This window comes from Streptomyces sp. NPDC096012 (assembly GCF_040426375.1).
In the GTDB taxonomy this organism is placed as follows: Bacteria; Actinomycetota; Actinomycetes; order Streptomycetales; family Streptomycetaceae; genus Streptomyces.
This window is the reverse complement of the sequence record NZ_JBEOTD010000041.1, coordinates 1-57671: the sequence shown is the minus strand read 5'-3', so window position 1 is coordinate 57671 and position 57671 is coordinate 1. Positions and strand designations below refer to the sequence as shown.

At 73.6% G+C, this 57671-nt stretch carries 48 protein-coding genes and 3 pseudogenes (1 of these 51 running past the window's edge); 21 read left to right on the top strand and 30 right to left on the bottom strand.

Annotation, left to right across the window (positions count from 1 at the left end):
* The 4 genes from ABVB68_RS30270 to ABVB68_RS30255 all read left to right on the top strand — a co-directional run.
* On the top strand, positions 1-296 hold the 3' end of the coding sequence (locus ABVB68_RS30270) for an FAD-dependent monooxygenase (RefSeq protein WP_353604367.1). The gene continues 901 nt to the left of window position 1, outside the view; 296 of the gene's 1197 nt are visible here — the last part of the coding sequence; its start codon lies off the left edge, out of view; its stop codon occupies positions 294-296.
* A gap of 105 nt (positions 297-401) precedes the next feature.
* Positions 402-1895 (top strand): MFS transporter, encoded by a 1494-nt coding sequence (locus ABVB68_RS30265; RefSeq protein ID WP_353604366.1) that lies wholly within the window; start codon positions 402-404, stop codon positions 1893-1895.
* Between the two features lie 412 nt (positions 1896-2307).
* The gene (locus ABVB68_RS30260) at positions 2308-3291 is read left to right on the top strand and encodes an aldo/keto reductase (protein WP_353604365.1); all 984 of its coding nucleotides are present in this window, start codon (positions 2308-2310) and stop codon (positions 3289-3291) included.
* Between the two features lie 64 nt (positions 3292-3355).
* On the top strand, positions 3356-3895 hold the full coding sequence (locus ABVB68_RS30255; RefSeq protein ID WP_353604364.1) for a DUF6328 family protein: 540 nt from the start codon (positions 3356-3358) through the stop codon (positions 3893-3895).
* Between the two features lie 77 nt (positions 3896-3972).
* Here the strand turns inward: ABVB68_RS30255 and ABVB68_RS30250 are convergent, their stop codons facing one another.
* The 9 genes and pseudogenes from ABVB68_RS30250 to ABVB68_RS30210 form a co-directional block, all read right to left on the bottom strand.
* The gene (locus tag ABVB68_RS30250) at positions 3973-4677 is read right to left on the bottom strand and encodes a DUF2238 domain-containing protein (RefSeq protein WP_353604363.1); all 705 of its coding nucleotides are present in this window, start codon (positions 4675-4677) and stop codon (positions 3973-3975) included.
* 36 nt (positions 4678-4713) lie between these two features.
* A complete protein-coding gene (locus tag ABVB68_RS30245) occupies positions 4714-5142 on the bottom strand; it encodes an SsgA family sporulation/cell division regulator (protein ID WP_353604362.1) in 429 nt (142 codons plus the stop codon).
* Between the two features lie 222 nt (positions 5143-5364).
* Positions 5365-6336 carry an LLM class F420-dependent oxidoreductase gene (locus ABVB68_RS30240; RefSeq protein ID WP_353604361.1) on the bottom strand — a complete coding sequence of 324 codons (972 nt, stop codon included), beginning with the start codon at positions 6334-6336 and terminating at the stop codon, positions 5365-5367.
* 48 nt (positions 6337-6384) lie between these two features.
* Complete coding sequence (locus ABVB68_RS30235; RefSeq protein ID WP_353604360.1) at positions 6385-7959, bottom strand: protein kinase domain-containing protein; 1575 nt, start codon at positions 7957-7959, stop codon at positions 6385-6387.
* 195 nt (positions 7960-8154) lie between these two features.
* Positions 8155-9114, bottom strand: a complete 960-nt coding sequence (locus tag ABVB68_RS30230) for a threonine/serine dehydratase family protein (RefSeq protein WP_353604359.1) — start codon at positions 9112-9114, stop codon at positions 8155-8157.
* Positions 9115-9636: 522 nt separating this feature from the next.
* Positions 9637-10383, bottom strand: a pseudogene (locus ABVB68_RS30225) (polyprenyl synthetase family protein); the annotation flags it as partial.
* A 101-nt stretch (positions 10384-10484) separates the two neighbouring features.
* Positions 10485-11669: a tetratricopeptide repeat protein gene (locus ABVB68_RS30220; protein ID WP_353604358.1), complete on the bottom strand. Its 1185-nt coding sequence runs from the start codon at positions 11667-11669 to the stop codon at positions 10485-10487.
* 153 nt (positions 11670-11822) lie between these two features.
* Entirely contained in the window at positions 11823-12500 is a 678-nt protein-coding gene (locus ABVB68_RS30215; RefSeq protein WP_353604357.1) for an AIM24 family protein, read from the bottom strand.
* A 134-nt stretch (positions 12501-12634) separates the two neighbouring features.
* Positions 12635-13828 (bottom strand): serine hydrolase domain-containing protein, encoded by a 1194-nt coding sequence (locus ABVB68_RS30210; protein ID WP_353604356.1) that lies wholly within the window; start codon positions 13826-13828, stop codon positions 12635-12637.
* A gap of 334 nt (positions 13829-14162) precedes the next feature.
* On the opposite strand from ABVB68_RS30210, the gene ABVB68_RS30205 reads away from it, so the two are divergent.
* Complete coding sequence (locus ABVB68_RS30205) at positions 14163-15929, top strand: M4 family metallopeptidase (protein ID WP_353604355.1); 1767 nt, start codon at positions 14163-14165, stop codon at positions 15927-15929.
* A 462-nt stretch (positions 15930-16391) separates the two neighbouring features.
* A complete protein-coding gene (locus ABVB68_RS30200; RefSeq protein WP_353604354.1) occupies positions 16392-17615 on the top strand; it encodes an SGNH/GDSL hydrolase family protein in 1224 nt (407 codons plus the stop codon).
* A 7-nt stretch (positions 17616-17622) separates the two neighbouring features.
* On the opposite strand, the pseudogene ABVB68_RS30195 reads toward ABVB68_RS30200, so the two are convergent.
* The 4 genes and pseudogenes from ABVB68_RS30195 to ABVB68_RS30185 all read right to left on the bottom strand — a co-directional run.
* Positions 17623-17946: pseudogene (locus ABVB68_RS30195) on the bottom strand (helix-turn-helix domain-containing protein); the annotation flags it as partial.
* Positions 17944-18096: pseudogene (locus ABVB68_RS37025) on the bottom strand (ubiquitin carboxyl-terminal hydrolase family protein); the annotation flags it as partial. The pseudogenes ABVB68_RS37025 and ABVB68_RS30195, both read right to left, overlap by 3 nt.
* The gene (locus tag ABVB68_RS30190) at positions 18093-19553 is read right to left on the bottom strand and encodes an ATP-binding protein (RefSeq protein ID WP_353604353.1); all 1461 of its coding nucleotides are present in this window, start codon (positions 19551-19553) and stop codon (positions 18093-18095) included. The gene ABVB68_RS30190 and the pseudogene ABVB68_RS37025, both read right to left, overlap by 4 nt.
* Complete coding sequence (locus ABVB68_RS30185; protein ID WP_353604352.1) at positions 19550-21226, bottom strand: NAD(P)/FAD-dependent oxidoreductase; 1677 nt, start codon at positions 21224-21226, stop codon at positions 19550-19552. The genes ABVB68_RS30190 and ABVB68_RS30185 overlap by 4 nt, the downstream gene beginning before the upstream one ends.
* Before the next feature lie 520 nt (positions 21227-21746).
* On the opposite strand from ABVB68_RS30185, the gene ABVB68_RS30180 reads away from it, so the two are divergent.
* A complete protein-coding gene (locus ABVB68_RS30180) occupies positions 21747-22613 on the top strand; it encodes a universal stress protein (RefSeq protein WP_353604351.1) in 867 nt (288 codons plus the stop codon).
* Positions 22614-22811: 198 nt separating this feature from the next.
* On the opposite strand, the gene ABVB68_RS30175 is transcribed toward ABVB68_RS30180, so the two are convergent.
* From ABVB68_RS30175 to ABVB68_RS30165, 3 genes are all read right to left on the bottom strand, one after another.
* Positions 22812-24047 carry a DUF4032 domain-containing protein gene (locus ABVB68_RS30175; RefSeq protein WP_353604350.1) on the bottom strand — a complete coding sequence of 412 codons (1236 nt, stop codon included), beginning with the start codon at positions 24045-24047 and terminating at the stop codon, positions 22812-22814.
* A gap of 30 nt (positions 24048-24077) precedes the next feature.
* A complete protein-coding gene (locus tag ABVB68_RS30170) occupies positions 24078-24824 on the bottom strand; it encodes an MBL fold metallo-hydrolase (protein WP_353604349.1) in 747 nt (248 codons plus the stop codon).
* Positions 24825-25036: 212 nt separating this feature from the next.
* Positions 25037-25666, bottom strand: coding sequence for an alpha-ketoglutarate-dependent dioxygenase AlkB (locus ABVB68_RS30165; protein WP_353604348.1), 630 nt, complete (start codon positions 25664-25666; stop codon positions 25037-25039).
* A gap of 184 nt (positions 25667-25850) precedes the next feature.
* Between ABVB68_RS30165 and ABVB68_RS30160 the strand changes: the two genes are divergently transcribed.
* The 5 genes from ABVB68_RS30160 (at position 25851) to ABVB68_RS30140 (ending at position 32617) form a co-directional block, all read left to right on the top strand.
* Positions 25851-26510, top strand: a complete 660-nt coding sequence (locus tag ABVB68_RS30160; RefSeq protein WP_353604347.1) for a TetR/AcrR family transcriptional regulator — start codon at positions 25851-25853, stop codon at positions 26508-26510.
* Between the two features lie 17 nt (positions 26511-26527).
* Positions 26528-28201 (top strand): FAD-binding dehydrogenase, encoded by a 1674-nt coding sequence (locus ABVB68_RS30155; protein ID WP_353604346.1) that lies wholly within the window; start codon positions 26528-26530, stop codon positions 28199-28201.
* Between the two features lie 497 nt (positions 28202-28698).
* Complete coding sequence (locus ABVB68_RS30150) at positions 28699-29385, top strand: FadR/GntR family transcriptional regulator (RefSeq protein ID WP_353604345.1); 687 nt, start codon at positions 28699-28701, stop codon at positions 29383-29385.
* The gene (locus tag ABVB68_RS30145; protein WP_353604344.1) at positions 29382-30764 is read left to right on the top strand and encodes a tocopherol cyclase family protein; all 1383 of its coding nucleotides are present in this window, start codon (positions 29382-29384) and stop codon (positions 30762-30764) included. Before ABVB68_RS30150 ends, ABVB68_RS30145 begins: the two co-directional genes overlap by 4 nt.
* Positions 30761-32617 carry a GMC family oxidoreductase gene (locus tag ABVB68_RS30140; RefSeq protein WP_353604343.1) on the top strand — a complete coding sequence of 619 codons (1857 nt, stop codon included), beginning with the start codon at positions 30761-30763 and terminating at the stop codon, positions 32615-32617. The genes ABVB68_RS30145 and ABVB68_RS30140 overlap by 4 nt, the downstream gene beginning before the upstream one ends.
* On the opposite strand, the gene ABVB68_RS30135 is transcribed toward ABVB68_RS30140, so the two are convergent.
* Complete coding sequence (locus ABVB68_RS30135; RefSeq protein WP_353604342.1) at positions 32572-32931, bottom strand: DUF488 domain-containing protein; 360 nt, start codon at positions 32929-32931, stop codon at positions 32572-32574. The genes ABVB68_RS30140 and ABVB68_RS30135 overlap by 46 nt on opposite strands.
* A gap of 169 nt (positions 32932-33100) precedes the next feature.
* Here ABVB68_RS30135 and ABVB68_RS30130 point away from each other — a divergent pair, with 169 nt between their 5' ends.
* The 4 genes from ABVB68_RS30130 (at position 33101) to ABVB68_RS30115 (ending at position 38010) form a co-directional block, all read left to right on the top strand.
* A complete protein-coding gene (locus ABVB68_RS30130; protein WP_353604341.1) occupies positions 33101-34528 on the top strand; it encodes a M1 family metallopeptidase in 1428 nt (475 codons plus the stop codon).
* Between the two features lie 40 nt (positions 34529-34568).
* Positions 34569-35315, top strand: a complete 747-nt coding sequence (locus tag ABVB68_RS30125; RefSeq protein ID WP_353604340.1) for a L,D-transpeptidase family protein — start codon at positions 34569-34571, stop codon at positions 35313-35315.
* 11 nt (positions 35316-35326) lie between these two features.
* Positions 35327-36031 carry a response regulator transcription factor gene (locus ABVB68_RS30120; RefSeq protein ID WP_353604339.1) on the top strand — a complete coding sequence of 235 codons (705 nt, stop codon included), beginning with the start codon at positions 35327-35329 and terminating at the stop codon, positions 36029-36031.
* Between the two features lie 179 nt (positions 36032-36210).
* Positions 36211-38010 carry a sensor histidine kinase gene (locus tag ABVB68_RS30115; RefSeq protein WP_353604387.1) on the top strand — a complete coding sequence of 600 codons (1800 nt, stop codon included), beginning with the start codon at positions 36211-36213 and terminating at the stop codon, positions 38008-38010.
* A gap of 447 nt (positions 38011-38457) precedes the next feature.
* Here ABVB68_RS30115 and ABVB68_RS30110 read toward each other — a convergent pair whose 3' ends face one another.
* Together ABVB68_RS30110 and ABVB68_RS30105 are read right to left on the bottom strand one after the other, a co-directional pair.
* Positions 38458-38709, bottom strand: a complete 252-nt coding sequence (locus tag ABVB68_RS30110) for a WhiB family transcriptional regulator (RefSeq protein ID WP_353604338.1) — start codon at positions 38707-38709, stop codon at positions 38458-38460.
* A gap of 701 nt (positions 38710-39410) precedes the next feature.
* The gene (locus tag ABVB68_RS30105; RefSeq protein ID WP_353604337.1) at positions 39411-40298 is read right to left on the bottom strand and encodes a LysR family transcriptional regulator ArgP; all 888 of its coding nucleotides are present in this window, start codon (positions 40296-40298) and stop codon (positions 39411-39413) included.
* 66 nt (positions 40299-40364) lie between these two features.
* On the opposite strand from ABVB68_RS30105, the gene ABVB68_RS30100 reads away from it, so the two are divergent.
* On the top strand, positions 40365-40979 hold the full coding sequence (locus tag ABVB68_RS30100) for a LysE/ArgO family amino acid transporter (protein ID WP_353604336.1): 615 nt from the start codon (positions 40365-40367) through the stop codon (positions 40977-40979).
* An 84-nt stretch (positions 40980-41063) separates the two neighbouring features.
* Positions 41064-42359 (top strand): MFS transporter, encoded by a 1296-nt coding sequence (locus ABVB68_RS30095; protein WP_353604335.1) that lies wholly within the window; start codon positions 41064-41066, stop codon positions 42357-42359.
* Positions 42360-42471: 112 nt separating this feature from the next.
* Here ABVB68_RS30095 and ABVB68_RS30090 read toward each other — a convergent pair whose 3' ends face one another.
* Both ABVB68_RS30090 and ABVB68_RS30085 read right to left on the bottom strand, forming a co-directional pair.
* The gene (locus ABVB68_RS30090; protein WP_353604334.1) at positions 42472-42930 is read right to left on the bottom strand and encodes a cyclic nucleotide-binding domain-containing protein; all 459 of its coding nucleotides are present in this window, start codon (positions 42928-42930) and stop codon (positions 42472-42474) included.
* A gap of 299 nt (positions 42931-43229) precedes the next feature.
* The gene (locus tag ABVB68_RS30085; protein ID WP_353604333.1) at positions 43230-43436 is read right to left on the bottom strand and encodes a hypothetical protein; all 207 of its coding nucleotides are present in this window, start codon (positions 43434-43436) and stop codon (positions 43230-43232) included.
* Positions 43437-43562: 126 nt separating this feature from the next.
* On the opposite strand from ABVB68_RS30085, the gene ABVB68_RS30080 reads away from it, so the two are divergent.
* Positions 43563-43997: an ATP-binding protein gene (locus tag ABVB68_RS30080; RefSeq protein WP_353604332.1), complete on the top strand. Its 435-nt coding sequence runs from the start codon at positions 43563-43565 to the stop codon at positions 43995-43997.
* Positions 43998-44231: 234 nt separating this feature from the next.
* On the top strand, positions 44232-45074 hold the full coding sequence (locus ABVB68_RS30075; protein WP_353604331.1) for a SigB/SigF/SigG family RNA polymerase sigma factor: 843 nt from the start codon (positions 44232-44234) through the stop codon (positions 45072-45074).
* Positions 45075-45093: 19 nt separating this feature from the next.
* On the opposite strand, the gene ABVB68_RS30070 is transcribed toward ABVB68_RS30075, so the two are convergent.
* The 5 genes from ABVB68_RS30070 to ABVB68_RS30050 form a co-directional block, all read right to left on the bottom strand.
* On the bottom strand, positions 45094-47313 hold the full coding sequence (locus tag ABVB68_RS30070) for an FUSC family protein (protein WP_353604330.1): 2220 nt from the start codon (positions 47311-47313) through the stop codon (positions 45094-45096).
* Positions 47314-47408: 95 nt separating this feature from the next.
* Positions 47409-47618, bottom strand: a complete 210-nt coding sequence (locus ABVB68_RS30065) for a DUF4287 domain-containing protein (protein WP_353604329.1) — start codon at positions 47616-47618, stop codon at positions 47409-47411.
* A 96-nt stretch (positions 47619-47714) separates the two neighbouring features.
* Positions 47715-49091, bottom strand: a complete 1377-nt coding sequence (locus ABVB68_RS30060; protein WP_353604328.1) for an NAD(P)/FAD-dependent oxidoreductase — start codon at positions 49089-49091, stop codon at positions 47715-47717.
* Positions 49092-49303: 212 nt separating this feature from the next.
* Positions 49304-49738: an ATP-binding protein gene (locus ABVB68_RS30055; protein WP_353604327.1), complete on the bottom strand. Its 435-nt coding sequence runs from the start codon at positions 49736-49738 to the stop codon at positions 49304-49306.
* A 175-nt stretch (positions 49739-49913) separates the two neighbouring features.
* Complete coding sequence (locus tag ABVB68_RS30050; protein WP_353604326.1) at positions 49914-51809, bottom strand: AMP-dependent synthetase/ligase; 1896 nt, start codon at positions 51807-51809, stop codon at positions 49914-49916.
* A 150-nt stretch (positions 51810-51959) separates the two neighbouring features.
* Here ABVB68_RS30050 and ABVB68_RS30045 point away from each other — a divergent pair, with 150 nt between their 5' ends.
* Entirely contained in the window at positions 51960-52193 is a 234-nt protein-coding gene (locus ABVB68_RS30045) for a DUF6480 family protein (RefSeq protein ID WP_353604325.1), read from the top strand.
* Positions 52194-52202: 9 nt separating this feature from the next.
* Here the strand turns inward: ABVB68_RS30045 and ABVB68_RS30040 are convergent, their stop codons facing one another.
* From ABVB68_RS30040 to ABVB68_RS30025, 4 genes are all read right to left on the bottom strand, one after another.
* Positions 52203-53291 (bottom strand): glutamate--cysteine ligase 2, encoded by a 1089-nt coding sequence (locus tag ABVB68_RS30040; protein WP_353604324.1) that lies wholly within the window; start codon positions 53289-53291, stop codon positions 52203-52205.
* 91 nt (positions 53292-53382) lie between these two features.
* On the bottom strand, positions 53383-55587 hold the full coding sequence (glgB, locus tag ABVB68_RS30035; protein WP_353604323.1) for a 1,4-alpha-glucan branching enzyme: 2205 nt from the start codon (positions 55585-55587) through the stop codon (positions 53383-53385).
* A 4-nt stretch (positions 55588-55591) separates the two neighbouring features.
* Positions 55592-56956 carry a maltokinase N-terminal cap-like domain-containing protein gene (locus ABVB68_RS30030; protein WP_353604322.1) on the bottom strand — a complete coding sequence of 455 codons (1365 nt, stop codon included), beginning with the start codon at positions 56954-56956 and terminating at the stop codon, positions 55592-55594.
* 31 nt (positions 56957-56987) lie between these two features.
* A partial coding sequence (locus tag ABVB68_RS30025) for an alpha-glucosidase C-terminal domain-containing protein (RefSeq protein ID WP_353604321.1) occupies positions 56988-57671 on the bottom strand: 684 nt, incomplete at its 5' end.

Sequence of the window (57671 nt, the reverse complement as noted above, 5' to 3'; positions counted from 1 at the left end):
CCCTCGCCGCCTACCAGCGCCGGCGCCAGGCCGAGCTGCTGTCCGCACAGAGCGCGGCCCGCTACAGCGCCCAGTGGTACGAGAACCTGCCCCGCTACATCCACCTCCCCCCGCACCGGATGTTCGCCCTGCTCGGCCAGCGCCACTCACCGCTGCTGCCGTACGTCCCGCCGCAGCTCTACTACGGCCTCGACAGGGCGGCCGGGCGGCTGGAGGTGCTGCGCAGGCTCAAGCGCTGGCTCGGGCCGAGGGCGGCACGGGCCCTGCACGCCCGCTCGACCGCCCACCGGGACTGACCGGCCCCCCTGCCCGGGCGCCGGAAATGGACGCGTTGATGAAGGGTTCACCCGATAGGGTGAATTCCCGTTCACCTCGCAGCCGCGTCGTCCGCAGGAGCGTCGATGGACCCCGCAAGCCCGATACCCCGGCCGCCCGGCACCCCGGCCCCCGCACCCCCGCTGCGGGACCGGCTCACCATCCCGGTGCTGGCGTCGGGCGGCATCCTCATGGCGGTCATGCAGACCGTGGTCATCCCCCTCCTGCCGGACCTGCCCCGGCTCACCGGTGCCTCGGCCGCCACCGTCTCGTGGATGGTCACCGCGACCCTGCTCTCCGGCGCCGTCCTCACCCCCGTGCTCGGCCGGGCCGGCGACATGTACGGCAAACGCCGGGTCCTCACGGCCGCGCTCGCCCTCATGACCCTCGGGTCGGTGATGTGCGCCCTGTCCCGCGACATCGGCGTGCTCATCGCCGCCCGCGCGCTGCAGGGCGCCGCCGCCTCCGTCGTCCCGCTGTCCATCAGCATCCTGCGCGACGAACTCCCCCCGGAGCGCCGGGGATCGGCGGTGGCGCTGATGAGCTCCACCGTGGGCATCGGGGCCGCCCTCGGCCTGCCCCTGGCCGCGCTGGTCGTGCAGTACGCCGACTGGCACACCCTGTTCTGGCTGACCGGCGCCCTCGGCGCGCTCGGTGTGACGGCCACCTGGTGGGCCGTCAAGGAATCCCCCGTCCGGGAGCCCGGCCGTTTCGACGTCCTGGGCGCGCTGGGCCTGGCCGCCGGTCTCGTGTGCCTGCTGCTGGGCGTCTCCCAGGGCGGCACCTGGGGCTGGGGCAGCGCCCGGGTCCTCGGGCTGTTCGGCGCGGCCGCGGTGGTCCTCGCCCTGTGGTGGTGGCAGCAGCTGCGCGCCGAACGGCCGCTGGTCGACCTGCGCCTGGTCACCCGGCCGCGGGTCGGGCTGTCCCATGTGGCGGCCCTGCTGACCGGGTTCGCCTTCTGCGCCAACACCCTGGTCACCGCCCAGCTGGTGCAGGCCCCCGAGGCCACCGGTTACGGGCTCGGCCTGTCCATCGTCGCCACCGGTATGTGCCTGCTGCCCGGCGGCGTCACCATGCTGCTGTTCTCCTCGCTGTCGGCCCGTATCTCCGCCGCCCGCGGTCCGCGGATCACCCTCGCCGTCGGCGCCGCCGTCATCGCCTGCGGCTACGCCCTGCGCATCGCCGACAGCCGTGACCTGTGGATGATCATCCTGGGCGCGACCGTCGTCGCCACCGGCACCACCCTCGCCTACTCCGCTCTGCCGACGCTGATCCTGCGCTCCGTCCCGGCCGGGCAGACCGCCTCCGCCAACGGCGTCAACGTCCTCATGCGCACCATCGGCCAGGCCGTCTCCAGCGCCGCCGTCGCCGTCGTCCTGGTCCACCACAGCAGCCCGGTGGCCGGGACACCCGTACCCACCCTGCACGGCTACCTGCTCGCCTTCGCGATGGCGGGCGCCGTCGCGCTCGCGGCCTGCGCCACGGCGCTGTCCATCCCGGGCGACGCCCCCTCCGGCGGCACCGGGCGCGCGCGGGGCGCCACCCGGGGCACCCGCGACGAGGCCATGGAGGGAGCGTGAGCACCGCACCCGGCCCGGAAGAGACCGCCACCCCCCGGACCGCGCCCGCCCCCGCACCCTTCGCGCCGTCCGCGCCCGCCGCGACGTCCGCGCCCTTCGCGACGTCCGCGTCCGAAGCACCCGCCCCCCCGGCCCTCCGCGGGGCCTCGGCGTCATGTACGGCATCGCCCTGTGGCCCGCACCTGTGGGAGAACGACGCCGACGTCGTCGCCGACCGCTATCGGCCCGTCGTACAGGCGCAGTTGACACCCGCGGGCTGAGCCGGCCGCCGGTGTCCGGAACCGCCCGGCACCGGAGGCGGTCGAGGAAGTGGTTCGCGACGCCTGTCACCCGCGGGGGGCGGACGAAGCGCCGGCCGCGCACCGGAGCGGTCCGTTCCGCGGAACGCGCGCCGGATGACACACTGACCGCCATGGACGAACGCGTGATGGGCAGGTCGGGTCAGTGGGCGTCGGTGGTCGGTCTCGGCACCTGGCAGCTGGGCGCCGACTGGGGTGAGGTGGACGACAAGGAGGCCCTCTCCGTCCTGGAGGCGGCGGCCGAGTCGGGTGTCACCTTCTTCGACACGGCGGACGTGTACGGCGACGGGCGCAGCGAGGAGACCATCGCCGCGTTCCTGCGCGGCCGGCCCGATCTCCATGTGCTGGTGGCCACCAAGATGGGCCGCCGGGTCGAGCAGATCCCGGAGAACTACGTCCTGGACAACTTCCGCGCCTGGAACGACCGGTCCCGCCGCAACCTCGGCGTCGACCGCGTCGACCTGGTGCAGCTGCACTGCCCGCCCACCGCCGTCTACTCCTCGGACGAGGTGTTCGACGCCCTGGACACCCTGGTCGAGGAGGAGCGCGTCGCGGCGTACGGGGTGAGCGTGGAGACCTGTGCGCAGGCGCTGACCGCGATCGCCCGGCCGAACGTGGCGAGCGTGCAGATCATCCTGAACCCGTTCCGGATGAAGCCCCTGCGCGAGGTGCTGCCCGCCGCCCGGGAGGCCGGCGTCGGCATCATCGCGCGGGTGCCGCTCGCCTCCGGCCTGCTGTCCGGCAGGTACACGAAGGACACGGTGTTCGCGGCGGACGACCACCGCACCTTCAACCGGCACGGCGAGGCCTTCGACCAGGGCGAGACCTTCTCGGGCGTCGACTACGAGACCGGTGTCGAGGCGGCCGCCGAGTTCGCCGCGCTGGCCCCCGGGGACTTCACACCGGCCCAGCTGGCGCTGCGCTGGATCATCGACCAGGACGGCGTGACCACGGTGATCCCCGGTGCGCGCAACACGCGGCAGGCCCGTGCGAACGCGGCCGCCGCCAAGCTGCCGCCGCTGCCGGCGGAGACCTCCGCCGCGATCCGGGAGTTGTACGAGCGGCGGATCAAGGACCAGGTCGAGCACCGCTGGTAGGCGCCGCAGGTCGCCGTGGACGCTTGCCGTTTGAACGAACGGCCGTACGGTTACACGCAACCGCATGACGGAGGAAGCAGTGCGTCGAGGGCGCGACGAGACCGAGGAGGAACGGGCCGACCGGATGTGGGGTGAACTCATCCAGGAGGTCCGGGTGGCCCAGACGGGCGTGCAGATCCTCTTCGGCTTCCTGCTGACGGTGGTCTTCCAGCCCAAGTACACCCAGCTCACCACCGTCGACCAGGTCATCTACATCGTGACCGTCGTCCTCGGCGCCTGTGCGACCGGCGCCCTCATCGGCCCGGTGTCCCTGCACCGGCTGGTCTCCGGCCGCCGGGTCAAGCCGCAGGCGGTCCGGCTTGCGTCGCGGCTGACGTTCGTCGGCCTGGTCCTGCTGCTCGTCACGATGACGTCGGCACTGCTGCTGATCCTCCGGGTGGCCACGCACGACGCCTACGTCCCCTACCTGGTCGCGGCGGTCGTCGCCTGGTACCTCGTCTGCTGGTTCGGCCTGCCCCTGTGGGCCCGCCGCAAGCACACCTCCCGGGCGGACGAGCCGGCCGTGGCCCCGGGGCCGGACGAGGGTCACCGGCCCCGCACCTAGAGCCCTCTGGCCACCGGCCCCCGCACCTAGAGCCCTCTGGCCTGCGCGGCCCCGACTGGTGCGGCACCCGGGAGACTTCAGCGGGCGGCGCGGGCCGGGGCGGTGCCTTCCAGTGCCCGCAGCCGGCGGTCGTGGATCCCGCCGAGCAGCAGCACGGAGAGCACGGCCCCGATCAGGGCGCAGAACATGTCCCACTGGGTGTCCCACACATCGCCCTGGGTGGCGAGGAACGCGTCCGCGCCGTGGCCGCCGATCTCGGCCGCCAGCCACTCCAGCAGCTCGAAGCAGGCGCTGAAGGCCAGGCAGACGCAGACGGTCAGCGGGGCCAGCCAGCGGCTGCCGCGCAACGGCGAGGTGCGGCTGAGCAGTTCACGGACCAGGACGGCCGGCACGAAGCCCTGCACGAGGTGCCCGAAGCGGTCGTAGGGGTTGCGGTCGAGGCCGAGGGCGTCGCGCACCCAGTCGCCCGCCGGGACCTGCGCGTAGGTGTAGTGGCCGCCCACCGCGAGGACCAGCGTGTGCACGGTCAGCAGTCCGCACAGCAGGCCGGTCAGCGGGAAGCGGCGCCACAGCAGCACCACGAGGGGCAGGCCCGCCAGCGCCCACACGGTCTCCAGGAACCAGGTCGTGCGGTCCCGCGCACCCCAGGCGGACAGGGCGAGTCCGAGGGCGGCGATCCCGGCGAACACGACGGGCGGCACGCGGCGAGGCGGGGCGTGCGGGGCGGAGTGCACTGCGGTCACGGCGGGGCTCCTCGCCTCGGGGCGTCGTCGGAGCCCCATGGTGGCGCCGGGCCGGGGGGCCGGGCATGAGTACGGCTACTCAGCCCCGGAGAGGATCTCCGCGAGGAACTCGTCGACCGGGACGCTCTCGTGCCCCGGTGCGACGATGCGATGGGTCTCGCGCAGGAACGCCGCGACGGCGGGCGCCCAGGCGAACACCACCGCGTGATGCCGGCTGCCGTCGGACCGGTGCTCGCCGAGGAACTCCAGGCGCAGTTCGCGCAGCATTCCGTCACCGGTGGGCCGCAGCCGGACGTCGCCGATGCCGACCGGCCCGGTCAGGCCGTCGGAGAGCATCTGCCGGTCCAGCCGCCAGCGGGCCAGCACATGGCCGTCGTGGCCGAAGACGGCCGTGACGGCGAACGGGTCGTCCGCGTCGTAGCTGAGATGGGCGAGCACGGGACACCGGTCGGTGCTTCCCGCGCGAAGCTGTACCACCAGCGTCTTGTACACGAACGAGTTCACGCGAGGGCCTCCGGAGCAGTCGGCGTAGAGACCTCTAGTACCCCCGTCCCGCCCGGAATGCTCACCCGTGCGCATGATTCGGCGCGGGTTTCGCACAGCGCGGCTCGCCGCGACGGCCCCGGCCGGCCGCCCGGGCGGCGGGTGCTCCCGGCACGGGGCGCCGGCCGAACGCCTCGCACGGGGCGGCCGCTTCAGCCGAACGCCTCGCGCCGGACGGCCCCGTCAGCCGAACGCCTCGCGCAGGGCGGGCAGCAGGGTCTTCGCCGACCAGTCCAGGTACTCGGGCTGCGTGTCGCCGCCGATCTGCACGAGGGCGATCTCCCCGAACCCCGCCTCGGCGTAGGGCCGCACGGCCTCCACGAAGTCGTCCGGATCGTTGCCGCAGGGGATGGCGGAGGCGACGTCGTCCTGGGTCACGAACTGCGTCGCGGCCTCGAAGGAGTCCGGGTGCGGCAGTTCGGCGTTCACCTTCCAGCCGAGCCCGAACCAGCGGAACTGCGAGTGGGCGCGCTTGATCGCGGTGCCCCGGTCGGGGTCGTAGCAGACCGGAAGCTGGCCGACCCGCGGCTTGCCCGTGCCGCCGTGCCGGTCGAAGGCGTCGAGCAGGCCCGCCTTGGGTTCGGTCGCGATGACCAGGTCGGCGAGATGTCCGGCGAGCTTGCAGGAGCGCTCCCCCGAGACGGCGATGCCGATCGGCGGGGCCTGGTCCGGGAGGTCCCACAGGCGTGCCGACTCCACGTCGTAGTGCTGGCCGTGGTGGGTGACATGGCCGCCTTCGAACAGCGCGCGGATGATCTGCACCGCCTCTTCGAGCATCTCGTGCCGGACGTCCACGGGCGGCCAGCCGCCGCCCACCACATGCTCGTTCAGGCTCTCGCCGGCCCCGAGTCCGAGCCGGAACCGGCCTTCGGACAGCAGCTGCACGGTGGCCGCCTTCTGTGCCACCACCGCCGGGTGGTAGCGAAGGATCGGGCAGGTCACGTAGGTCATCAGCGGGATCCGCGAGGTGGCCTGGGCGGCGGCGCCCAGCACGCTCCACGCGTACGGGGCATGCCCCTGGGAACGCAGCCACGGAAAGTAGTGGTCCGAGGTCACCGAGAAGTCGAACCCGGCCTCCTCGGCCTGCACCAGGTGGTCCACCAGCTCCCGGGGTCCGGCCTGTTCGGTCATCATCGTGTATCCGATTTGCACCATAAGACGCGAGTCCCCTGGTCGGCCGCGGGGAAACGGGCCTGTCGGGGATCAGCGCTCCGGCACCCGGAACGTCTGCAGGAACGTCTTCAGCGCCAGCCGGTCGGCCGCGTCGTTCCAGTCCGCGGCCGGGGTGGTGAAGCGCAGGGAGAACCCCCGGCCGCCGCCCAGCAGGAATCCGCGCCCGAAGGTGTGCACCCGCCCGTTCCCGGTCCCCGCCAGCCATTCGAGGTCGGCGGCCCGACGGCCCTGGTAGGTGGTGGCCCGGATCTCGCCGACGCGCCGGTAGCCGGGCAGTTTGCGCAATTCGGGCTCGACCTCGTCCCGCCAGACGGTGACCGGGTCCCGCCCGACGCGCTCGCTGTAGGTGACGGCGAGGGTGGGGGAGGTGCCGCTCGTGCCGAAGGTGACGCGGTAGGCGGGACCCGTCGTCTGGGTGGCGAGCCGCTTCCAGCCGGCGGGGAGCGCCACCGAGAAGCCCTCCGGCGCCGTCAGGCGCCGGTAGCCGTCCGGCAGGGCGGAGGCGGAGGCGGAGGGGGAGGGGGAGGGCGCCGAGGTGGGGGAGGCGGTGGGGGCCGGGCCCGCGGGGTCCGTGCCGGCGGTGGCGGTGGCGCCCGGCGGGGCGTCCGCCGTGTCCGTGCCCGGCAGCAGCCGGGTCACGGCGAGGACCGCGGCCGTGACGGTGACCGCGGCCAGCAAGGTGCCCAGGACCAGGGAGCGCCGCCCCCGCCCCGGCGCGGGGAACCGTACGCCCCGGTAGGCGCCGCGCACCCGGAAGCCGGGGGCGGGATCCCGGTCCGCGTCGGTGCCCTCGGTCAGGGCCCGGGTCAGCGCCTCCCGGGCCACCGGCCGGGTCAGCCGCTCGCCGGCGTCCTTGCGCAGCAGCCCCAGCACGATCCGGGTCAGTGGGCCCGCCCGCAGCGGGGTGCGCAGGGGCAGCCGGTCCACGGCCCGGAGGGTGGCCTCCGGGCGGCCTCGATCCCGGAACGGCGGGCGGCCCTCCACCATCGTGTAGAGCAGTGCGCCCAGCGCCCACAGATCGGTGCCCGGGCCGATGTGCTCGTCGCGGGCCTGCTCCGGCGAGGCGTACGACGGCGCCGTGAGCCGCGGGACCAGGGTCGACCCGGCGAGCCCGAATCCGGCGACCACCACGGGTCCGTCCTCCCGCACCAGGAGCTGGGCGGGGCTCAGCTCGCCGTGGGTGATCCCTGCCTCGTGCGCGGCGTCGAGCACGTCGAGCACGTCGAGGCCGATCCGCGCCGCCCGGGCCGGGCTGAAAGAGCCCTCACGGTCCAGGAGTTCGCCCAGACACGAGCCGCCGACCCACTCCGTGACCATCCACAGGCTGCCGCCCTCCACCACCGCGTCGACGACCGCGGCGACCCGGCCGGGGATCAGCAGACGCATGCGCTCGGAGGTGCGGACGATCCGCGCGGCGACCCGGCGCGCGGTGTCGTCGGCGGAGGGCTCCGGAAGAGCCGACTGCGCCACCAGCCGGGGCTGCGCCACCGCCACGTCCTCGGCGTACCACCACAGGCGGTTGGTCTCGCGGCTGAATACCTCGAGGAGCCGGTACCGCCCGGCGACCAGCTCGTGTCCGCAGACGTGCGACTTGCCCATGGTCATCCCTCGCGCAACCCCCGGTCGGTGTCTCCCAGAGGTACGCGGGGAGCCCGGGGGTCCGTTCAAAGGATCCTCGACCCAAGTCACCGCACCGCCTTCCATTCCATCGCCCAGGCCGCGCCCCGGGTTGCGGACGGCGGCCCCCAGAGGCTCTTCGACCTGCGGGTTACCGAAGGTAAGCAGGAGCTGCGGTTCCCGTCACAGCAAGGAGAAGCCGTCGGCCCAGCCGATGAGTTCCCCGGGTGCCGTGTTGCCCCCGCACACCACGAGCCCGATCCGGGCGTCTCCACCGACGCGTTCGAGCACCTGCCGGGCCGCGGGCAGCAGGCAGCCCGCGGCCGGCTCGGCCCACACCTTGGCGTGTTCGGCGAGTTCCAGGCAGCCGCGCACGGCGTCCCGGTCGGTCACCACCAGGACCTCCTCGACGAGGACGGAGACATGGTCGTACGTCAGCCGGGTCACCGAGGGCGGGCTGAGCGTGGTGACCAGCGACGACAGCGGTACCGGTACCGGACCGCCCGCCCGCAGCGCCGCGGACATGGACTCGGCGCCCTCGGTCTCCACGCCCCACACGCGCACGCCCGGCCGCCGGGCGCGCAGCGCCGCCGCGACTCCGGCGATCAGCCCGCCGCCGCCGATGCTGACGACGACGTCCGTCAGTTCACCGGCGTCCTCGGCCAGTTCGAGCCCCACCGTGCCCTGCCCGGCGATCACGACCGGGTCGTCGAAGGGGTGGACCAGCGTCAGCCCCTCGTCGCGCAGCCGTGTCATCAGTCTGAACGCGCTGTCCATGCCGTCGGTCAGCCGTACCGAGGCGCCCGCCTGCGCCGCGATCTCGATGGAGCGGGCGGGCGCGGTCCGCGGCATCACCACGGTCGCCTTCACGTCCAGGGCCGTCGCCATCACCGCGAGGGCGATCCCGTGGTTGCCGCCGCTGACCGCGACCACGCCCGCCGCCCGCTCCGCCTCGCTCAGCGACAGCAGCTTCGCCGTGGCTCCGCGGGCCTTGAACGAGCCGGTCCGCTGGAGCAGTTCGAGCTTGGCGGTGACGGGGGCGCCGAGCAGCGCGGTCAGGCCGGGGCTCGGCACGGTCGGCGTCCGTACGATGTGTCCGGCGATCCGCTGGGCGGCGGCTTCGATGTCCGAGATGCCGATCAAGGTGGGTCACCCTTCCGGCGCGGGGACGGGAACCGCGCCGTGCGCACCTTGACCCGCGAGGACGGCAGAGGTCAACGCCGTTTCGCAGTACGGCCGCGGCGGCTACAGCACGCGGTGCGTCAGGTGGTCCAGGAGCAGGTGCAGCTCCTCGGCGGCCCGGCCCGCCAGGGGCACGTCGGCGAGCAGCGCCCGCGCGGCAGCCGTCCGGACCCGCGCCTCGGCCACCGCCGCCGCACGGCCACCCGCCTCCTCGATCAGCGCGGCCACTTCGGCGGCCCACTCCGGCGACCCGAACCCGGCCGACTCCTGTGCGGGGGGCTGGGGGGCCGGCGTTTCGGTGGTGCGGGCGGGGGAGTCGGGCGCGGCCGGTCGTGCGGCCTGTGCGGGTGGGCGGGGTGGGGCCGGTTCGGCGGTCCGGGTGGATGAGCCGAGCGCTGTTGACCGTGTGGCCTGTGCCGGTGGGCGGGAGGTGGGCGGTCGTGTGGCCTGTGCGCCGAGCGTGGCCGACTCCGCGGCCCGGCTCGGGGAGTCGAGCAGGGCGGACAGCCGTCGGGACGCCGGGGCGCCGAGGGCGACCAGCACCGGGAACGTCTTCTTGCCCTCCCGGAGGTCACCGCCGACGGGTTTGCCGGTGACGGCGGGGTCGCCCCAGATCCCCAGCACGTCGTCGACGAGCTGGAAGGCGATGCCGAGATGGCGTCCGGCCCGGTCCAGCGCGGTGACGGTCGCCTCGGGCGCCCCGCCCAGCGCCGCGCCCAGCGCGGCGGCACAGCCCAGCAGCGCGCCGGTCTTGCCCTCCGCCATCCGCCGGTACTCCTGGGGTGTCACCCGCTCGGGCCCGGTCCACGGCCGGGCGGCGAACAGCAGGTCGTCGGCCTGGCCGCGGACCAGATCGGCGAGCGCGGCAGAGAGCAACCGCAGGGCGCCGGGACCGCGCGGCACGGTCGCGAGGGTGTCCACCGCCAGTGCGAACAGGGCGTCCCCGGCGAGGACGGCGGGACCGGTGCCGTACGCCTTCCAGACGGCGGGGCGCCGTCGCCGGGTGGCGTCGCCGTCCATGATGTCGTCGTGGAGCAGCGAGAAGGCGTGCACCAGCTCGACCGCGACGGCGGCCGGGACGCCGGCCGTCGCGTCGGCGCCGGCCGCCTCGGCGCCGAGCACCGCAAGCGCCTGCCGTACGCCCTTGCCGCCCGGTGCCGTGGCGGGGGCCCCGCCGACCTCGCACCAGCCGAAGGAGTACCCGGCCATCTCGGCGACCCACGGGTGCATCCGGCCGACCGCCTCGGTCAGCGCCGGCCGCACCAGATCCCGGCAGCGGGCCAGGTTCTCGACGGGGCTGAGCGGCACCCGCACCGCCGTGTGCAGCGCGGTCACCGTACGACCTCCGCGTCCCGCGCGTCCCGCGTGCCCCGGACGGCCTGGGGACCCGGCGCGACCTGCGTCTCCGGCCCGACCTGCGTCTCCGGCCCGACCTGCGTCTGCGGCGCGACCCGCCTGTCCCGATCGTCCTCCACGCCCCGCACGGTCTGCGTGCGGACGCCGAACTCCCGCTGGGCCCGGGTCACCATCTCCCGGGCGTGCTTGAGGCCGCTGCGGTCCAACGTCTCGGCCAGCTCGGCGAGTTCCGCCGCCGTCTCGGCGCGGTCCCGGCCGAGGCGGGCCAGTGACTTGGTCAGGCCCAGCCGGGCCAGCGCCTCGCCGCGCGGCTCGCTCATCGCGCGGAACTCCTCCAGCGCCAGCTCGTACATGTCCCTGGCCTCGGCGTGACGCCCGGCGCGGTAGAGGACGTTGCCGCGCATCTTGTGGTTGTAGGCGAGCGCGCTGGAGAGGTTCATGGCACGGCAGCCGGCCTCCGCCTCGGACAGCAGTTCCAGCGCCCGCCCGGTGTCACCGTCGCGTACCGAGAGGATGTCGGCGAGTCCGCGCAGTGCCCACGCGTGCCCCCGCCGGTCCTCGGCCCGCTCCGCTATCTGCGCGGCTTCCTCGAACAGGGCGTAGGCCCGGTCGAAGTCGCCGGTGTTGCGGTGCATCTGCGCGATGCCCTCCAGGGCCCACACCGTGTGCCGGGCCTCTCCCCGCTTGCGGGCCTCGGCCAGCAACTGCTCGTGCAGCCGGCCGACCGCCTCGTAGTCCCCCTGGATGCGGCCGGTCTCCGCGAGTCCGGCCAGCGAGTACCCGCGGACCACGACGTCCCCGCCCAGCTCACCGAGTTCGGCCGCGAGCTTCAGCAGCCGCCAGGCCAGCGGGAACGCCCCGCGCTGCCGGGCCAGTGTGCCGCCGCTCCACAGGGCCCAGGCCCTGGCCGCCGTGTCCCCGGCGGCGCGGGCGGCCCGGTAACTCGCCTTCCAGGCCCGGTCCGCTTCCCGTATCCGGCCGAGCCGCCGTTGGGCCTCGGCCACGGCGAGCCCGCAGCGCGCCGCCTCCGCGGGCCGTCCGGCCCGTTCGGCCTCACGCAACCGCTCGGTGCCCTCGGCCAGCACCTCCACCAGCGAGGAGTTCACGGACAGGGTGGTCAGGGCGCCCTGGTACTCCGGGGCGAAAGCCTTGCCGTACATGCGTACCCTTCTATACACGGAGTGTATACATGTCGTGTATAGCATCTCGGAAACATGCCCCGGCCCTCAGGGTCGGGGCATCGGTCTGTTGACGATCAAGACGCCGGTGCGGCGGGGCGGGTTGCCCGCCTGGAAGGGATCACATGTGAAGGTTCAGTGCTGCTGCGCCTTCTGGGGTGTCAGCTCGCTCGGCCGCACCACGACATGGCCCTCGCCCTGGAGCATCAGCTGCACCGCCTCACCGGAACCGCCGCGCAGCATCGAGCCGATGGACTGCGAGCGGTGCAGCGAGGTCTGCAGGTGTGCGGTCCAGCCGACCACCGCGTCGGTGTCGACGTACACCGGGAACTGCGCCGAGACCGGGATCACCAGCGGGTTGCCCTCGCAGACCAGGCCGAGCCGGCCCTGCCCGCTGAAGACGCTGTTGAACAGGCCGCCGCCGGCTATGCCCGAGCCCTTCACCGTCTTGATCTCGTAGGACAGCGTGGCGTCGAAACACAGCACGTTGCGGCCGTTGACGGTGAACTGGTCGCCGTGCTCGACATCGACGATGAAGCAGTTCTGCGCCTCGTGCGCGAACCAGGCCTCGCCCTGCCCGCTCACCGTCATGAGGGGCAGTCCCTCACCGGTGACCGCGCGCTTGAGCATGCCGCCGACGCCCTGGCCCTTGCGCTCGAACTTCAGGCCGCCCCGGTAGGCGATCATCGCGCCCTGGCGGGCGTACATCTCGCCGTTCACCGCGTACCTGAGGCATTTGGCGTTCTCGATGGACATTCCCGGCTCCATGGCCGGCTGCACCACGTGCTGACTGGAAAAGAGGTCACCCTTCATGTGCGCATGGTGTCCCGGACGATGTCGTTCCGCCAAGATCGCGGCGTCCGCGACCCACGCCGCACCCTTCGGCGCGCCCCCGCTCGCCCCTGCTCCTCCACCGCACGCGCCCAGGCCGTCCCCCCCCGCTCCCGCTACTCCGGTTCCCGCCCCGCGAGGTCCCTGTCGCGCGGCGCCTTCGCCGTCTTTCCGCAGAACGCCGGCTCCAGTGCGCCCGCCAGCGTGTCGAGCACCTTGCCGTTGTTGGAGGTGTTGACCACGGCGGTCAGGGCGCGCCCGCCGTCCTTCGTCGCGAAGGCGTACGTGTAGTAGCCCTGCACCGCGCCCGTGTGGCCGTACACCGAGATCCCGCAGGACAGGTCGCGGCGGCGCAGGCCGAGCCCGTAGGCGGTCGTGTCGTTGACCCGCTGGAAGCGTTCCATCTCGGCGAGCCGCGGAGCGGACAGCAGCCTGCCGCCGAGCAGCGCGGCGTAGAAGGTGTTCAGGTCCCGGGCGCTGGAGATGACGGCACCCGCGCTCTGGGCCCAGGAGACCGTCTGCTCGGTCGCGTCGACGAGTTGGGCACCCGCCGCGTCCGGAGTGAGATACCCGCGGGCGTACCGGCCGGGGATCGTCTTCCGCGGATGCACGTAGAACGTGTCGCGCAGCTTCAGCGGCTTGAGGATGCGGTTCTCGTAGGCGGCGCGCACCGGCTGTCCCGTGAGCTTCTCGATGAGCAGTCCGGCCACGACGAAGTTGGTGTTGGAGTAGGAGTAGGCGGCGCCCGGCGCGTTGGTGCGGGGCTTCTTCAGGGACAGCGCGATCAGCTGCCGGTAGGTGAAGACCTTGTTCCGCACCGCCTCGAAGCCGGGGACACTGCGGGCGAACATGTCCTCGGTGTAGTCGTACAGACCGCTGCGGTGGCCGAGCACATGGCGGACCGTGATCCGGTCGTCGGGCAGCAGCCCCGGCAGGTAGCGGTTCACAGGCGCGTCGAGCGAGAGCCGGTTCTCGTCGGCGAGCTGCAGCAGGACCACGGCCGAGAAGGTCTTGGTGACGCTGCCGATGCGGAACCGGTCGTCCGTGGCGATGGCCCGGCCGGTGCCGCGGTCGGCGATGCCCTGGGTGGCCCGGTACGTCCTGCCGTGGTCGTCGATCCGGGCCAGCGCACCCGGCGCGCCCCGGTCCACGGCCGAGCGCAGGACCGAGGCCACGCCCGCCGTGTCGGGGGCGGCGAGCGCCGTCCTGGGCGTGTCCGGGGCCCCGTCGGCGGCGCGCGCCGGGACCGTGAGGAGCGACAGCGCGACCGCTCCGAGGGCCGCGGTCCGGCCCACCATGGCTGATACCATTCGGCACCCTCTCCCATCCGTAGGTGTTCTGATGCGACGTCGGTCACATTCCGGCCTTGGAACCTAGGGGACGAGGGTGTCGTCTCCACAGCCGACACACAGTCGTCCGGCTCGCGATCACTCTGTGGCGCCCCTTTGCAAAGGATTGCCATAGAAGTTCGCGAAATGGATCATTCCGGCTTTACGTGGACATGACTGATCCGTAAGGGTGAACCCCGGGGCCCTACCCGCCCCTGTGGCGCGCAACTGCGCTGCGTATCAAGGCGGTTGGGGATCCCTGCTGCCTTCGAACGAAGGAACCCTGATCAGATTGCGTAGACCGCACATACGCTCCGTGGCGGTCGCCGTCGCGGTGACGACGGCTGCCACGGGCCTGGCCGGCACGGCCCTCGCCGTTCCCTCCACGACGGGTGCGGAGCGGTCCGCCGCGTCCGCCACCACGAACGCCACGGCGGTGGTGGAGGCGGCGCGCACCGCGGCCTTCGCGCACGCCGCGGCGACCGGCGTCTCCAAGGGCGACGAACTGCAGCCCCGGGACGTCCTGATCGACCCCGAGGGTGCCCGGCACGTCCGCTTCGTCCGGACCCACGGCGACCTGCCGGTGCTCGGCGGCGACCTCATCGTCCACCTCGACCACAAGCTCGCCTACACGGGCGTGACCCGCGCGGCCGACCACGCCGTCGCCCCGGCCACCTCGCACGCCAGGCTCAGCGCGCGGCAGGCAGCCGCGAAGGCGGCCCAGGCCGCCAAGGGCGACGCGAGCGCCGCCCAGCTGGTCGTCGACGCGCGCGGCGGAGCCTCCGCCCTCGCCTACCAGGTGACCGTGAGCGGCGCCGCCGGCACGCACACCGTGGTCGTCGACGCCGTCACCGGCAAGGTGCGCAGCAACACCCCGGACAGCGACGAGTTCCTGTCGCCCAAGCTGCTCGACACCCTGCGCCGGCGCGGCGAGACCATCGACCCGTCCACCGGCGCCGGTTCGTCCGCGCCGGCCGCCGGCCTGCTCGGCTCGGGCCTGTCCGGCGCCGCGCGCTACCCCGCGCCCGCGAAGGGCACCGGCAAGACCCTCTTCGTGGGCAACGTCGGCCTCACCACCACCCAGACCTCTCGGGGCCACTACCAGCTCAAGGACCTGAGCCGGTACGGCACCGAGACGCGGGACGCCAAGGGCTCGTACACGGAGAAGTTCAGCGCCGGTACGAAGTTCACCAACACCTCCGACGTCTGGGGCAACAGCAGCACCTCCAGCCGGGTCAGCGCCGCCGCCGACGCCCAGTACGGCATCACCAAGACGCTGGACTTCTACAAGAACACCTTCAAGCGCAAGGGCATCGCGGGCGACAGCAAGCCCGCGCAGGCGATGGTGCACTGGGGCAAGCAGATCGCCAACGCCTTCTGGGACCCGACCTGCACCTGCATGCTCTACGGCGACGGCGACGGCCAGATGTTCAAGAAGCCGCTCGTCGTCCTCGACGTCACCGGTCACGAACTGACCCACGGCGTGGTGGAGGCGACCGCGAACCTGCAGCCGACCATCATCGACACCGACGGCAACCAGTTCGGCGAGCCCGGCTCGCTGAACGAGTCGCTCGCCGACATCTTCGGCTCGAACGTCGAGTTCTACGCCAAGAACGCGAAGGACACCCCGGACTACCTCGTCGGTGAGAAGCTGGGCCTCGCGCAGAAGTTCCTGCGCCGCCTGGACCACCCGTCGCTGGACAAGCTCGAGGGCACCGTCGACTACTGGTCGCCGGACGTGTACTACACCGAGGTGCACGCCGGTTCCGGTGTCTCCTCGCACGCCTACTACCTCCTCGCCGAGGGCAGCGGCAAGAAGAGGATCGGCGGCGTCGACTACAACTCGCCGACCTACCACAACATCGCGGTCAAGGGCATCGGCCGGACCAAGGCCACCGCCATCTACTACCGCGCGCTCACCCGCTACATGGTCTCCACGACCGACTTCCACCAGGCGCGCATCGCGACCCTGAAGGCGGCCAAGGACCTGTACGGCGCCGGCAGCACCGAGTACAAGACGGTGGACAAGGCGTGGTCGGCGGTCAACGTGACCGCCGCCAACACGCCGCGCGCCCGTCACTGACGGACCCGCCGCCCACTCGCCGCGCCCGTCACCGACGGGCACCGGCACACCCCCGCACCACCGGATGCCCCGCCTCGCGCGGGGCATCCGCACGTCCGGGCGCGAACGGCTCCCGCCGGTGCCACGGGCACCATGACCCCGTGCTCTTCCGGACGTTCCAGCCGACAGGGCCCATCGACCGAACGAGGGTCCAGGCGGAGCGACTTCACGGCGCGGTGACGGCCTGGAGCCGCCCGACGGGAGCGCCGGGCGTGCGCATCCGGAAGGACCCGGATGCGCCTCCGGTTCGCCGGCCGGGGCCCGCGGCGGCTTCCTCTGCGGACTGAACCGGCAGGACACCGAGTCCACCGAGGTGCGCCTCCGCCGTATCGGCGGGAGCATGGCCTGCGTGGGACACGACGGCAGGTCCCGCACGGTCCGCACCCGGGCCGGCGGGTCCGTCACGATACGGGACCCCGCCCGGTGAGCGGCCCGTTCGGACGCGGCTGCCGCGTCGCCGCGGCGCTGCTGACGGCCCTTTCCTGGCAGATCGGCCCCGCCCACGCGGCCGGCCCACCGTCCGGACCCGCCGCCCGGACGGCCGACGTCCTGACCTGGGCGGCCGGTGCCGGCCGGATGGGCCACGGCACGCCCGGCCAGGGCTACCGGCTGATCGTCCGCACCAGCGTGGGCGGAAGCGGGGTGCGGGTCCGCTTCAGCAACGCCTTCGGCGACCGGCCGCTCACCCTGACCGGTGTCCACGCCGGTCTGCGGGACCGGGGCGCCGCGCTCCGGCCGGGCAGCAACCGGCGGCTGACCTTCGGCGGGGCACACACGGTGAGCATCCCGGCGGGCGCCGTCGCCTGGAGCGACCCGCTGCCCGGCAGGCTGCCCGCCGGGAGCGATCTCGTCGTCAGCCTGCGCACCCCGGACGCGGCCGGCCCGGCATCCGGCCACTGGACGGCGATGCAGACCTCGTACACCGGCCGGGGCGACCACACCGCCGAGGAGAGCGGCGGCGACTGGACGCGGACCACCGGCTCCTGGTGGTACCTGGACGCCGTCGCCGTACGACCGGCCGGCCGGGGCACCGGCGCCGTGGCGGCGCTCGGCGACTCCATCACCGACGGCTGGCGGTCCGGCACCGACCTGAACCGCCGCTGGCCCGACTACCTCGCCCGGCGCCTCGGCACCGCGGGCACACCGGTCAAGGGCGTCGGCAACGAAGGCATCTCCGGCAACATGCTCCTCACGGACGACGACGGCGGGCAGAGCGCCCTGCACCGGCTGGACCGGGACGTCCTCAGCCAGCCCGGAGTGCGCACCGTGTTCCTCTCCGAGGGCGTGAACGACATCAAGGCGCACACCGGCGTCACGGCCGCCGACCTGATCGCCGGCTACCAGGACCTCGCGCGGCGCGTCCACGCGGCCGGCAGGTGCGTGGTCGTCGCCACCGTCGCCCCCTTCAAGGGCTGGTACGAATGGGATCCGGCCGCCGAAGCCGTACGCCGGGAGGTCAACCGGTTCCTGCGCGGCAGCGGCGACTTCGACGGCGTCACCGACTTCGACCGCGCGCTGCGCGACCGTCACGACCCCGAGCGGATCTCGCCGTCCCTCGACGGCGGGGACCACCTGCACCCCAGCGACAGGGGCATGCGGGCCCTGGCCGACTCCGTCGCCCCGGGGGGCCTGGACTGCACCCGCTGAGGCCGCGTCAGCCCGGCCCGGCCGGCTCCGGCGCCAGCAGACCCCGGCGGTGGGCGATCGCCACCGCCTCCGTACGGCCCGCGGCGCCCAGCTTCGCGAGGATGTCGGACACGTGCACGCTGGCCGTCTTGCCGGTGATGAACAGCTCCTCGCCGATTCTCCGGTTGCTGTGCCCCAGCGCGAGGAGCCGCAGCACGTCCCGCTCGCGAGCGGTCAGCGGCGTCACGCGGTCCGCGGCCGCGGCGGTCGCCGAACGCTCGCGCCCGGTCAGCGCGTCGATCCGCTCGAGCAGCGGCGCCGCGCCCAGCCCGGCCGCCGTCTCGCGGGCCGCGTGCCTGGCGGGGGAGTCGTCGCAACAGCCGATGTGCCCGCACTGCGCGCAGCGGCGCAGATGGAACCACCAGCCGCCCGCCTCCTCGCACTCCACGCAGCCGGTGCCGCTCGGCGGGGCGGTCGGGTCGATTCCGTCGACGGCGCTCATACGGAGTCCTCCGCCTCCTCCGCCGGCGCTTCGGCGGTCAGGGGGAGCAGCACCTGGAAGCGGGTGTCGCCGGGCACCGACTCGACCCGCAGGGTGCCGTGGTGCTTGTTGACGACGATCCGCCAGGAGATGTCGAGGCCGAGGCCGGTGCCCTGGCCGACCGGCTTGGTGGTGAAGAACGGGTCGAAGATCCGGCCCTTGATCTCCGGCGGGACACCCGGGCCGGTGTCCCGGAACTCCACCAGCACCTGCTCGTGGTCGAGCGCGGTACGCACCGTCAAGGTGCCCTGGCCGCCCGCGCCGTCGATGGCGGACACCGCGTTGTCGATGAGGTTGGTCCACACCTGGTTCAGCTCGGCCGGGTAGGCGGGCACCCGCGGGATCGTGCGGTCGTACTCCTTGACGAGCTTGATGCCGGGGCCCCGCTTGCCGGACAGCATCAGCAGGGTGCTGTCGAGGAGTTCGTGCACGTCCACCTCCCGGAAGGGGGCCCGGTCCAGCTGCGAGTACTGTTTGGCCGCGTTGACGAGGTGCGAGACCCGGGTCGTGGAGTCGTCGATCTCGTCCATCAACAGCTCGGTCTCGACCGTGTAGTTGAGCCAGCCGATCGCGTTCGGCAGCATGTCCTCGCCCACGGTCGCGGCGATCTGCTCCAGCCAGTCGACGTCGAGTCCGGCCTGCACGAAGGTGGGGGACACCTGCCAGGCCCGGTCGATGCCGTGCTCCTCCAGCCAGTCGGTGAGCAGGTCCTCCCGGTCGGACGCCTCCAGCGGGCTGAGCGCGGGAGCCTTCGCGACCCGCTCGGCGGTGCGTTCCTGGATCTCGATCAGGGCCGCCAGGGCGTCGCGGGAGAACGGCCCTTCGGCGATCACGCCGAGCTTGCGCCGCATCTTCGCGACCCGCTCCCGCAGGGTGGCGGTGGCCCGGACGGCAGCCGCCGCCGGGTTGTTCAGCTCGTGGGTGAGCCCGGCCGACAGCGAGCCGAGCGCGAGCAGCCGCTCCCGCTGGCCGACGGCGGCCTGCGTGTTCTTCGACCCGAAGAACAGGCCCTCCAGCAGATGCACGGCCATCGGGAACCACTCCCGCATGACGTCGGCGAAGACGTCCGCCGGAAGCACGAAGAACCGTGTCGGTTCGGTGACCCGCATCGAGTTGTTGTAGGCCTGCCGCACCCGGTCGCCCAGATAGGCCTGCATCGAGCCCGCGTACACGCCGGGCTGCGAGGTCCGGGTGACCTCCACGTCGTCACCGCCGACCCGGCGGGAGAGTACGACCGTGCCCTCGATCATCACGAAGAAGCAGGTGGCGGGATCCCCCTCGGTGTACACCGGCCCTGGCTGGAACAGCTCGATCCGTCCCTCGCTGCACAGCCGCCCGAGCTGCTCGGGGTTCAGCTTCTCGAAGAGGAACAGGGAGCTGACCTCCCGGGGGCTGCACGGCATGAGCTGCCCGCTCATGACTGCTCCAGATAGCGGTGGACGAGCATCACGGCCATGGCTCCCTCTCCTACGGCGGACGCGACGCGCTTGGCCGACTCGGCGCGCGCGTCGCCCGCCACGAACACGCCCGGAACGCTGGTCTCCAGGTGGTACGGCGGCCGGTCCAGCTCCCAGCCGTCCGGCGGCCGCCCGTCGGCGGTCAGATCCGGGCCGGCCAGGATGAACCCGCGCCGGTCGCGCAGCACCGTGTCGCCCAGCCAGTCGGTGAGCGGGGCGGCCCCGATGAACACGAACAGCCACTGGGCGTCCACCCGTTCGCTCTCACCGGACACCGTGTGACGAAGCGTCAGCTGTTCCAGGTGGTCCGAGCCGTGCGCCGCGTCGACGACCGTGTGGGAGCGCACCGAGATGTTCGGCGCGTCGTTGATCTGCTGGATCAGGTAGTACGACATGGACGCCGACAGGTCCGGGCCGCGCACCAGCAACGTCACCGACTTCGCGCCCCGCGCCAGGTACATCGCCGCCTGGCCGGCCGAGTTGGCGCCGCCGACGACGTAGATGTCCTGCCCCAGGCAGGCGCTCGCCTCCGTCAGCGCCGAACCGTAGAACACCCCGCAGCCGGTGAGGTCGCCGCAGCCGTCGGCGTCCAGCTGCCGGTACTGCACCCCGGTCGCGAGGATCACGCTGTGCGCGCCGATGGCCGAGCCGTCCGCGAACCGTACGACGCGGGCGGCGCCGTTGGCCTCCAGGCCGGTCACCTGGCGGGTGGTGAGGATCTCGGCGCCGAACCGGGTGGCCTGCCGCCGTGCCCGGTCGGTGAGCTGGGCGCCCGAGACGCCGTCGGGGAAGCCGAGGTAGTTCTCGATCCGGGAACTCTGCCCGGCCTGCCCGCCGGTCGCCGACCGCTCCACCAGCACCGTCCGCAGACCTTCCGAGGCCCCGTACACGGCGGCTCCGAGCCCGGCCGGGCCGCCGCCGATGACGACGAGGTCGTAGAAGTCGGCCGTCGGCGTCGTCGCCAGGCCGACCCGCGCCGCCAGTTCCGGCGCCTCGGGCTCCAGCAGGACGCCGCCGTCCGGGGTGATCACCAGCGGCAGCCGCTGCCCGTCCTGCCCGGCGGCCGTCAGCAGCCGCTGCCCCTCCGGCTCCTCCACGGAGTACCAGCGGTAGGGGACCTGGTTGCGGGCCAGGAACTCGCGCACGTCCGAGGAGCGCGCCGACCAGCGGTGGCCGACGACCTTGGTGCTGGGCACCGGCTTGTACGCGCCGGCGCGCCACGCGCCCAGCAGGTCGTCCAGCACCGGATAGAGCTTCTCCTCCGGCGGGTCCCAGGGCTTGAGCAGATAGTGGTCGAGGTCCACCACGTTGATCGCGTCGATCGCCGCGCCGGTGTCCGCGTACGCGGTCAGCAGCACGCGACGGGCTCCCGGGTAGATGTCGAGGGCCTGCTCCAGGAACTCGATGCCGTTCATCTGCGGCATGCGGTAGTCGGCCAGGATCACCGCGACCAGGTCGCCGCGCAGCTTCAGCTCGCGCAGCGCCTCCAGGGCGGAGCCGCCGGACTCCGCGCGCACGATCCGGTACGACTCGCCGTAACGCCGCCGGAGGTCGCGGGCGACGGCACGGGAGACCCCCGGGTCGTCGTCCACCGTCAGGATGACGGTCCGCGCTGCGTCGGCGGCCTGTGCCATGCGTCTCCCACCCCGGGCATCGGATCGCACGGGCGGTGTCGTGGGGACCACCGCACCGGTTCGCAACCCATCGTATGTTCGATCGCCCGGCACCGCTCCAGGACGGCGGCGGGGCCTTGGACATCAGCCGCGCACCAGCGGAAGAGGCCGGCGGACCGCGGGGACCGGAGGCGACGTGCGGCCGGTTCCCGGCCGTCCTCCCCTCCGGCACAGGCGCCGACGGCGGCGCCCGCACCGGTACCAGTACCGGCACAGGCACCGGTGCCGGCACCCGCACCCGCATCGGCGCCGGCACCCGCACCGGCGCCGGCGGCGGCTCCTGGGCGGGCGGTGGTGAACCGCGCCCGCCGGCACCTCGTGCCCGCCCCGCCCGTCCCTCCTCCGCGCAGATCGCGCGGCGGCTCGGCCGCGAGATCATCGTGCGGCGCCCCGAGGCGCGAGATCATCGTGCTCGTGCGCTCAGGTACCGGCAGTGAACACCGGCGGCACGCGACCGCGGCGACGACGAGGAGGCCCACGCATGGCACGCCCGATCACGGCAGGAGTGGACGGTACGGAGGAGAGCCGGGCCGCGCTCGACTGGGCTGCCCGGGAGGCCGTACGCCGCGGCCTGCCCCTGCGGGTGCTGCACGCCTGGCGGTATGCCGAGGCGCTCGCCACGGCGGACCGGGACACCCAGCGCCGATGGGTGGAGGAGGGCGTGGCCGAGGCCGTGCGGACCGTCTCGGAGCGGCACCCGGAGCTTCAGGAGAGCGTCGACGTGGTCGAGGGCGGCGCCGCGCACTCGCTGGCCCGTGCGGCGGCGGAGGCCGAGATGCTGGTGCTCGGTTCGCGCGGGCACGGACCGGTCGTCGGGTTCCTGCTGGGCTCGGTGGGCCAGCAGGTGATCGCCGAGGCGGCCCGGCCCGTGGTCCTGGTGCGCGCGAGCGACCGGCCGGCGGCGGAGGCCGCCGGCCGGGACGTCGTGGTCGGCCAGCACGGCGCTCCCGAGGACAGTGCGGCCGCGCTGCGGTTCGCGTTCGAGACGGCGGCGGCCCGCCGCGCGACCGTCCGCGCGGTACGGGCCTGGACGCTGCCGCCGGTCTTCTCCTACAGCCCCGGCTCGCTCAAGCTGCTGGACGACGCGGGCGGTCTGGAGCCGTACGAGAAGCGGACGCTGGCCGAGGCGCTGCAGCCGTGGCGCGAGCGGTTCCCGGACGTGCCCGTGGCGGAGCACGTGGAGATGGGCAGCGCGGGGCAGGTGCTGCTGTCGGTGGCCGGACGCGCCCAGCTGATGGTCGTCGGACGCCGGGCCCACCGCACGGCCGTCGGCGCCCGGATCGGCTCGGTCGCGCACGGGGTGCTGCACCACGCCGACTGCCCGGTGGCGGTGGTTCCGCACGACTGACGAGCCGGCGCCGCTCGCCCCGTAGGGCTGCGGCGGCCGTGCGGTCGGCCGCCGGGTGCGGGCCGCCCGCGGGCTGGGGCCCGCGCCGCTCGGTCCGCACGTCTGACGCGTCGGCGCCGCTCGCCCCGTACGGCTGCCGCGGCCGTGCGGTCGTCAGCCGGGTGCGGGTCGGCCCGTCGGCATCCCCGGCCCCGGACGTCACGCCGGTGTCGTCGGCTCCAGGGTCTCCCTGGCCCGGGGCAGCACGTTCCTCACATAGTCCTCGACGGCGGTGTCGAGGCCTATGTCGCGCTGCGCTTGCTCGGAGAGATACCAGCGGTGTTCGAGGAGTTCGTGGTAGATCTCGGCCGGGTCCATGGAGCCGCGCAGCTCCGGCGGCACCGCCCGCACGGTGGGCCGGAACACGTCGCGCACCCAGCGGTGGGCCAGCACCTCGGGGCGGGCGGCCAGGGGATCGCCCGGGGCGTGGTCCTCCTGGGTGGCCATCCAGCTCTCCAGGTCGCTCAGCAGGCGCCGCGCCTGGTTCTCCTCGGTGTCCAGGCCGGTCAGCCGCAGCAGCTGGCGCTGGTGGTGACCGGCGTCGACGACCTTCGGCACGAAGGTGACCGTGTCGCCGCCCGCGGAGTGCTCGATCTGCATCTCGGCCACGTCGAAGCCGAGTTCGTTCAGACGGCGGATCCGGCGCTCGATGTAGTGGTACTCGCCCGCCGGGTACACCGAGGTGCGGGTCAGCTCCTGCCACAACCCGCTGTAGCGGGTGCAGATCTCGTGGCCGAACTCGACCGGGTCGACGGACGGGTGCAGCGCGCCGGACGCCTCCAGGTCCAGCAGCTCGCCGCTGATGTTCACGCGGGCCAGCTCGAGGTCGTACTCCCGCTGCCCCGGGCTCAGCCGCGGATGCAGGTCACCGGTCTCGGCGTCGACCAGGTAGGCGGCGTAGGCGCCCGCGTCCCGCCGGAACAGGGTGTTGGACAGCGAGCAGTCGCCCCAGGCGAACCCCGCGAGGTGCAGCCGCACCAGCAGCACGGCGAGGGCGTCCATCAGGCGGTGCATGGTCGCCGGGCGCATGGTCGTCTCGAACATCGACCGGTACGGCAGCGAGCCGCGCAGATGCCGGGTCACCAGCACCGGCTCCAGCGGGGCGCCCGAGCCGTCGGCGCGGCCGGTGACCACGGCCAGGGGGTCGACCGCGGGGATGCCGAGCCGGTCCAGGTCGCGCAGCAGCCCGTACTCGCGCAGGGCGGGCCGTTCGGCCAGCTCCTTGACGGCGACCACTTCGTCGCCGGCGTGCGCGTAACGCACGACGTGCCGGGAGATGCCGCGGGGGAGCGGCACGAGGTACTCCTCGGGCCACTCCTCCAGGGGCACGTCCCAGGGCAGGGCGAGCAGGAGCGCGGGGTGCTCCGGGTTGGTGGCGCTGATCTGCAAGGCCATGGCACGAACCCTAAGGCCCGCGCGGACGTTCTAGGCGGCTCGTTCCCGGGCCTGCTCGGCCGCCGCGCGCACCGGCCCGCGGTGGACCGGGCCGTGTCCGGGCAGCAGGAGGTCGCCGTCGAGCGCCCCGATCAGTTCCAGCGAGTCCAGCGCCCGCGCGCGCTCGTGGTGGAAGAAGCCGGGCAGCAGCTGCGGGCCCTTGACCCGCGAGGTCGCGTGCCCGCTGACCAGGGCGTCACCGGAGATCACGATCCCCGAGCCGGGCAGGTGGAAGACGCAGTGGCCGTCCGTGTGCCCAGGGGTGTGCACCGGGACGGGCCGGCCCGGCAGGTCGAGCGGGCCGTCGTTCGGGAACGGCTCGGGCGCCGTGACGGGATGCTGCTCGATGCCGCCCACTCGGATCACGTGCACCGCCCAGGGCAGCACGCCCGGCCGCCAGGCGTTGCGCACCACGTCGCCGATGGTGGCCTGCTGCAGGAACTCCCGGCGGGCGTGCGGGACTTCGGCCGGGTGCAGCAGGACGGGCGTGCCGTGGGCGGCGCGCAGGTACTCGGCGGAGCCCAGATGGTCGTTGTGCGCGTGGGTGATCAGCACGGCGGCGACGGCTTCCGGTGAACTGCCCACCGCCGTGAGGGACTCCAGCAGCCCCGGCCGGTCTCCGGGGTACCCGGTGTCGACCAGGGTGACGGCGTCGCCGTCCTTCAGGATGACCCAGTTGGTGTCGTGGCCGTGCACCAGGTAGGTGCCGTCGGCGACTTGCTGTACGTCCGCGGTCATGGTCTCCCCGGGGGCCCGGAACGGCTGATCGTCGAGGACAGCCAACCAGATGCGCCGACGGCCGGCGCACCAGGGTGCCGGCGTCGATCACACGGTGCGGCCGGAAACCGGCTGCCTCGGTGCACCCGGTGCACCCGGTGCACCCGGTGCACCCGGTGCACCCGGTGCACCCGGTGCACCCGGAGCGGCCGGAGCGGCCGGAACCGGCCGCCTCAGTGCACTCCGTGCGGCCGGAACTGGATGCTGATGCGCGGGCCCGCCGCCCGGTTGGTCTTCGGGACGCAGTGCTCCCAGGTGCGCTGGCAGGAGCCGCCCATCACGATGAGGTCGCCGTGCCCGAGCGGCCGCCGTACCGCCGTGCCGCCCCCGCCGGCCGGGCGCAGCAGCAGGTCGCGGGGCGCGCCGACGGAGAGGATCGCGACCATGGTGTCGTGGCGGGCACCCCGGCCGATGCGGTCGCCGTGCCAGGCCACGCTGTCCCGGCCGTCGCGGTAGAAGCACAGCCCGGCGGTGGTGAACGGCTCGCCCAGCTCCTCGGCGTACCGCCGGGACAGTGCGGAGCGCGCCTCGTCCAGCACCGGGTGGGGCAGCGGGTCGTGTTCCTTGTAGAAGGCGAGCAGCCGCGGTACGGCCACCACGTTGTCGTACATCTTCCGGCGTTCCGCCCGCCACGGGACCTCCGCCGCGAGCTGCTCGAACAGCGCGTCGGCGCCGCTCAGCCAGCCGGGCAGGACGTCGATCCAGGCGCCCGAGCCCAGCTCCGTGCGGCGCAGCCCGTCCAAAGGGCCGAGCCGCAGCTCGTCGGTCTGGTCGAACAGGGAGCCCTGGAGATTCATGGACATGTGCCCAGCGTACCCCTTAATCGAAAATGCGTTCGCATATGATCACCCGGGTCGCCGCCTGCCCGGGGAGGGGGCGTGAGCGGGGCCGGGTGGCGGGAGCGCCTGGGTGGCGAAGGAGGCGTGCCCGGGACCCTTTCGATACACCGGTGTATCGGATACATTCCCGTATCGAACGGAGAGGCCGGTGCCGATAGAAGAGACGGGCAGGCGTGTCACCCGGCGGCGGGTCCGGACCCGGGCCAGACTGCTCGACGCCGCGTTCGAGGTGTTCGCCGCGAGGGGCTTCGGGCGGGTCTCCATCGAGGAGGTCTGCGAGGCGGCCGGGTTCAGCCGGGGCGCCTTCTACTCGAACTTCGCGACCCTCGACGAGCTGTTCTTCGCCCTCTACCGGGAGCGCGCCGACGTCATCGCCTCCCAGGTGGCCGAGGCGCTCGCCGGCGAGGGGCCCGACATCGACGTGCCCGCCTCCGTGGACCGGGTCGCCGAGGTGCTGCTCCTCGACGTGGACTGGCTCCTGGTGAAGACCGACTTCCTGGTGCACGCCGCCCGCGACCCGGGCGTCGCCGAAGCCCTCCTCGGCCACCGCGCGCGGCTGCGGGCGGCCATCGCCGACCGCCTCTTCCGGGCCCGCGGCAACACCGCGCTGCCCGCCGTGCTCGGTGACGCCGAAGGCGCCGCGCACGCCGTGGTCGCCGCGTACGACGGCGTCACCACCCAACTGCTGCTGGACAAGGACGTCGAGGCCGCCCGGGCCTGGCTCAAGCAGCTGCTCACCGCCCTGCTCACGGACGGCGGCCGCACCCCCGCGGGGACACGGGCACGGCCCGGCCGCGAGCACCCCTAGGGAAGGACACAGTCGTCATGGACGCGGACGTCATCGTCGTCGGAGCGGGTCTCGCCGGCCTGGTCGCGGCACACGAACTCACCAGCCGGGGCCGCCGGGTGGCCCTGGTCGACCAGGAGAACGCCGCCAACCTCGGCGGCCAGGCGTTCTGGTCCTTCGGCGGGCTCTTCCTCGTCGACACCCCGGAACAGCGCCGGCTCGGCATCAAGGACTCCTTCGACCTCGCCTGGCGTGACTGGCAGGGCAGCGCGGGATTCGACCGGCTCCAGGACGAGGACTCCTGGGGCGTGCGCTGGGCCCGCGCCTACGTCGAGTTCGCGGCCGGCGAGAAGCGGGGCTGGCTCCGGGGCCACGGCATCGAGCTGCTGCCCACCGTCGGCTGGGCCGAGCGCGGCGACCTGCGGGCGGACGGGCACGGCAACTCGGTACCCCGCTTCCACATCGCCTGGGGCACCGGCACCGGTGTCGTCGAACCCTTCGTCGGGTACGCCCGGCAGGCCGCCCGGGACGGACTGCTGACCTTCCACCACCGCCACCGGGTGGACGAGCTGGTCATCGAGGACGGCACGGCACGCGGGGTGCGCGGCACCGTCCTCGCCCCCGACGACTCGCCGCGCGGCGTCGCCTCCAGCCGCGAGCGGACCGGCGACTTCGAACTCACCGCCCAGGCCGTGATCGTCACGACCGGCGGCATCGGCGCCGACCACGACATCGTGCGCCGCCACTGGCCCGAACGGCTCGGCACGCCCCCGGCCGAGATGGTCACCGGCGTCCCGGCCTACGTCGACGGCCGCATGCTCGACATCAGCGCCGAGGCGGGCGTACGGCTGGTCAACCGCGACCGCATGTGGCACTACACCGAGGGCCTACAGAACTGGAACCCCGTCTGGCCGGGCCACGGCATCCGCATCCTGCCGGGCCCGTCCTCGATCTGGCTCGACGCGCTCGGCCGCCGGCTGCCCGACCCCTGCCTGCCCGGTTACGACACCCTGAACACGCTCAGGCACCTGCGCACCACCGAGGACATCGCCGCGTACGACCACTCCTGGTTCATCCTCACCCGGAAGATCGTCGAGAAGGAGTTCGCGCTCTCCGGCTCCGAGCAGAACCCCGACATCACCGCCAAGGACCGCAAGGCCGTCCTGCGCGACCGGCTGCTGGGCAGGGGCGCACCCGCCCCGGTGCGGGCCTTCCTCGACAAGGGCGCCGACTTCGTCACGGCGGGCACCCTGGAGCAACTGGTGGCGAAGATGAACGAACTGGCCGGCGAACCGCTGCTCGACGCGGCCCGGGTGCGCGACCAGATCGAGGCACGCGACCTGCAGATGGCCAACCCCTACACCAAGGACTCCCAGGTCCAGGGCATCCGCAACGCCCGCCGCTACATCGGCGACCGCCTCGGCCGGGTGGCCGCCCCGCACCGCATCCTGGACCCGGCCGCGGGGCCCCTGATCGGGGTGCGGCTGCACGTGCTGACCCGCAAGACCCTGGGCGGCATCCAGACCGACCTCGACTCCCGTGCCCTCGGCACGGACGGTTCGCCGATCGACGGGCTGTACGCGGCCGGCGAGGTGGCCGGCTTCGGCGGGGGCGGTGTGCACGGCTACAACGCCCTGGAGGGCACCTTCCTCGGCGGCTGCCTCTTCTCGGGACGGGCGGCGGGACGCGCCGCCGCACACGCGACGGCCTGACCGCAGCGAGCGGCGGCGACGGCCGGACCGGAGCAAGCCGCGGTGACGGCCTGACCGCAGCAAGCCGCGGTGACGGCGCGACCGGAGCAAGCCGCAGGGAGGCGGGCGGAGCAATCCGCAGCGAGGGTGGGCGGAGCAGGCCGTGGGGGAGGCGGGCGGAGCGAGCGGGGGCGGGGCGGGGGTGGGGGCGGCCGGAGCGTGGCACCGGCCGCCCCCGCCGCACGCCGCACGCCGCACGACGCCGCACGCCGCATGACGCCGCATGACGCCGCATGACGCCGCACGCCGCATGACGCCGCACGCCGCATGACGCCGCACGCCGCACGGCGCCGCACGCCGCACGGCGCCGCACGGCGCCGCACGGCGCCGAACGGCCCGCGGCGGCACGGGGATTGACCCCCGTGCACCGCTACTGGTTGAGTGGCTCAGCCACTGATCCAGTCAGTCGCCCGAGCCGCCCCGGCTCGCCGCATTCCGCCCCACCGAGGAGGCGATCCGTGGAGGCACTGCCCCGCGAGACGATCGTGGACACGCTCGAGGCCCGGCTGCGCGAGGACATCCTGGCCGGCCGTCACCCGGCGGGCAGCTACCTGCCGCCGGAGCGCCGGCTCGCGGACGGGTACGGCGTCACCCGCACCACCCTCAAGCACGCCTTCGGCCGGCTGGTCCAGGCCGGCCTGCTGGAGACCCGGCACGGGGTCGGCACCAGAGTGCGCGACTACGCCCGGCTCGGCGGCGCCGACCTGCTGCCGATGCTCGTGCGGCACGACGCCACCTGGGTCCGCGAGATCTTCGAGGTGCGGCGGTCCATCGGCGCGCTGATCGCCGAGCGGGCCGCGACCCGGGCCACCCCGTCGCAGCACGCCGAACTGCGGGCGCTCCTGGACGCCGTACGCGAGGCCGGCAGCCCGGACGACGTGCAGCTGGCCGACGTCGAGGTGCACCGTGCTCTGGCCCGGGCCACCGGCAACCGCGTCTACGCGCTGCTGACCAACACGCTCTTCAACGCCTACCTCCCCGTCCGTGCCGCCCTGCAGGGCCCCTTCACCGAGCCGGCGGCCGCGCACCGGCGACTCGCCCCGGTGGTGCGGGCGGTGACGTCCGGGGACGCCCGCGAGGCGCACGCCGCCGCCGACGCCTACCTGCGGGAGACCGAGCGGATCATGCTGGAGGGACTGCGATGAGGGGCACCGTCTTCACGGAGACCATGCTGGGCACCGTGCGCCTGGACACCGGTCCCGCGCCCCGCCCGATCCGGCTCGACCTGCGCGCCGAGGCCGACGAGGTGCTGCGCCCGCACCGCACCACCCGGGCCCGGCTGACCGGCCGCGTGCGGATCGCCGGACTGGCCGACGACCTTCGCGCCACCGGCGAGCTGGAGATCTCCCCCCTCGCCCGCCGCCGTGTCCGCTACCGGCTGTCCTTCACCGCCGGCGGCCGCGACCTCACCCTGGACGGCTGGAAGTCGGTGACCCCGCGCCACCCGGTCGCGTCGATGACCGTCCTGCCGTTCACCCTGTACGAGGACGGCGCCCGGGCCGGGCGGGGCACGCTCCGCTTCCCCCTCGCCACCGGCCTCGCCCCCTTCCTCCTCAGCTTCCGCTTCCCCGCACGCCGGGACCCGGCCGGGCACTTCGCGCCACGCTGGGACGGCAGCCCCGGCCGCACCGAGGTCTGGTACACCACCCTGACCGACCCGGCGACCGGCACGGGGATCTGGGTGCACCACGAACTGACCGCGCCCACCGACGGATCCGCGCCACAGGCCCACGGCTGGGCGGCCTCCTTCCCGCCCGGGGCGAAGGTGCGCCACGCCCGCTTCGGACCCGACACCTGGAGCGGCCCGGCCGGCGGCTTCACCGCCGACGGCGTCACCGCCGGGCCGGGACGACTCACCGGCAGCGCCGGCGACTTCACCTGGGACCTCACGGAACAGCCGCTGGACGGGCCCCTGTTCACCTTCCCCCGCTGGTCCTGGCGGCACCCCGTGCTGCCCGCCGCCCACATGCTGCCGGCCGCCCGGGCCACGTACGACGGCACCTTCCACGACGGCGAACGCACCCTCACCCTGCGCGGCGCTCCCGGCGCCTCCGCCCGGATCAACGGCCACGGCAACGCCCGCCGCTGGGCCTGGCTGCACGCCGACCTCGGCGACGGCGGCGTCCTGGAGATCGTCGCGGCCGTGTCCACCCGGCCCGGACTGCGACGCCTGCCGCCCCTCGTCTTCCTGCGGCTGCGCCACCGCGGCCGCACCTGGCCGCACCGGGCGGAGCGCTCCGCGCTGGGACTGCTGGGCGCGGGCCGGTTCCGGGCCCGGATCGGCCTGCCCGACTGGACGGTGACCGGCCGTACCCTGCTGCGCCGTGTCCGCGTCGAGGTCACACAGCCCACCGAGCGCACGCTCACCCTGGACTACCGGGACCCGGACGGCGCCCCGGCCGTCTGCCGCAACAGCGAGACCGCCGACGCACGGATCCTGCTGGAGCGCTGGTGGGGCCGCTGGCGCACCGAGGCCCGCTGGACACTGGACGGCACCGCGCACGCCGAGGTGGGCGACCGGTGAGCGCCCACGGAATGGTCGCCGCCCTCCTCGCCGGCACCGGTGAGGAGGACTGGCTCGCCCGCGTGCCCGGCAGGCTCGACACCTTCCTGTCCGCGCTGCCCCGCCCCGTACGCACCGGAGTACGGGCCGCGTTCGGGGCCGCCGACGCCTACGCGGTGGCGCACAGCGGACGCCGCCTCGACGCCCTCACCCCCGGCGAACGCGAGTCGGTGCTCGCCTCCCTCGCCCGGCGCCCGGCACTCCTGCCGCTGCTCGACCTCCTCAAGGTCCCCGTCCTGCTCGCCGCGGCCACCGAACGGATCCCGGCACCGCCGGCCCCCGCCGCCCCGGACGACCCGCCCCTGGACTGCACCCCGGCCGGTCGGTGGCCCGACCGGGCCACCGCCGACGCGGTCGTCGTGGGCTCCGGCGCCGGGGGAGCCATGGCCGCCCGCACCCTCGCGCGGGCCGGACTCGACGTCGTGGTGCTGGAGGAGGGTGCGCGGCACAGCACGGCCTCCTTCCGCAGCCGCACCCCGCTGGACCGCTTCAGCGACCTGTACCGGGACGGCGGAGCCACCGTGGCCCTCGGCAACCCGCCGCTGCTGCTGCCCGTCGGACGAGCCGTCGGCGGCACCACCGTCGTCAACTCCGGCACCTGCTACCGCACCCCGGACCACGTGCTGCGCCGTTGGAGCGGCCGGTACGGCTTCCACCTCGCCGACGGTCTCGCCGCCCGGCTGGACGAGGTCGAACGCACCCTGCGCGTCGCCACCCAGCCCCTCGACGTGCTCGGCGCCAACGGCCTGCTCGCGCTGGCCGGTGCGGAGCGGCTGGGCTGGAAGGCCGGCCCGCTGCGCCGCAACGCGCCGGGCTGCAAGGGGTCCTGCCAGTGCGTGGTCGGCTGCCCCACGGGGGCCAAACAGAGCGTGCAACTGTCCGTCCTGCCCGAGGCGTGCGCCCGGGGCGCCCGCATCGTCACCGGCGCGCGCGTGCGGCGGATCCTCGTCGACCACGACCGCCCCGGACCGCCGCGGGCCGCCGGAGTCAGGGCACGACGGGCCGACGGCAGCGAACTGGAGATCCTCAGCCCCCTCGTCGTCGCGGCCGCGGGCGCGCTGCAGACCCCCCAGCTGCTGCGCCGCTCGGGCCTCGGCGGTCATCCGCGGCTGGGCCGCAATCTCAGCGTGCACCCGGCCACCAGCGTGGCCGGCCGCTTCGGCACGCCGGTCACGTCGTGGCGGGGCGTGCTGCAGAGCGCCGCGGTGGAGGAACTGCACGACCGGGGCATCCTCATCGAGGCGACCGCGAGCCCACCCGGCATGAGCAGCTTCGTCCTGCCCGGCCTCGGACGCTCGCTGCGCCGCGAACTCGACACCGCGGACGGGCTCGCGGTCCTCGGCGCCATGATCGCCGACCGCCCCTCCGGCCGCGTCCTGGGCCGGGGCGGCACCCTCGTCCGCTACGACCTCGATCCCCGCGACGGGGAGCGCCTGATGACGGCCGTACGCGCCATGGGGCAGCTCCTGTTCGCCGCCGGAGCCCACGAGGTCCTCACCGGCGTCCCGCGCGCACCCCGCGCCCGCACCCTCGCCGAACTCGACGCGCTGCTCGCCGGTCTCGGCCCCCGCGACCTGCATCTGTCGGCCTTCCACCCGACGGGCACCGCCGCCGCGGGCGCCGACCCGCGGCGCGCGCCGGTGGATCCCGGGGGGCGGCTGCGCGGGGTGCACGGGGTCCTGGTCGCCGACGCCTCCGTCCTGCCCGGCTGCCCCGAGGTCAACCCCCAGCTGAGCATCATGGCGGCCGCCCTGGCCGTCTGCGAGAGCTACCTGGACCCGGACCGCAGGAGCCGGGCCAGCACCGAGGCGTGATTCTCCCCGGGCGCCCTGGACGCGGTGAGCAGCGTCACCGTCCCCTCGGCGGCCGACGCCCTGAGGCGGTCGAGGAGCGCGGCCGCCTCGGGCTCGGCCAGCTCGGCCTCGTACCGTTCGGCGAACTCCTCGAACGAGCCCTCTCCCGCGTGGTACCACGTGCGCAGCTCGGTCGAGGGCGTGAGCGCCTTGGGCCACTCGTCCACGCGCGCCGCCTCCTTGGAGAGGCCGCGCGGCCACAGCCGGTCGACCAGGACCCGCAGCCCGTCGCCCGGCTCGGGCGGTTCGTAGATCCGGCGCACACGCACGCTCACGGTCGGGCCTTTCGCAGCAGGCGGACGGTCCCACGAGCCTACTGCGGCCGCCCCGGACAACCGGCTCGCCGACGCGGTGTGACTTGACCCGAACCAGGGGGAATTCCGCTCCCCGCACCCCTAGTCTGTCGGCCAGCCGATCATCAGCCACCCCCCTGAGGAGCGCCCTGTGACGCCAGCCCCCAGACAGCCCGCACGAGGCCGGACCACCGTGCTCCGCCGCGAGGCGGTCCTCGCCACCGTGCCCGTCGCCGTGGCGGCACTCCTCGCCGCCGCCGGACCCGCGTCGGCGGGCACCGTCGGCGCGTCCGGAGCCGGCGACCCCTACTTCCCGCTCAGCGGCAACGGCGGATACCACGTCGGCCACTACGACCTGACGCTCCGTTACGACATCGCCGGCCGCCACCTGGACGGCAAGGCCGTCCTCACCGCCCGCGCCACCCAGCGGCTCAGCCGCTTCGACCTCGACCTCCACGGCCTGAAGGTCACCTCGGTCACCGTCGGCCGCTCCCCGGCGGCCTTCCGGCGCGACGGCCAGGAACTCGTCGTCACCCCGCGCCAGGCCGTGCCCGCTGGCCGGTCGTTCCGCGTCACCGTCGCCTACCACGGCACCCCGAAGCCGGTCACCGACCCGGACGGCTCGCCGGACGGCTGGATCCCCACCGACGACGGCGCCTTCGTCGCGGGCGAGCCGCAGGGCGCCATGACCTGGTTCCCGGCGAACAACCATCCCAGGGACAAGTCGTCGTACGACTTCACCATCACCGTGCCCGAGGGACGCACCGCCGTCGCCAACGGCGTGCCGCTCGGACAGCGCACCGCGCACGGACGCACCACCTTCCGCTGGCGCGAGACCCGGCCCATGGCCGCCTACCTGGCCACCGCCACCATCGGCACGTTCAAGACCGAGCGGTACACCACACCCGACGGCATCCAGGTCTACAACGCCGTCGACCCGCGGGAGGCGCGGGCCGCCGCACCCGTGCTGAAGAAGCTGCCCGCCGTCCTCGCCTGGGAGAGCAGGCTGTTCGGGCCGTACCCGTTCCGGGCCGCCGGGGCCGTCGTCGACCACGCCCCGGACGTCGGCTACGCCCTGGAGACGCAGACCCGGCCCCTCTACGACTCCGCGCCCGGCCTCGGCACGCTCGTCCACGAGAGCGCCCACCAGTGGTTCGGCGACTCCGTCTCGCCGACCGTGTGGAAGGACATCTGGCTCAACGAGGGCTTCGCCACCTACGCCGAGTGGCTCTACGCCGAGCAGCACGGCGGCGACAGCGCCCAGAAGACCTTCGACGCGCTCTACGCCCGGCCGGCGGGCGACGGACTGTGGGCCTACCCGCCCGGCGACCCGGGCAGCGGCGAGAACATCTTCGGCACACCCGTGTACGCGCGCGGCGCCATGACCCTGCACCAGCTGCGCAGGGCCGTCGGCGACCGGGACTTCTTCCGTGTCCTGCGCGCCTGGGCGACCGGGCACCGCGGGGGACACGGGACGACCGCGCAGTTCGTACGGCTCGCCGAACGGACGTCCGGCAAGCGGCTGCAGCCACTGTTCCACACCTGGCTGTACACGAAGGGCAAGCCGGACAAGGCCTGAACCTGACCGGTTCCAAACAACTGTCGGCCAAGGTCGACGCATGATCCAACGCAGAACCGCCGTCGCTCTCCTCGCCTCCCCGCTGCTGCTCACCGGCTGCGGCGGGGGAGCGGAGGCGACCGAGCGCCGGCCGGCGTCCGGCCGGCCGGCGCCGACGGCCTCCCCCGCCCCCGCGGCAGCGGAGCAGGCGCCCCGGGGCATACCCGGACTCGGGCCGAGCCGGGCCGCGGAGATACCCGGGCGCAGCCGGCAGGCCGTCGTCGTCACCGGCCGGGGCAGGAACTCCCCGCTCTGCACGGTCGTCCTGTACGAGCGCACCGCCACCGGCTGGCAGGGCGGCCCCGTCTGGCCCGCCCACAACGCCCTGCGCGGCTGGAGCGCCCACCACATGTCCGGCGACCTGCGCAGCCCGCTCGGCGTCTACACCCTCTCCGACGCCGGAGGTTTCCTCCCGGACCCCGGCAGCAGACTGCCCTACCACCACGGCGGCGGCTTCCATTCACCCGGCACCGGCTTCCAGGGCGAGCCGCTCGAAGGCTCCTTCGACTACGTCATCGCCATCGACTACAACCGCCGGCCCGGCACCTCGCCCCTGGACTGGACCCGGCCCCTCGGCCCGAGCCGCGGCGGGGGAGTGTGGCTGCACGTCGACCACGGCGGACCCACACACGGCTGCGTCAGCATCGCCAAGGCCCACATGAAGCACCTGCTGCGCACCCTCGACCCGGCCCGGCATCCGGTCGTCGTCATGGGGTACGCCGACTGGCTCGCCGGCCGGGCGGCCTAGGATCCGAACCCGTGTGCGCACACGTACTGGTCGCCGAGGACGACGAGAAGCAGGCCGAACTCATCCGCCGCTCCCTGCTGGCCGAGGGACACACCGCGACGGTGGTGCACGACGGCGCGGCCGCGCTCGACGCGGCCCGCCGGCTGCGGCCGGACCTGGTCGTGCTCGACCTGATGCTCCCGGTCGTCGACGGCTTCGGGGTGTGCCGGGCGCTGCGCGCCGGCGCCGATCCGGGGATCCCGGTGGTGATGCTCACCGCCCGCGCCGCCGAGGACGACGTGCTCCTCGGCCTCGACGTGGGCGCCGACGACTACCTGACCAAGCCGTACAGCCCGCGCGAACTGATGGCCCGGATCCGCACGGTCCTCAGGCGCAGCGGGCGCGGCGGCGGCGCCCGGGACGACGACCCCGTCGTACAGGCCGCCGGGATCAGCGTCGATCCGGTACGGCACGAGGTGCGCCGCGACGGCGTGCCGGTGGAGTGCACACCGGCGGAGTTCCAGATCCTGCTGGCCATGGCAGGGGAGCCGGAACGGGTGTTCACGCGGCGGCAACTGCTGCGGTACACCCGCGGCCTCGACCGGGCCTCCACCGAGCGCGCCGTCGACGTGCACATCATGAACCTGCGCCGGAAGATCGAGGCCGACCCGCGCCGGCCGGTACGGCTGCTGACCGTGTTCGGCGTCGGCTACAAGCTGAGCGGTGGACGGACGTGAAACGGGAGGGTGTTCGGCCGGGGGGTACGGAGCGGACCGGTGTCCGGGCGACGGGTGTGGAGCGGGCGCAGGCGCCGCCGGAAGGGGTGGAGCGGGCCGGGGTGCGGGCGACGGGCGTGGAGCGGGCCGGTGCGCGGTCCCGGGGTGCGAAGCGGCGGATCCCGCTGCGCAAAAGGCTGCTGGTGCGGCTGTTGTCCGTCTCGGCCCTCATCGCCGTCTGCTCGGTGGCGGCCACCGCCTGGCTCGCGGTGACGACCACCACCAGCGCGCTGAAGGAGGAGCAGGGCCAGGACCTGGCCGCCGACAACAGCATCCTCGCCGAACTCAGCGGCTATGCCGCCACCCACTCCGACTGGACGGACGTCCGGGACACCGTTCGCGCCCTGGCCGCGCGGACGGGGCGACGGATCGCGCTCACCACCGCCGACCGCACCTTCGTCGCCGACTCCGCGCCGCACGGCACCCCGCTGCCGCCCCGGCCCGCCGCCTCCGTCGATCCGCTGCGCACCGACACCTACACCGAGCCCGGGGCCCAGCTCAGCGGTATCGACCCGCGCGCGGTGGGCCCCTACCGGCTGCCGGCGCCGGAACGCGCGAAGCTGGACGCGCTGGCCGCCGAGCGCGAGCGGTGCTACGAGCGCTACGGCGTGCAGGCCGAACGGAAGAGGACCGCGAGCGGGCGGCCGGTGCTCACCCGGGCCGACGGCACCGATCCGGCGGGTTACGGCACGGCGTGCGAGGACGGGCGGCTCAACTCCCCGACGCCGACCGAGCGGAGGGCCCTGGACACCCTGTCCGGCCTCGCCCGGCCGTGTCTGAAAGAGGCCGGAGTGGGCCTCGACGGGCGCCTGTTCCTCACCTTCGACCCCGGTGCCAAGGACTCCTTCGGCGGCGGTTACCTGCTCGCCAAGTACAAGGTCGCGAACAAGGGGTCGATCGCCCGGGCCGTGGAGCACTGCGTCCTGACGGCCCGCCGCACCCAGCTCGAACCGTATGTCGCCCCGCAGGCCGAGCTGTTCCTCGGCATCGGCGACCAGAACCCCTCCCGCTTCGACATGTCCCCGGGCAACAAGGCCAAGGTGGTCGGCGTGGCGGGCCTGGTCCTCGCCGTCACCGTCGCCGTCACCGCCGTCGTCGCCGTCCGCCTGGTCCGGCCCCTGCGTGCGCTGACCGAGGCCGCCGGGGCTCCGCCCGAGCTGCATGTGCGGGTGCCCGTGACCACCCGGGACGAGACCGGCATCCTGGCGGAGGCGTTCAACGACCTGGCCGGGCGCCGTGAGCGCCTGGAGGCCCAGCGCAAGGCGATGGTCAGCGACGTCGCACACGAACTGCGCAACCCCCTGACGAACATCCGCGGCTGGCTGGAGGTGGTGCGGGACGGCGTCGTCGAGCCCGAACCCGCCCTGCTGGACTCCCTGCACGAGGAGGCGCTCGTGCTTCAGCGGATCATCGACGACCTGCAGGACCTGGCCGCCGCCGACGCCGGCACCCTGCGCCTGCACCGCGAGCCGCTGCGCGCCGGCGACCTGCTGGACCAGGTGGCGGCGGCCCATCGCGTCGCCGCCGACGCCGCCGGGGTCGCCCTCGGTATCGAGGCCGACCCCGCCGCCTGGCTGGAGGCCGACCCGGTGCGGATGCGGCAGGCACTCGGAAACCTCGTCTCCAACGCACTGCGGCACACCCCCGCCGCCGGCACCGTCACGCTCGCCGCCCGCCGGGCCGGGGGCGACGTGGTCCTCACGGTCGCCGACACCGGCCCGGGCATCGCCGCCGAGGACCTGCCGCACGTCTTCGACCGTTTCTGGCGGGCGGAGAAGTCCCGCAGCCGCCGCACCGGCGGCAGTGGCCTGGGCCTGGCGATCGTCCGCCATCTGGTCGCCGCCCACGGCGGTACGGCCGACGCCGCGAGCGAGCCCGGCGAGGGAGCGGTCTTCACCCTGCGACTGCCGGCCGCCGGCCGGCCACGCGAGGAGCGCTGAGAGGGCGGTCACGAGGAGCGCTGAGAGGGCGGTCACGAGGAGCGCTGAGAGGGCGGTCACGAGGAGCGCTGAGACGGCGGTCACGACGAGCCCTCAGACGGCGGGCACGGGGCCCGGCACCCGGCGGGCGCTCCCCGGGGCACTCCGGCCGGGGCGGCGGCGTCGTGGAAGGTCGCGCGCCGCCGCCCTGAAGGGTCGTCGCAGGGCGCCGAGAACGGCGCCGCGGGAGACGGTCGCCGCGTGGCAGCGCCGGGGAAGCACGTGGCAGCGCCGGGGAAGACCGTGCCATGGGCGCGGAACACGAGGTGGGCCGGCAGGAGCGGGCGTGAGGCGCCCCGCGCCGCGGTGGCCGTCGAGACCTCCGCCCGCGCCGGGCGCGCCCTCCGCCCGCTCCTGCCGGCCCACCTCCCGCGTCCGGGTCAGCCGGCCACCTCCCGCGTCCGGGTGTCAGCCGGAGCGCGGCCGGGAGCGGGCGCGGCGCCGCAGCGCACGGCGCTCCAGCTCGGTCGTGCCGCCCCAGACGCCGATGCTCTGGCCCGTCTCCAGCGCCCAGTCGAGGCACTGTTCCCGGACGGGACAGTCCCCGCACACCGCCTTCGCCTGCTGGGCCTGGACCTGGGCCGGACCGGTCGTGCCGATCGGGAAGAACAGATCGGGGTCCTCATGACGGCACGCGGCATGTTCGCGCCAGTTGTCCATCGAAGTCTCCTGGGATCGGATCGGAGTCGTTTCCTGTCGTGTCGCATGCGTTCCATGGTTCGGGTGACCGGCGCGGGCGGCGTGAAACGACGCAACGGCAGCGAATCCGGCGACGATCGCGATCCGTCCGCCGGCGAGGACCGCCCGGGGGGAGTCCGTACGTGGTCAACGGGCCGGTGAACGGGAGCCGATGACCCGGTGGACGGGCACCGGCCTCCGTGGTGAGCGGTCCGCGCGTCACGCGCGGGCCGGACCGGGCAACCGGAACCGGTTGGCCCGGCAGGGCAACGGGCCCGGAAACCCGACCGCGTGGCCGGCAGGCAAGGGCCCCCGGCGCCCGTGCGCCAGGACAACGCCCTCGAAAGCCCACCGGGGATGGGGAGTTGCCGCACACCGGGGCCGGGGCCATCGCTCACCGGGAGCCGGGAGCCGGGAGCCAAAGGGCCCGAAGCCGAGGAGCTGGGAGCCAAGGAGTCGGGAGCCGCACGGTCGGGCTCCGGCCCGAAGTCGGGAGCCGGGAGCCGCGGAGCCGGGCTGCGGCCCGAAGTCGGGAGGTGGGAGTCGTGGACCCGGACCGGTCGAGCGCCGGCCGTGCGGCGAGGCGACCCCATGTCAGCGGCGCAGCGCTTCGGCCGCCGCCGTCGTGTCGTCCGTCGCGGCGTCGTCCGTCGCCGTCACCGCGTCGTCCGTCGCCGCGAGGCTCAGCGGTGCAGCGCCTGGGCCGCCGTCGCCGTCACCGCGTCGGCCAGTGCCGCGAGGGCGGGAGAGTCGAGCTTCCACTGCTGCCAGTACAGCCGGACGTCCGCCGACCGCCCCGGTGCGATCAGGGTCAGCCGTCCCTCGTCCAGCAGCGGGTCGGCCTGGGCCTCGGGGACCATGCCCCAGCCGAGTCCGGCGGCGACCGCGTCCACGAAGCCCTCCGAGGTGGGTACGTAGTGCCGGAGCGGGCCGGCGTCCGTGCCGCCCAGCCGGCGGACGAAGCGGTCCTGGAAGTCGTCCTTGCGGTCGAAGACCAGGACGGGGGCGCGGGGGAGCGCCTCCGGCAGGGGCTGCCCGTGCAGGTGCGTCCGGGCGAACCCCGGTTCGGCCACCGGCAGATAGCGCATCCGGCCCAGCGGCCGGACCGTGCAGCCGGGCACCGGATCCGCCGACGAGGTCACCGCCGCGAGCACCACTCCCTCCCGGAGCAGGGCCGCCGTATGGCCCTCGTCCTCCCGGTGCAGTTCGAAGCAGAGCCCCCTCACCCGGGTCAGGGCCGGCAGGAACCAGGTCGCCAGCGAGTCGGCGTTCACCGCGACCGGCACCCGCGTCGGCTCTCCGGCGCCGCTCAGCCCCAGCTCGCCCCACGCGTCCCGTTCCAGCCGGGCGAGCTGGCGGGCGAAGCGCACCAGCACCGCCCCGGACTCCGTGGGCCGCACGGGCTTGGTGCGCTGCAGCAGCACCCGGCCGGTGCGCTGTTCGAGGGCCTTGACGCGCTGGCTGACCGCGGACGGCGTCACGTGCAGGGCCGCGGCGGCCGCGTCGAAGGTGCCCTCGTCGACCACGGCGAGCAGTGTCCGCACCTGCTCCAGGGGAAGCTCTGACATCACAATCGCTAAGGGTACGTAAAAATCTTTAGCTGTACTTGCGGTGCGCTCCTGCCTAGCGTCGAGCGCATGAACCAAGCCCTGACCGCCGCGGTCGCCGGATTCGGCACCGGCCTCTCCCTGATCGTCGCCATCGGCGCACAGAACGCCTTCGTCCTGCGCCAGGGAGTGCGCCGGGACGCCGTCCTCGCCGTGGTCGGCATCTGCGCCCTGTCCGACGCGCTGCTCATCGCGCTCGGGGTCGGCGGGGTGGGGGCGGTCGTGGTGGCCTGGCCGGGCGCGGTCAGGGCGGTCGGGATCATCGGCGGCGTCTTCCTGCTCTGCTACGGCGCCCTGGCCGCACGCCGGGCGCTGCGGCCCGGGACCGGGCTGCGCGCGGAGGGCGAGGCGGCCGGCTCCCGCCGGCGGGCGGTTCTCACCTGCCTCGCGATGACCTGGCTCAACCCGCACGTCTACCTGGACACCGTGTTCCTGGTCGGCTCCCTGGCCGCCGACCGAGGCCCGCTGCGCTGGACCTTCGGACTGGGCGCCGCCCTCGCCAGCCTGTGCTGGTTCGCCGCGCTGGGCTTCGGCGCCCGGCTGCTCGGCCGGTTCCTGGCCCGGCCGGCCGCCTGGCGGGTCCTGGACGGCCTGGTCGCCGTCACCATGCTGGCGCTGGGTGCCCTGTTCGTCGCCGGATCATGAGACGCCCCCTTCAGTCCGCGCGTAGATCACTGCCATAGTCAGGCTCGCGAAAACGAAAAGATGTAACGAGCAACCAGGACAGACGTGGACACGAGCGAGACCGGCAGCACCGACATCGACGCACCGGCGGCTGAGGCCCCGGCCCGGCAGGGCTGGCGCCGCTGGGCGATGGACACCCGCCCGCTGCGCATCCCCGCCTACCGGCGCCTGTGGTCGTCGACCGTCGTCACCGCCGTGGGCAGCCAGCTCACCGCGGTCGCGGTGCCCAAGCAGATCTACGACATCACGCACTCGTCGGCCTGGGTCGGCTACGCGAGCCTCGCCGGACTGGTGCCCATGGTGGCGTTCGCGCTGTGGGGCGGGGCGGTCGCCGACACCGTGGACCGCCGCAAGCTGCTGCTGGTCACCAACATCGGCATCGCGGTGACGTCGCTGCTGTTCTGGGCGCAGGCCGCCACCGGTCTCGACTCGGTCGTGGTCCTGATGGTCCTGCTCGCCCTGCAGCAGGCGTTCTTCGGTCTCAACTCCCCGGCGCGCAACGCCTCCATCGCGCGTCTGGTCCCCGCCGGGCAGTTGCCCGCGGCCAACGCGCTCGGCTCCACGGTCACCCAGACCGGCCTGGTGGCCGGTCCGCTCCTGGCCGGGGCGCTCATACCGGTCATCGGGCTGCCCGAGCTGTACCTCCTCGACGCCGTTGCGCTGTGCGCGACCGTGTGGGCCGTCTTCCGGCTGCCCGCGCTGCCACCGCTCGGCGGGGCCCCGGGCCGCCGAGCCGGGCTGCGGGAGATCGCCGCGGGCTTCCGCTACATCGCCGGGCGCAAGGTGCTGCTGCTGTCCTTCCTTGCCGACATCGTCGCCATGGTGTTCGGGATGCCCCGGGCCCTGTTCCCGCAGCTCGCCGCGCAGACGTACGACTCCTGGGGCGAGGGCCTCGCGCTCGGCGCGCTGTTCGCCGCCATCCCGGTCGGCGCGGTGCTCGGCGGCCTGTTCTCGGGCGTGTTCTCGCGGGCCCGCAGGCACGGGTGGATGGTCATCGGCGCGGTCGTCGGCTGGGGCGCGGCCGTCGCCGGATCCGGGCTGAGCGGCAACCTCTGGGTCGCTCTGGTGTTCCTCGCCGCGGGCGGCGTCGCCGACATGGTGTCGATGGTGTTCCGGGGCGCGATCCTGCTGTCGGCCGCGACCGACGAGATGCGCGGACGGATGCAAGGGGTGTTCACGGTCGTCGTCGCGGGCGGCCCGCGGCTGGCGGACGTCCTGCACGGCACCGCCGGCTCCGCCTTCGGCCCGCGGGCCGCCGCGGCGGGCGGCGGCGCCCTGGTCGTCGTGGTGATGCTGGCCCTGGCCCTCGCGGTCCCGGCACTGCGCCGCTACCGCATCTGACCCGCCGCGGCGCCCCGCTTCCGGGTCCGCTCGGAGACCGCGGCACCGCCACCGCGTCCGGCCGCCGCGCCGCCACCGCCTCCGGCCGCCGCGGCGCGTCCGCCCCCGGCCGCTACAGCGGCCCGCTGCGCCGCCGGATGGCGTACTGGTCCATCAGCTTGCCGCGGGTCACCTCCAGCCGGCTGGCGAGCACCTCCGCCACCGTCCGGACCAGGGAGAGGCCGAGCAGGGGGTCCTCCACGCACAGCCCGAGCACGGCGGGCCCGTCGAACTCGTAGGCCCGTACGTTGCTGAAGGCGACCGCTCCGAAGTCCCACCGGTACGGCGGGAACAGCCAGGACCAGCCGAGCAGGTCGCCCGCGCCCAGCGTCGCCACGGTCACCCGCTGCCGGGAGGTGACGTCCTGGTCCAGGTGGACCGCGCCCGAACGGATCACCCAGAACCGGTCGGCCGTGCCGCCGGCCACGAAGATCCGCGTGTCCTCCGGGAAGGAGACCTCCTCGGCCAGTTCCATGAGGCGCTCGCGCTGCGCCTGAGGCAGCGCGGTGAGCAGTTTGATCGCTTTGGTCATGGCGCGGGGCTCCTCGCCGGCGGCGGGTTCGGATGCTGTGCTCACACCCATTTCATCCGCTGCACTCGCCCCGGGCACCTCGAAGGACGCGGCTCTCCGCGTCCGGCGCCCCCGGACAGGAAAAAGCCCTGGCTGGACGGGGGAGACCAGCCAGGGCCGTATGCGGTGACGCGGGGAGGGCGGAAGAACGGTTCCGGTCCGCTCCGGCATCACTATGAATGAACGATAAACCATTCCGGCCGTCACCGGGAAACCGGCCGCGGCTCGGGTGACACGTCTCACTCCTTCCGTGTCGGCGGCTACCCGCCCGGGCGGGCGATCTCCTCCAGGACGCCCAGCACCGCCTCGTACGCCAGCGCCCGGGTCGCCGCCTCCCGGGCGCCCTCCGGATCCGTCGCCGTCAGGTTCTGCGCGCGCTCCCGCCAGGCCCGCTCCTCCTCGGCGGCGCGCTCCCTGCCCCGGTGGATCCGCCTCAGCAACTCGTCCGCGTCCACGACTTCACTCATGCCGGCTCGGGTACCCGGCCGCTCCACGGTGATGGCACCCGCGCCGACGGTGTTTCGAGGCGCGGTCACGGGTCAGCCGAAACAGGAGAGAACAGTCGTACCGGGCACCACTCAGGGAGGAAAGGGATGCGCGACGAAACCCGGACCAGCTCCCCGGCGGTACTGCGGGAACCGCGACGCCGACTGCCCTGCCGGCCGGCCGACGCCCGCAGAACGCTCCGGCACGCGGTGTCCGAAGGCTGCCGCAGCCGCGCCCTCGCCTGCGCGCCCGAGGCCATGGAGGACGCCCTGCTGGTCACCTCGGAACTGGCCACCAACGCCATTCTGCACGGCGGCGGGATCACCGGCTTCGACGTCGACGTCGACTCCCGTGGTGTCTGGGTGTCGGTGAGCGACCGCAGCGACGAGATGCCGACGGCCCTCGCGCCCAGGGACGAGCACGGCCGTTCCCGGCCCGGCGGCCACGGGTGGCCCATTGTCTGCCGGCTCGCACGGGACGTCAAAGTGACGGAACTGCCCTGCGGCGGCAAGCGCATCACGGCCGTCCTCGCCCTGATATGAAGCGGATTTCGAAGTTCCGCCCACCGGTGTTTGGACCTGGGGGCGGGGGGCAGACGGAATCTCGTGCTTCGGACCGGAGGCGCGTGCCCAGCGGTGAGCTGTACCGCTGCCGAGGCCGCCTTTCCGGCGGATCGGGCGGTTTCCCCGCGGCCAACCCTGACACCACCGTTCGGGCCAGGGCCCGGAACCCCGGTTCCGCCCGTGCCCTGAAACCACGTTCAGGAGCGATTCCGCATGCTGACAGATTTGTCGACCAGCCGTCCCGGCACGCCCGCCACCGCCTCCGCCGCGCCCCAGCGGCGGAGCCATGACGACGCTCCCGACACCGCGGAGCTGTTCGTCCGGCTCGCGGAACTGGAGGACGGTACCGAGCGGAACGCCGTACGCGACGAACTCGTCACCGCCTGGCTGCCCATGGCCCACCGGATCGCCGGCCGGTTCCGCGACCGCGGGGAGTCCGTCGAGGACCTGCGCCAGGTGGCCGCGCTCGGGCTGGTGAAGGCGATCGACCGGTTCGACCCCGCACGCGGGGCGTTCGAGAGTTATGCCGTGCCGACCATCACCGGAGAGGTCAAGCGGCACTTCCGCGACCGGATGTGGGCCCTGCGGGTGCCCCGCCGGGTGCAGGAACTGCGCAACCGGGTGCGGGTGGCCCGCCGGGAACTGACCCAGAATCCGGGCAGCCCCGAGCCCACCGTCGCCGCCGTCGCCGCGCACACCGGGCTCAGCGAGGAGGAGGTGTCCGCGGGCCTGGAGGCGCTGGAGAGCTTCAGCACCCTGTCCCTGGACGCCGAACTCTCCACCGACGACGACGGCTACAGCCTCGCCGACACCCTGGGCGCGACCGACTCCTCCTACGACGTCGTCGTCGACCGGGAGGCCGCCAAGGAAGGGCTGCGCCGGCTGCCCGAGCGTGAGCGGACGATCCTGTACATGCGCTTCTTCGAGGACATGACGCAGAGCCGGATCGCGGACCAGCTCGGCATCTCCCAGATGCACGTCTCCCGCCTGATCAGCCGCAGCTGCGCCCGCGTCCGCGACGAGGCCATGGGCCGGCACACGGACGGACACCCCTGAAGGGGCCGGGCTCGGGCCGTCACCCCTTCGGCTCCGCCGCCGTACGCACCCCCAGCAGGCGGGCCAGACCGGAGACGGCCTCGTCCAGGCGCTGCAGATGGCGCAGCACCCGGTCCGTCACCCGGTCGTAGCGCGGGGTGCGCAGGGTTCCCGGCTCCAGCATCGAGGCGATGCTGGGGCCGGTCTCGATCTCGGCCCCGGACCGCGGGTCGGCGACGTGCGCCGCGATCGCCTCGATGTTGTGCACGATCCGCCCGCAGACCTCGCGCAGCCGGGGATCCGCCGCGATCGACGGGTGCGTCGGCAGCAGTTCGGCCGTGGCGGCGAGCGACCGCGCGTGGTACGCGCAGGTCTCCAGCAGCGCCACCACGTACCGGACGGCGTTCCGGCGCGAGCGCAGCGGCGTGATCGGATGGGTCAGGGGCTGCGTGGCCGCGCGCAGCTCGGCCAGCGCCTGGTCCAGCTCCCGCGCCCGCTCCACCAGACCGGTCCCGGCCCCGCCGCTCAGCTGGTCCACTGCCGCCCGGGTCACGTCGGCGAGCCGCTCCAGGACCGCGACGAGCAGCTCGTTGGTACGCCGGCCGGTGTGGATCGGCAGCACCACCGCCGCCGCGATCACCCCGCAGGCGGCGCCCAGCGCCGTCTCCTCCACGCGCAGCACCAGCACCTCGGTGGTGTAGGTGTGCAGCAGCGTGTAGAGCAGCCCCAGCATCGCCGTGACGAAGAACGACATCAGCGTGTACGACAGGGGCGCCGTGTAGAACATCGCGAAGACGCACACCAGCATCAGGCCGAACGCCGTCCACGTGTGGTGCCCGACCAGCCCGGCGAGCCCGATACCGGCCACCACGCCGAGGACCGTGCCCACCAGCCGCCGGTAGCTCTTCACCAGGATCTCGCCGGTGGAGGCGGTGTTGATGAACACGATCCAGCAGGTCAGCACCGCCCAGTACCAGCGCTGGGAGGACAGCAGCTCGCCACCGGTGATGGCCAGGGCGGAACCGGCGGCCACCTGCACGGCCGCGCGCGTGGTGGGCCGCTTCAGGCCGGACGGCTCCGCCTCCTCCCGCTCGGTCTCCTCGCTGACCTCGATCGCGGCGTCCTCGGCGTCCAGCTCCTCGCGGGAGCGGGCCGTCGCCGGGCTGTCGTCGGACTCGTCCTGCGGCCCCTCCAGGGCGGTCCGCAGCCCGAGCACGGCCCGGGCCAACTCACCGAGCCCCCGGAACACGTCCTGCACGGCAGGGGAGGCCTCCGGCAGGTTGGCCTCCTCCCGGTAGCCCAGCAGCCGGTTGCGTACGTGCGCCAGCGCCGTCCCCGACGCCTCACCGAGCGGCCGCTGCACGAGCAGGCGCAGCGCCTCGAGGTCCCGGCGCAGCACGGCGGTCGCCTCGTCCCGCACCGGCTGCGCACCACCGGACGGCACGGGGGCGCCCGGCAGATGCAGGGTCAGTGTGTCGGTCCGCTCCGCACTGCGGGCCGTGAGCAGCAGCAGCCCGAGCCGCTCGGCGGCGATCTCGGCGTCCGCGATCCGGCGCTGCAGCAGCCGGGCCGTCGCCTCGTCGGAGGTGCCCTCCTCCAGCTGGCCCTGGATCATCAGCGCCGTCTCGTGCAGCCGGGCGGTGCGGGTGCGCAGTTCCTCCAGCACCTTGTCGATCTCCTCGGGCCCGGCGTCCAGCAGCTCGATCTGAGTGGCGATCAGCTGGGCGAGCCGGGCACGGAAGGCCCGCCGCAGCCGTTCGAGGGTGCCCGCCGGGGTCTGCGGCAGCAGCACGAAGCGGACGAGGGCACTGCAGGCGAAGGCCAGCGCGAGCACGCCGTACAGGGCGGGCAGCGTGGACATGTTCGCCTGCACGAACAGGGAGAGGAAGTAGAACTGGAAGCCGATCAGGCCGAGCGTCGTGCCGCGGTCGCCGAACCGGCGGCTGTAGACGGCGCCGAAGATGACGAGCACGAAGAACAGGTCGCCCACGACGACCCGTTGGTTCAGCAGCGAGCCCAGGGTCACCGAGATCAGGGCCACCGGCAGGCCGAGCGCGAGGGTGCGGGCCTGCGCCGCGCGCTGCTTCTCCCGGATGGTGAACGTCGCGACCATCGCCGCGATGGCGCCGGCCACCAACTGGGGCAGCGGGACCCGCAGCAGACCCAGCACGGTCAGCGTGAGGGCGATGGCCGCCACCGTCCGCAGTCCAGCGGTGAGTCTCAGCAGGCCGGGATCGGACGCCGAGATCCGGTCCCACATCCGTGCCCAACCCGACCGCACCGCTTCCCTCACGCCGCCGCGCTCTCTCCCGTGCCGGAAATCGATCTCCGGCCCAGCATCGCACGCCGCGCCGGTCATCCGCCTCCGGCCAGGGTGGCCGCCACCAGTGCGCCTGCGTGCCCGTGCCCCAGGCCGTGCTCCGACTTGAGCCAGCCGACCAGTTCCATGTGCTTGGTCAGCGGCGAGGAACGGATGACTTCCTGCCACTCGCCGATCGGGCGGCCGTACTTCTTCTCGATCGAGGGGAAGTAGCTCGCCGGGCCCTTCACGGTCTTCTCGGTCATGCCGGTGCGTCCCGTCCGTGTGACGTTTCCTGGTCACCGGGGAAGACCGCCGAACCGGCCGGAAATGATCGGCGGCCCCCCATGACGCCCGTCACATCACTGGCTGTCCACGGCCCTGCCCTCGACCCGGGCCCGCACCTGTTCCGGCGTCAGGTACGAGTCGGTGAACTCGAAGTCCTTCAGCCGAGCGGGCTTGCGGGCCTGGAAGCCGGTGCGCACGAAATCGTCGCCCGCGACCGCGTTCAGCAGCCAGTTGGTCAGCACCCGGGTCTTGGCGACATTGGTGCGCAGCGCCGACCAGTGGTAGCCGCGGGCCACCGCCTGGGCGGGCAGCCCGCGCAGTTCGATGCCCAGCGGCTTGGACACCGCGTCCTTGCCGCCGAGGTCGACGACGAGTCCCAGGTCCTTGTGCACGTACGGTTCGAGCGGCCGGCCCTTCATGGACGCGATGACGTTGTCGGCGACCTTCTTGCCCTGGCGCATGGCGTGCTGGGCGGTGGGCGGGCAGACCGCGCCCTCCTGGCCCTTGGCCTCGTCGGGCACCGCGGCCGCGTCCCCGAGCGCGAACACGCCGTCGTGGCCCGGCAGGCACATCTCGGCGGTGACCGCCAGCCGGCCGCGCACCGTCTCCGCGCCGAGCGTGCCGATCAGCGGGCTGGCGACCACGCCCGCCGTCCAGATCAGCGTGTGCGTCGGCACCACCCGGCCGTCGGTGAAGGTCACCTCCTCCGGCCCGGCCTTGGCGATGGACACCCCCAGCGAGACGTCGACGCCCCGGCGCTTGAGGATCTCCTGCGCACTGCGGCCCAGCTTGTCGCCCAGCTCCGGCATGAGCCTGGGGGCGATGTCGATCAGATGCCACTTGATCAGGCCCGGATCCAGGCGCGGGTAGCGCTCTACGGCGGCGTGCGTGAGCCGTTGCAGACAGGCCGCGGTCTCCGTCCCGGCGTACCCGCCGCCGACGACGACGAACTGCAGCCGCGCGGCCCGCTCGGCCGGGTCGTCGCTGGCGTCGGCGAGGTCGAGCTGGGTGATGACGTGGTCGCGGATGTAGGCGGCCTCCGCGAGCGTCTTCATCCCGAAGGCGTAGTCGGTCAGACCCGGGATGTCGAAGGTCCGGGTGACGCTGCCCGGTGCCAGCACGATGTAGTCGTAGGGCTCGTCGACGATCTTGTCGGTGATGGTGCGCACGACGCACACCTTGGCCTTCAGATCCACCCCGATCGCGCCGCCCGGGAGGATCCGGGTGCGGTACTTCTTGCTGCGGCGCAGCGAGATGGCGATCGACTGCGGCGTGAGCACGCCGGACGCGACCTGGGGCAGCAGGGGCAGATAGAGCTGGTAGGCGAAGGGCGTCACCAGGGTGACGTCCGCCTCGTCGGGGGCGAGTTTCCGCTCCAGGCGGCGGACGCACTCCACTCCGGCGAAGCCTGCGCCAACCACCAGGATCCTGGGTCGTGTCACGGTGTTCATCCCTTTCTGCGGCTCCAGGCGGTCCGACTCGACGCCCTTCGCATGCCCTGGATCGCTCGGCACCAACATCGATCCCACCCCGGCCCGAGCCGTTCCGCCAGCGGGGTGCGGCAGGCAGCGGAACACGGGGACACCGGAACGCCCCGCACCGGACGGAGTAACCGGCCGGCGCCCGGCTACACGTCGTATCCGGGCCGGGCCGGGCCGCGGCCTCACCAGGGCAGGAACACGTGGATGTCCTTGCCGTGGTCGTGGACGACGACGCTGACCTGGCTGCACAGCGTGTGCACCAGATGCCAGCCGATCCCGCCACCGCCGGTGCGCGGGTGGAAGGGCCGTGGCTCCGGCTTGGTGGTGCTGGTGTCGCGCATCGTCACGTGGACGCCGTCGAAGGTGCGGCGCATCCGGAGGGCGAAGGGCCCGGGCGCGTACTGGATCACGTTGGCGGCCAGCTCCGTCACCACCAGCAGGATGTCGTCCCAGTACTCGTGCGCGTCCGGCGGCGCCTGCCTGGCCAGCGTGGACAGGTAGTCCTCTGCGGCGACCCGCGCCTCCGTGACATTGCGCAGTTCACCCGCGAAGGAGAACGTACGCTCGTACTTCTCCTCCGCGGGATGTGTGTCTTCCCAACGCGGCTCCGTCGCCATCTCGCATTCCCCGCTCCCGGCCGGCAAGGGGTTCCCGGGCCCCTTCCGCCAGGACGGTCGTCGTCGCTGATCTCTCCCTGCGGCGGGTTCCCCGAGCCGGGCGGCCTATCCGTCCGCAGGCCGTCCCGGATCCGCCGTGCCGCCCCCTCGGCGTGCGGACGTCGCTCCCACCTCCTCAGCGGAAGACATCGTCCGGCTCGTCCCAGTCGGCCGGCTCGTACGAGCCCCGCCGGGACCCGGAGCGCGCCTGGTACATCGCCTCGATCTCGGCCGCGTAGTGGCGCACGATGGCGTCCCGGCGCAGCTTCAGGGACGGGGTGAGCAGCCCCTTGTCGACAGCGAACGGTTCCTGGAGAACACGGTAGACCCTGATGGACTCGGCGCGGGACACCGCGCTGTTGGCCGACGCGATCGCCCGGCCGAGCTCCTCCCGCAGCGCGTTGTCCTCCCGGCTCTCGCGGCCCGCCGCCTCCCCGCGCAGCATCAGCGACCGGCGCCAGTGTGCGAGGAACTCCGGGTCCAGGGTGATCAGGGCACCGACACAGGGCCGGTCGTCACCGATCACCACCGCCTGGTGGACCAGCGGATGCAGGCGCAACCGCTGCTCCAGCACGGCCGGAGCCACGCTCTTGCCGCCACTGGTGACGATGATGTCCTTCTTGCGCCCGGTGATCGTCAGATAGCCCTCGGAGTCCAGCCGCCCGATGTCCCCGGTGGCCAGCCAGCCGCCGCGCAGTGCGGCGCGTGTCGCCGTCTCGTCGCTGACGTAGCCCTGGAAGACCGACGGCCCGTGCACCAGGATCTCCCCGTCGTCGGCCACCTGGATCTCGGTGCCCGGCAGCGGCCGGCCCACGGTCCCCGACTTCTCCCGGCCGAGCGGCTGCATCGTGATCCCGCCGGAGGCCTCGGTGAGTCCGTACCCGTCGTGCACGTACACCCCGATGCCCTCGTAGAAGAGGGACAGCTCGCGGCTGAGGGGGGAACCGCCGGAGGTACCGCGCAGCACGCGGCCGCCGAGCGTCGCGCGCAGCTGGCGGTACACCGTCCGCTCGTACAGCGCGTGCTGCAGCCTGAGGTCGAGCCCCGGGCCGGTACCACCGCCCAGCCGGCGCCGCTCCTCGGCCGCGGCGAAGTCCCGCGCGGTCCGTGCCGCCCGCTCGAACAGCGCTCCCCGGCCCGCCTGTTCCGCCGCGCGCAGGAAGTTCTTGTACAGCTTCTCGAACAACGACGGCACCCCGTACAGGTACGTCGGCCGGAAGGTGGCCAGCCCGGACGCCAGCGCCGCCTCGGTCGGCTCCGGCTCGTGCGCCATCAGCACACCGCCGCGCACACACATCAGCATGATCATGAGGCCGTAGACGTGGGAGAACGGCACAAAGGCCAGCACCGAGGGCTGTACGCCGGGCGGCGCCGCGGTGTGGCCCCAGCCGGCCAGCAGCGTGTCGCAGGGATAGGCGAGCCCGCGGTGGCTCAGCGCGCACCCCATCGGGCGGCCCGAGGCGCCGGAGGTGTAGACGACGGCCGCGGTGGCGTCCGGCAGCACGATCCGGCGCAGCGACTCCACGGTGGTGTACGGCACGTCCCTGCCCAGCTCGGCGAGTTCGGCCGGCGCGCCCGCGTCGAGCTGCCAGACGTACCGCAGTCTCGGCAGTCCCGCGCACACGGTGCCGATGGTCATGGCACCCTGCTCGTCCTCGACGGCCACCGCCACGCAGCCGGCGTCCCGCAGGATCCACTCGACCTGGTCGCGCGAGGAGCGCGGATGGATCGGCACCACCTCGGCGCCCACGGCCCACAGCGCGAGGCTGAGCACGGTCCACTCGTAGCGTGTGCGGGACATCAGGGCCACCCGGTGCCCGGGGGAGATCCCGGCGGCGATCAGCCCCTTGGCCAGGTCGGTCACCTCGTCCCGTACCTCCACGGCCGTCACCTCCTCCCACCCGGTGGCCTCACCCGTGCGGCGCGCGAGGAGGGGCAGGGCCGGGCTGCGGTCCGCGGTGTGGAAGATGCTGTCGGCGAGGCCGCCGGTGAGCGGCGGGGTGACGGTCGGCGCGAGTGCGACGTCTCGCATGCGCTGCTCCCGGGTGTACGCAGGGTGACTCCACCGAACGGCTCTGTGTCGGCGGTGCTCGAATGTAGCCCAGGCGGCCGCGCTCGGCGCCGGGAACGCGAAAGTCGTGATCGGCTGATGATGTGGCCGTGTCCTGGGGACCCGGGGGACATGACCCACGTGAACCCCGATCCGGAGCCCGAGCGCACCACCGGACTAGAACCCGGCGGCGGCGTCCCGCCCGGCGAGACCCCGCCCGCCGAGAGCAGCATGCCCGAGGCCGGGCCCCGCCAGCCGGACGCTCAAGCCAGAGGATGGGCCAAGGCACCGCTGACGATGATCCTCCTCCTCGTGGCCCTGATCGCGGCCTTCTTCCTCGTGTACGCCCTGGTGCTGATCCTGTGACCAGCCCGCTCAGCCCTGGGTGAGCCGGACGCACCCGGTGACCACGTCCCGCAGACTGCCGGCGCGCTCCAGCAGCCTGCGCTGCTCACGTGCGCCGTTGCCGTCGCGCAGCAGCTCCTCGACGGCCCTCCCGGCGCGGGCCGCGTCCCCGAAGTCGGTCAGCGCGTCCCCGGTGTGCTCCAGCAGGGCGCGCACCACCTGGGCGGCGGGCCGGGGCCGCATCGTCGCCGGGTCCAGCAGGTCCCCGTCGAGACCGAACCGGGCGGCCCGCCAGTCGCCCATCCTGAGCAGACTCACGCTGTGGCCGGGCGCCGGCCGGCCCGCCCGCCAGTCGCGTGCGGCCGTCTCCACGAGGGCACGGCTCAGTGCCGCGATCAGGACGGCGGTGTCCGCGTACAGACACACGTCCGCAACCCGGATCTCCACCGTGGGGTAGCGGGCCGACAACCGCGCGTCGAAGTAGACCATCCCCTCGTCCAGGATGGCTCCGGTGCCGACCATGTCGGCCACCCGGCGGTGGTACTGCTCGGCCGACCCGAACGGCTCCGTCGGGCCGGCCGACGGCCAGCGGTTCCACACCCGGCTGCGGTAGCCGGCGTAGCCGGTGTCCTGGCCCTGCCAGAAGGGGGAGTTGGCACTGATCGCGCGGAGCACCGACAGCCACGGGCGGATGCGGTCGAGGACCGCGACGCCCTCCTCGTCGGACTCCACCGACACATGGACGTGGCAGCCGCACACGAGCTGGTCCCAGGTGGGGATCCCGTACCGTTCGGCCAGCCAGCGGTAGCGCTCGTTCATGCTGAGGGAGGGACTCACCGGCAGCGGCGAGGTGGCGAGCGCGGCGACCGCGCAGCCGATCTCACCGGCGTGCCGGCCCGCCTCCTTGCGGCAGCGGACGATCTCCTCGCCGAGGGCCGTGAGGTCCGCCTGCGGATGCGTGGCGAACTCCAGCATCTGCCCGAACAGCTCCTTCTCGAAGATCTCCTGGCCGGGATCGTCCTGAGCGGCCCGGGCGAGCACGGCCGCTGCCAGCGCCTTCGGGTCGCCGCTGTCCGGATCGACCAGCAGGAGTTCCTCCTCCACACCGACGGTGCGCACGTGGTGCCGCCCTTCTGTCCATGCCACCAGGGGCAGTCGTGGGTCTGTAGCCCCCGACTGCCCCTGGTACGGCCGCCGACACCTGCGGCCTTCAGCGCTCCGGCGCCATCCAGACCGTGGCGAGAGGCGGGACCGTGAGACGCAGCGTCCCGTCGCTCTCCGGTTTCACGGGCCCCCCGGTGCCGACCCCGCCGCCGCCGTAGCGGACGTCGTCGGTGTTCAGCACCTCCTGCCAGGCGGTCTCCTCGCCGGGCACCCACAGCCGGTAGTCGTGCCGGACGACGGGGGAGAAGTTCGACACCGCCAGCAGCGGGGACCCCTCGTGGTCGAAGCGGAGGAACGCGAAGACGTTGTCGTCCGCCGCGTCGCACAGCACCCAGCGGAAGCCGCCCGGGTCCGTGTCGCGCTGCCACAGCGCCGGCGTCGCCCGGTAGCACCCGTTCAGGTCCCGCACGAGCTGCTGGACGCCCCGGTGGTCGCCCGCGGAGTGGTAGTCGTCGCCGAGCAGCCACCACTCGGGGCCGTGCGACTCGGACCACTCGGCGCCCTGGGCGAACTCCTGCCCCATGAACAGGAGCTGCTTGCCGGGATGGGCCCACATGTAGCCCAGGTAGGCGCGGTGGCCCGCACGCCGCTGCCACCAGTCGCCGGGCATCTTCGACACCAGCGCCTGCTTGCCGTGCACCACCTCGTCGTGCGAGATGGGCAGCAGGTAGTTCTCGCTGTAGGCGTACACCATCGAGAACGTCATCTCGTTGTGGTGGTACTTGCGGTGCACCGGCTCCTTCTTGACGTACTCCAGCGAGTCGTGCATCCAGCCCATGTTCCACTTCAGCCCGAAGCCGAGCCCGCCGCCGTCCGTGGGCCGGGTGACGCCGCCCCAGGCGGTGGACTCCTCGGCGATGGTGACCACGCCGGGGCAGCGCCGGTAGACGGTGGCGTTCATCTCCTGCAGGAAGGCCACCGCGTCCAGGTCCTCCCGCCCGCCGAAGACGTTCGGCTCCCACTGGCCGGAGTCCCGTGAGTAGTCGAGGTAGAGCATGGAGGCGACGGCGTCCACGCGCAGCCCGTCGATGTGGAACTCCTGGCACCAGTACACGGCGTTGGCGACGAGGAAGTTGCGCACCTCGGTCCGCCCGTAGTCGAACTCGTAGGTGCCCCAGTCCGGATGCTCCGCCCGCCGCCAGTCCCCGGGCTCGTAGAGCGGGTCCCCGTCGAACCGGGCGAGCGCCCAGTCGTCCTTCGGGAAGTGCGCCGGCACCCAGTCCATGATCACGCCGATGCCGGCCCGGTGCAGCGCGTCCACCAGGTGCCGGAAGTCGTCCGGCGAGCCGAGCCGGGGCGTCGGCGCGTAGTAGGAGGTGACCTGGTAGCCCCAGGAGCCGCTGAACGGATGCCCGGCGACCGGCATCAGCTCGACATGGGTGAAGCCCATCTCCTTGACGTACCGGGGCAGTTCCTCGGCCAGCTGCCGGTACGTCGCGCCCGGGCGCCAGGACGGCAGATGCACCTCGTACACCGAGAACGGCGCCTCGTGCACGGGCGTGTCACCGCGGTGCGCCATCCACTCGGCGTCACCCCACGCGTAGCGCGAGGACGTCACGATCGACGCGGTGTCCGGCGGGACCTCCGTGCGCCGCGCCATGGGGTCGGCCTTCAGGAACCGGTGACCGTGGCGGGAGGTGATCTCGAACTTGTACCGGGTGCCCTCGGCGATCCCGGGGAGGAACAGCTCCCACACCCCGGACGCGCCGAGCGAGCGCATCGGGTACTGCGTCCCGTCCCAGTAGGTGAAGTCCCCGGCCACCCGGACGCCCTGGGCGTTGGGCGCCCACACCGTGAAGCGGGTGCCGGCCACCCCCTGGTGGGTCATCGGCTCGGCGCCGAGCGCCCGCCACAGCTCCTCGTGGCGGCCCTCCCGGATCAGATGCAGGTCCAGCTCACCGAGGGCGGGCAGGAAGCGGTACGGGTCCTGCACCTCCTGTTCCCCGTCGTCGTACTCCACCAGCAGCGTGTACGACGGGACCTCCGGGTGGGCGAGCACGCCGCTGAAGAGCCCGCCGCCCTCCGACTCGAGCCCGGTGCGCACGCCGTCGGCCACGACGCTCACCGCCCGGGCGTTCGGGCGCAGCGCCCGGAACAGGGTGCCGCCCGGTACCGGGTGGGCGCCCAGCAGGGAGTGCGGATCGTGGTGGGCGCCGCCGAGCAGGCGGTCGCGGTCGGCGGGATCCAGCGGGACCGCCACGGGCGGTGGGGGGCCCGCGGCCTCGGGACGCGAGGTGTCGCGCAGTGCCATGACGTCAGCCTCCCCACACGGCGAGTCGTTTGATCGCCGCCATCGGTACCGGCAGCCAGTCCGGTCGGTGTCTCGCCTCGTACAGCACCTCGTAGACCGCCCTGTCCGTCTCGTGCGCGCGCAGCAGCGCGTGCTTCTTGCGTGGGTCCCAGCCGGCACGGGCCGCGTAGCCCGCGCAGAACGCCTCCCGGCAGCGGCGCGCCCATTCGGGTCGCCAGGGGCGGCGCTGCCGGGCCGCGTAGTCGAAGGAGCGCAGCATCCCGGCCACGTCCCGCACCGGGGACTGCGGGGCCTGCCGCTCGGTGAGCGGCCGGGAGGGTTCGCCCTCGAAGTCGATGACGAACCAGTCGCGGCCGGCCCGCAGCACCTGCCCGAGGTGCAGGTCGCCGTGGATGCGCTGGGCGGGCGGCCCGGTGTCGCAGGTGGCGAGCGCCCCGAACGCCGCCTTCAGGCCGGGCACGAAGGGCAGCAGCCCGGGCACCGCGTGCGCGGCGGCGTCCAGCCGGGCGCACATCGCCTCGGCCGTACGGCCGTTCTCGCCAGGGCCGGCCGGCGGGAAGGCGTCGGCCAGCGCCAGGTGCACCTCGGCCATGGCCCGGCCCAGTCCGCGGGCCTCGGCGGTGAAGTCGTCACCGGCGGCGAGCGCCCGCAGGGCCAGCGTCCAGCCGTCGGTGGCGTCCGGCAGGAACGGCTGCAGGACGCCGAGCGTGGCCGGGCGGGGCTCGGTCGTCCCGAACCAGGCCACCGGCGCGGGCACCCGGGTGCAGCCCTGGGCGGCCAGCGCGGCCGACACCTCGAGGTCGGGGTTGACGCCCGGCTGGATGCGGCGGAACACCTTCAGGATGTACGCGTCGCCGTACACGATCGAGGAGTTGGACTGCTCGGCGTCGAGCAGGCGCGGGGGCAGGCCCCCGGGCAGGAGCGCGGCCGGGTCCGCCTCGAAGCGCAGCGGGCCCGCGGTGCCCGGCTGCCGCAGACGCTCCAGCAGCAGGTGGGCCGAGCGCGGGTCGTGCAGCGCGTCGTAGACCGCGAGGCCGGCCAGCGGTCCCTCGCTCGCCCGGCCGATGAACGCCCGCTCCAGCCGCGGCGCCAGGTGGTCGCGCAGCCCCAGCAGCAGCTGGTAGCAGTCCCCGGGCGGGGACGTGCCCCCGGGCGTGGGCACGGGCGCGTGCGAGGCGTGCACCAGCAGATGCAGACACCCCGGGAACAGCTCGGTCACGGACAGCACCGACAGGTCGGTGACGGGCCGGTCCTTGCCCGCGAACCAGCGTTGCCTCGGCAACCACTCGCGCAACAGCGCGCCGAGCGAGATGAGCGGGCCGTCGACGCCGACGGCGGTTCTCGGTCGGGGAGTGATGGTCTTCGGCATGGTGACGCGTCCTTTCCTCGGCGCCGAGCCTTCAGCGGCGGCGGCCGATGCGGGATGCGACTCGGGTGAGCCGGAACCAGTAGAAGCCGTGGCCTTGCAGGGTGAGCAGATAGGGCAGCTCACCGATGGCGGGGAAGCGCACTCCGCCGATCAGCTCGACCGGATGCCGTCCGTCGTAGGTCCGCAGATCGAGCTCGGTGGGTTGCGCGAAGCGGGAGAAGTTGTGGACGCACAGCACGAGATCGTCCTCGTACTCGCGCAGGAAGGCGATCACCGCCGGGTTCGAGGAGGGCAGTTCGGTGTAGGAGCCCAGGCCGAAGGCGGGGTTCTGCTTGCGGATCTCGATCATGCGGCGCGTCCAGTGCAGCAGGCTGGACGGCGAGGACATGGAGGCTTCCACGTTGGTGACCTGGTAGCCGTAGACGGGGTCCATGATCGTGGAGAGGTAGAGGCGTCCCGGGTCGCACGTCGAGAAGCCGGCGTTGCGGTCGGGGGTCCACTGCATGGGGGTGCGGACGGCGTCGCGGTCGCCGAGCCAGATGTTGTCGCCCATGCCGATCTCGTCGCCGTAGTAGAGGATCGGCGAGCCGGGCAGGGACAGCAGCAGGGCGGTGAACAGTTCGATCTGGTTGCGGTCGTTGTCGAGGAGGGGGGCGAGGCGGCGGCGGATGCCGATGTTGGCGCGCATCCGTGGGTCCTTGGCGTACTCGGCCCA

Coding starts and splice junctions, on each gene's coding strand:
- ABVB68_RS30265 (WP_353604366.1), top strand. CDS start 402: ATGGACCCCGCAAGCCCGATACCCCGGCCGCCCGGCACCCCGGCCCCC.
- ABVB68_RS30260 (WP_353604365.1), top strand. CDS start 2,308: ATGGACGAACGCGTGATGGGCAGGTCGGGTCAGTGGGCGTCGGTGGTC.
- ABVB68_RS30255 (WP_353604364.1), top strand. CDS start 3,356: ATGACGGAGGAAGCAGTGCGTCGAGGGCGCGACGAGACCGAGGAGGAA.
- ABVB68_RS30250 (WP_353604363.1), bottom strand. CDS start 4,677: ATGGGGCTCCGACGACGCCCCGAGGCGAGGAGCCCCGCCGTGACCGCA.
- ABVB68_RS30240 (WP_353604361.1), bottom strand. CDS start 6,336: ATGGTGCAAATCGGATACACGATGATGACCGAACAGGCCGGACCCCGG.
- ABVB68_RS30235 (WP_353604360.1), bottom strand. CDS start 7,959: ATGACCATGGGCAAGTCGCACGTCTGCGGACACGAGCTGGTCGCCGGG.
- ABVB68_RS30220 (WP_353604358.1), bottom strand. CDS start 11,669: ATGTACGGCAAGGCTTTCGCCCCGGAGTACCAGGGCGCCCTGACCACC.
- ABVB68_RS30215 (WP_353604357.1), bottom strand. CDS start 12,500: ATGAAGGGTGACCTCTTTTCCAGTCAGCACGTGGTGCAGCCGGCCATG.
- ABVB68_RS30210 (WP_353604356.1), bottom strand. CDS start 13,828: ATGGTATCAGCCATGGTGGGCCGGACCGCGGCCCTCGGAGCGGTCGCG.
- ABVB68_RS30190 (WP_353604353.1), bottom strand. CDS start 19,553: ATGAGCGGGCAGCTCATGCCGTGCAGCCCCCGGGAGGTCAGCTCCCTG.
- ABVB68_RS30185 (WP_353604352.1), bottom strand. CDS start 21,226: ATGGCACAGGCCGCCGACGCAGCGCGGACCGTCATCCTGACGGTGGAC.
- ABVB68_RS30180 (WP_353604351.1), top strand. CDS start 21,747: ATGGCACGCCCGATCACGGCAGGAGTGGACGGTACGGAGGAGAGCCGG.
- ABVB68_RS30175 (WP_353604350.1), bottom strand. CDS start 24,047: ATGGCCTTGCAGATCAGCGCCACCAACCCGGAGCACCCCGCGCTCCTG.
- ABVB68_RS30170 (WP_353604349.1), bottom strand. CDS start 24,824: ATGACCGCGGACGTACAGCAAGTCGCCGACGGCACCTACCTGGTGCAC.
- ABVB68_RS30165 (WP_353604348.1), bottom strand. CDS start 25,666: ATGTCCATGAATCTCCAGGGCTCCCTGTTCGACCAGACCGACGAGCTG.
- ABVB68_RS30155 (WP_353604346.1), top strand. CDS start 26,528: ATGGACGCGGACGTCATCGTCGTCGGAGCGGGTCTCGCCGGCCTGGTC.
- ABVB68_RS30145 (WP_353604344.1), top strand. CDS start 29,382: ATGAGGGGCACCGTCTTCACGGAGACCATGCTGGGCACCGTGCGCCTG.
- ABVB68_RS30125 (WP_353604340.1), top strand. CDS start 34,569: ATGATCCAACGCAGAACCGCCGTCGCTCTCCTCGCCTCCCCGCTGCTG.
- ABVB68_RS30110 (WP_353604338.1), bottom strand. CDS start 38,709: ATGGACAACTGGCGCGAACATGCCGCGTGCCGTCATGAGGACCCCGAT.
- ABVB68_RS30100 (WP_353604336.1), top strand. CDS start 40,365: ATGAACCAAGCCCTGACCGCCGCGGTCGCCGGATTCGGCACCGGCCTC.
- ABVB68_RS30090 (WP_353604334.1), bottom strand. CDS start 42,930: ATGACCAAAGCGATCAAACTGCTCACCGCGCTGCCTCAGGCGCAGCGC.
- ABVB68_RS30085 (WP_353604333.1), bottom strand. CDS start 43,436: ATGAGTGAAGTCGTGGACGCGGACGAGTTGCTGAGGCGGATCCACCGG.
- ABVB68_RS30080 (WP_353604332.1), top strand. CDS start 43,563: ATGCGCGACGAAACCCGGACCAGCTCCCCGGCGGTACTGCGGGAACCG.
- ABVB68_RS30075 (WP_353604331.1), top strand. CDS start 44,232: ATGCTGACAGATTTGTCGACCAGCCGTCCCGGCACGCCCGCCACCGCC.
- ABVB68_RS30070 (WP_353604330.1), bottom strand. CDS start 47,313: ATGTGGGACCGGATCTCGGCGTCCGATCCCGGCCTGCTGAGACTCACC.
- ABVB68_RS30065 (WP_353604329.1), bottom strand. CDS start 47,618: ATGACCGAGAAGACCGTGAAGGGCCCGGCGAGCTACTTCCCCTCGATC.
- ABVB68_RS30060 (WP_353604328.1), bottom strand. CDS start 49,091: ATGAACACCGTGACACGACCCAGGATCCTGGTGGTTGGCGCAGGCTTC.
- ABVB68_RS30055 (WP_353604327.1), bottom strand. CDS start 49,738: ATGGCGACGGAGCCGCGTTGGGAAGACACACATCCCGCGGAGGAGAAG.
- ABVB68_RS30050 (WP_353604326.1), bottom strand. CDS start 51,809: ATGCGAGACGTCGCACTCGCGCCGACCGTCACCCCGCCGCTCACCGGC.
- ABVB68_RS30045 (WP_353604325.1), top strand. CDS start 51,960: ATGACCCACGTGAACCCCGATCCGGAGCCCGAGCGCACCACCGGACTA.
- glgB (WP_353604323.1), bottom strand. CDS start 55,587: ATGGCACTGCGCGACACCTCGCGTCCCGAGGCCGCGGGCCCCCCACCG.
- ABVB68_RS30030 (WP_353604322.1), bottom strand. CDS start 56,956: ATGCCGAAGACCATCACTCCCCGACCGAGAACCGCCGTCGGCGTCGAC.